Raw genomic sequence first — 57,671 nt, 5'->3', positions numbered from 1 at the left:
CCACCAGGACCAGGGTGGGGACGTCGCCGGGGAGCAGGGTCAGGGCCGACGCGGTGGCGTAGGTGACGGTGGCGCCGCCGGCGGTGAGGTTCAGCGGCCAGCGGGCCAGCGTGCCGGCCGGGATGTCGATCGGCGCCGAGGGGAAGGTGATCCGCCGGTCGCCGAGGGCGGCGGTGAAGCGGGCGCCGCGGTAGGCCGGCAGCGGGAAGTGCGGCTGGTGCCAGGAGACGAAAACGAAGCCGCTGGTCCCGTCGCTGCGCAGGGCCCAGCGCAGCGTGGACGAGTCCTCGACGCCGGTGGGGCGGACGTCGGGGAGGCTGGACGGCATGTCGGCCAGCGATGCCCCGAAGGCGGACAGGAAGGCGTGCTGGCGGCGCAGTTCGGCGTGGCTGGGCGCGAGCACGCCGGCCTCGCCGATCGGTGCGTGGAAGTCGTACCCGAGGCGGGCGATGTCGTTGGGGTAGCTGGTGGCGTGTGATTCCTGCAGGTCGGGGCCGGGGTTGGTGCCGCCGGCGTACATGTAGTAGCCCTGCCAGGCCGACCCGTTGCCGATCTTGCAGTGGGCGATGGCGGCGACGTCGAGCGCCTCCGGGCGCGGGCGCCGGTGGTACGCCGTCGCCATCCCTCCGCCGAGTTCGCAGGTGGCCGCCGGGAACTCCTCGGACGGGGTACGCGGGCCGCCGGACGCCGCCTCGATCGCCTGGGCCCGCCGCACGTCCGCGCCGATGCCCGCGTCGTCCCAGACGTGCGAGAAGAAGTAGTGGTCGCGGAACGTCGGGTCCCACGGCGCGTCGGCGTCGACCCAGAAGCCGTCGCCGTAGCCCCCGTAGAGCGGGAGGACCTCCTCCGCGGGCAGGTCGGCGCCACCCCACGCGGTGGCGGTCCAGAGCGGCGCGGACATCCCGGCCTCGCGGGCCAGCCGTTTCAGGGTGACCAGGTGCCGCGGCTGGTCGTACAGCTCGTTCTCCAGCTGGATGCCGAGCAGCTTGCGCCCGGACTTCCCGAGGGCGGCGCTGATCTGGCCGAACCACTCGGTGACCAGGCCGAGATAGTCCGGGTCGTCGGTGCGGTGCCGGACCGGCGCCTGTTGCACCCAGTCGGGGAAGCCGCCGTTGCGGGACTCGCCGTGCACCCACGGCCCGATCCGGAGCACCATGTCGAGGCCGGTCTCGGCGACCAGGTCGACGAAGGCGGCCACGTCGAGGTCACCGTCGAAGCGGGCCACGCCGCGGGCCGGCGAGTGGTGCAGCCAGAAGACGTAGCTGGCGACGACGGTGACGCCGCCGGCCTTCATCTGCCGCAGCCGCTCCGCCCAGCGTGCCCGGGGCACCCGGCTGTAGTGCAGCTCGCCGGAGACCGGGATGACCGGAACCCCGTCGCGGCTCAGGTAGCGGTTGGTCAGCGACAGGCCGGGGCGCGCGTCCTCGACGTTGCTCATCCGCGGCCGGCGCAGGGGGGTCGCCCAGTCTTGATGGCGGACGGAGAGCGGCTCGTGCCCCGACATGGATCAGCTCCTTGCGACTTGACTGTAACCGGTCACAGCCCGGTCGGCCCGAACGATACACAGGCGTAACGGGACAGACGCAAGGGCTTGACACACGGCCGTAACACCAGCACTGTAACCGGTCACAGGGATCGACCCGAGTTGAGCGCTCCCTTCCCCCGGCTTCCCCGCCCCCGGCTAAGCCGATCAAGGAGGATCGATGAAGACTAAATACGCACCGCTGATGGCGGCTCTGACCGCAGCGGCTCTTTTCACCGGCACCGCCTGCAGCAGCTCCGACTCGCCGGAGGGCGCCACCGACCCGAACGAGAAGGTCGCGCTGACCTACTGGACCTGGGCGCCGAACATGGACAAGGTCGCCGCCGCCTGGAACGCCAAGAACCCCGGCATCCAGGTCACGGTCAACAAGCAGGACGGTGGCGACCCGGCCGTCACGAAGCTGCTCACCGCGATCAAGGCGGGCTCCGGCGCGCCGGACATCATGCAGGCGGAGTACCAGAAGATCCCCACCCTGGTGTCCTCGGACGCGCTCGCCGACATCTCGGCCGAGGTCGGCCCGGTCAAGGACAAATTCCCGGCGGGTACGTGGAACGGCGTCACCCTGGGCTCCGAGGCCGTCTACGGCGTCCCGCAGGACTCCGGCCCGCTGATGTTCTTCTACCGCTCGGACGTCTTCGAGAAGAACGGCCTGCAGGCCCCGAAGACCTGGGACGACTACGCGGCCGCCGCCGAGAAGATCCACAAGGCGAACCCCAAGCAGTACCTCGGCACCTTCTCGGCGACCGACGCGGGCCTGTTCACCGGTCTCGCGCAGCAGGCCGGCGCGTCCTGGTGGGGCGTGAACGGCGACGCCTGGAGCGTCAAGATCGACGAGCCGGCCACCCGGAAGGTCGCCTCCTACTGGGGTGGCCTGGTGGAGAAGGGCGTCATCGACAACAAGCCGATGTACACCCCGGAGTGGAACGCCGCGCTCAACGACGGCACGCAGGTCGGCTGGGTCAGCGCGGTCTGGGCGCCGGGCGTGCTCGAGGGCTCGGCGAAGGACACCAAGGGCAAGTGGAAGGCCGCTGCCATGCCGCAGTGGGACGCCAGCGCTCCGAAGACCGGCGCGTGGGGCGGCTCGGCGGTCGGCGTGACCACCCAGTCGAAGCACAAGAAGCAGGCCGCCCAGTTCGTCTCGTGGCTCAACAGCGACCCGGAGGCCCTGAAGCTGCTCGCCACCGAGGCCAGCGTCTACCCGGCCGCGAACGACGCCGCCAGTGTCCTGACCAGCCCGCCGGCGTTCTTCTCGGGCCAGGCGGACTTCTACACGATCGCCGGTGAGGCGTCGAAGCAGCTCGCGCCGTTCACGTACGGCCCGAACGTCAACGTCGCGTACAGCGCGTTCAACGACGCCTTCGGCAAGGCCGCCGAGTCGAAGAAGGCCGCCGCCTTCACCGAGTCCCTGACCACGATGCAGAAGACCACCGTGGACGACCTGAAGAACACCGGGTTCACCGTCGCCGGCTAAGTGACCGTCTCCGGGCGGGTCCCCGCCCGCCCGGAACGTTCCTGGGAAAGAGATATGAAGAGATCCGGAACCCCGTACGCCTTCCTCGCCCCCGCTCTGATCCTGTTCACCGCGTTCCTGGCCGCGCCGATCGTCTACGCCGGCTATCTGAGCCTGCGCAAGGTCAAGGTGAGCGGGCTGGGCCTGGGTTCGAAGGCGCGCACCGAGGTCTGGGCCGGGTTCGACAACTACGCCCGGTCGCTGACCGACCCGGACTTCCTGCCGAGCGTCGGGCGGATCGGCGCGTACGGCCTGATCGTCGTCCCCACCATGCTCGGCCTGGCCCTGCTGTTCGCGCTGCTGCTGGACGCGAACCGGGTCCGGGCGACGATCGGCAAGGTCGCCCGTGTCTCCATCTTCCTGCCGTACGCGGTGCCGGCCGTGGTCGCCTCGCTGCTCTGGGGCTTCCTCTACCTGCCCCGGGTCAGCCCGATCACGGACGCCTTCGAGGCCGCCGGCATTCCCGCGCCGAACCTGCTCTCCAGCGACCTGACGCTGTGGGCGGTCGCGAACATCGCGATCTGGGGCGGCACCGGCTTCAACATGATCGTCATCTACACCGCGCTGAAGGCCGTCCCGACCAGCCTGTACGAGTCGGCCCGCATCGACGGCGCCTCGGAGTTCTCGATCGCCTGGCGCATCAAGATCCCGATCGTGATGCCGTCGCTGGTGATGACGTTCGTGTTCTCGCTGATCGCGACGTTGCAGGTGTTCGCCGAGCCGATGACGCTGCGCCCGCTCGCCAACACCATCTCCACCACGTGGACGCCGCTGATGAAGGTCTACCGGGACGCGTTCGCCCGCAACGACCTGTACGCGGCCGCCGCCACCTCGGTGGTCATCGCGCTCGCCACGTTCGTCCTGTCCTTCGGCTTCCTGAAGCTCGTCGGGCGCCGGGCCTTCAACCAGGAGGACTGATGCGGAAGACCAAGCGCAGCACCACGGCGACGATCCTGCTGGTTCTCGGCGCGCTGTACTGCCTGATCCCGGTGATCTGGGTGCTGATCGCGTCCAGCAAGAGCTCCGGCGAGCTGTTCTCCACGTTCACCCTCGCCCCGAGCACCCACCTGTGGGACAACATCGTCGACCTGAACGACTACCGGGACGGGCTCTACTGGCGCTGGATGGCCAACACCGCCCTGTACGCCGGGGTCGGCGCGGCCGCCTCCACGCTGGTGTCGGCGATGGCCGGGTACGCTCTGGCGAAGTTCGACTTCCGCGGTAAGTCCTTCGTCTTCAACGTGATCCTGGCCGGCGTCCTGGTGCCGGGCGTGCTGCTGGCCATCCCGCAGTACCTGCTGCTGGCCAAGGTGGGCATGACCAACACGTACTGGGCGGTGCTGCTGCCCAGCTTCATCAGCCCGTACGGCATCTACCTCGCCCGGATCTTCGCCGGCGCCGCGATCCCCACCGAGATCCTGGAGGCGTCCCGGATCGACGGCTCCAGCGAATGGCGCACGTTCGCCCGGGTGGTGCTGCCGATGATGCGGACCGGTCTGGTGACGGTGTTCCTGTTCCAGTTCGTGGCGGTGTGGAACAACTTCATGCTGCCGTACATCATGCTCGGCGACGACCGCCTCTACCCGATCACGGTCGGCCTGAACGGCCTGCTCAACCAGGGCGCCAACCAGCCGTCGATGTACACCGCGGTGGTCACCGGCGCGCTGGTGTCGATCGTCCCGCTGATCGCGCTGTTCCTGGCCCTGCAACGCTACTGGCAGGTCGACCTGGCCGCCGGCGGCGTGAAGGCGTGACTATGATCCCGAAGGTGTCGCGTAAACGCCCCACCATCCGCGATGTCGCGGCCGAGGCGGGGGTCTCCTACGCGACCGTCTCCCGCGTGCTGAACGGGCGTGACTGGGTGAGCCCGGAGGCGGTCCGGGCGGTCCGGGACGCGATCGCCCGGACCGGGTACACCGCGAACCCGCACGCCCGCTCGCTGGCCACCGGCAAATCCGGCTCGATCGCGTTCCTGCTGACCGAGCCGCAGCACCTGCTGTTCGAGGACCCGAACTTCTCGGTGCTGCTGCGCGGGGTGGCGCAGGCGCTCTCCGACCGGGAGCTGACGCTGATCCTGATGATCGCGTCGACGCCGGAGGAACGGGCGCGGACCCTGACGTACCTCTCCGGCGGCCACGTCGACGGGGTGCTGCTGGTGTCGCCGCACTCCGGTGACCCGCTGCTGTCGCAGCTGGTGCGGGCGGAGATCCCGATCGTCGCCTGTGGGCAGGTGCTCGGCTTCGAGGACTCGATCAGCTCGGTGTCGGCCGACGACTGGGGTGGCGCCCGGGCGGGCGTCGAGCACCTGATCGCCGCCGGCTGCCGGCGGATCGCCACCATCACCGGGCCGCAGGACCAGTTCGGGGGCGTGTTCCGGCTGCGGGGCTACGCCGACGCGCTGACCGCGCACGGGATCACCGTCGATCCGGCGTACATCGAGCACGGCGACTGGAGCCGGGAGAGCGGCGCGGCCGGGATGCGGGCGCTGCTGGACCGGGTGCCCGACCTGGACGGGGTCTTCGCGGCGTCGGACGCGATGGCCGCGGCGACCCTGCCGGTGCTGCGCGAGGCGGGCCGGGACGTGCCGGGCGGCGTCCGGGTGGTCGGCTTCGACGACTCGGTCCTGGCGGTCACCACCGAGCCGACGCTCACCACCGTCCGCAACCCGATGGAACGCATCAGCGAAGAGATGGTCCGGCTGCTCACGGATGTGATCGCCGGGCGTACCCCACTCTCCATCACCGTGCCCACCAGCCTGGTGGTCCGGGCCTCCTCCCCTTCCTAGAGCCGCCGGCCTTGATACCCCCCTTGATCAAGGCCGGCCCCTATTCCTGAAACGCCCCTTTTGTCATGGAAGACAAGGAGTGTCATGAAGAAGATCCCCCTCGTCGTCGCCGCGGTCCTCGCGGTGACGCTCCTCCCCCAGCCCGCAGCAGCGAACGAGAGGACCGGCCTCACCATGCGCGGCGCCGACGTCTCCACCCTGCAGCGCTCACAGGAACTGGGCGCCACGTTCTCCGACGTCCGCGGCCGGCGCGGCAACCCGTACGAGATCCTCGAGAAGGCCGGCGTCAACTACGTGCGGCTGCGCATCTGGAACGACCCGGCCAGCGGCTACTCCAACAAGGCGAAGGTCCTGCAGCAGGCGCGCGCGGCGACGAAGGCCGGGCACAAGCTGCTGATCGACTTCCACTACTCCGACACCTGGGCCGACCCGGGCAAGCAGTTCACCCCGAAGGCCTGGGAGGGGCACGACCTCGAACAACTGCGCAAGGACGTGTACGACTACACGTACGACGTCTGCACCAGCCTGAAGAAGCAGGGCACCACCCCGGACAGCGTGCAGATCGGCAACGAGATCAACGTCGGCATGCTGTGGCCCACCGGTTACGTGAACAACAGCGACTTCGGGCCGCTCGCGAAACTGCTCAACGCCGGGTACGACGCGACCAAGGCCTGCAACCGCAAGACCCGGGTGCTGGTGCACACCGCGCTGGCCGAGAAGATCGACGCGGCGCGCTGGTTCTACGACGGGATCACCGCGGCCGGGGCGAAGTGGGACATCACCGCGCTGTCGTACTACTGCATGTGGCACGGCTCGCTGGCGAACCTGGCGACGGTCGTCGCCGACGTCAAGGACCGGTACGGCAAGCCGGTGGTGATCGCGGAGACGGCGTACCCGTACACCACCGAGAACTTCGACCATCTGGAGAACATCATGCTGTCCGCCGCGCCCTGTGACGGGATCCCCGCCACGAAGCAGGGCCAGGCGCAGCAGTTCGCCGCCGTGCAGACCACCGCACGCGACGCCGGCGCCATCGGCGTCTTCTACTGGGAGCCCACCTGGACCGCGATCGACGGCAACGGCTGGGACACCGAGGACATCGAGAACTCCGGCAACGCCTGGGAGAACATGGCGACGTTCGACGACGCCGGCCGCATCAACCCCTACATCCGCTGGATTCGGTGAACCATGAAGAAGATCCTCGGCGCGGTCCTGGCCGCCGTGATCGCCGTGACGATCAACCCGGCGCCGGCCCGGGCCGCCTCCCTCACCATGCTCGGCGCCGACGTGTCGTCGCTGCAGCGCACCCTCGACCTCGGCGGTAGGTACTACAACGCGGCCGGGGCGCAGGCCGACCCGTACGACATCCTCAAGTCCGCCGGGGTCAACTACGCCCGGCTGCGGGTCTGGAACAACCCGGCCAGCGGCTACAACAACAAGGCCAAGGTGCTCCAGCAGGCGAAGGCGATCAAGGCCAAGGGCCTGAAGCTCATGGTCGACTTCCACTACTCCGACACATGGGCCGACCCCGGCAAGCAGTATCCCCCGGCCGCCTGGGCCAACCACACACTCACGCAGCTGCAGCAGGACGTCTACAACTACACGTACGACGTCTGCACGAGTCTCAAGTCGGCCGGGCTCACCCCGGACAGCGTGCAGATCGGCAACGAGATCAACGTCGGCATGCTGTGGCCGAAGGGCCAGGTCGTGAACAGCAACTTCGCGCCGCTGGCCGGGCTCCTGAAGCAGGGCTACAACGCGACGAAGGCGTGCAACAGCGGCACCCAGGTGATCATCCACACCGCCGACGCGGACAGTATGAGCAACGCGCGCTGGTTCTACGACGGCATCAAGGCGCAGGGCGTGCAGTGGGACATCACCGGCCTGTCGTACTACTGCATGTGGCACGGCACGCTCGCCAACCTGTACAACGTGATCGCCGACGCGCGGGCCCGGTACGGCAAGCCGGTGGTGATCGTCGAGACGGCGTACCAGTTCACCACCGCCGACGCCGACAGCGAGAAGAACTCCATCCCCGGCACGGTGCTCTGCGACAACATCCCGTCCACCTCGGCGGGCCAGGCCCAGCAGTTCACCTGGGTGCAGAACACGGCCCGCAACGCCGGCGCCATCGGCGTCTTCTACTGGGAGCCGACCTGGTACGCCATCAAGGGCAACGGCTGGGATCCGGCGAACATCAACGGCACCGGCGACGGCTGGGACAACATGGCCGTCTTCGACTGGGGCGGCAAGGTCAACCCCTACATCAAGTGGTCGGCGTGACACACCGTCGGCGGCCCGGTCCGGGTCTCCCCGGGCCGGGCTTCACGCTTTCGCCGTACGGGGCCCTCACAGCCCGGAACAGCCGTAGCAACCAGCCGAAACCGGAAACCAAGACCGGCTGGCTCTCAGGGTTGTCCCGGCGTGCGTGAGACAGCCCTGAGAACCAGCCGGAGAGGATCTTGCTGCGGGGGAACGCGGACGGCCGGCCGTGCGGTCACGAGCCGTGTGTGGAGTTCGGGCGGTATGGACGGCCGAACTCCACACGCGGAACGGGCTAGTGGGTGTGGATGAGGTCGGCGGTGGAGCGGGCGGGGGTGCGTTCCAGGGCGGCGCCCTCGACGTCCAGCTCCGGGAGCCAGCGCAGCCAGGACGGCAGCCACCAGGCGGAACGGCCGAGCAGGGCCAGGGCCGCCGGGACGGCGATCATGCGGACGATGAACGCGTCGAAGGCGATGCCGACGGCCAGGGCGAACGCGATCGGCTTGATGGTGTCGTTGCCTTCCGGGACGAAGGCGGCGAACACCGCGAACATGATGGTCGCCGCGGCGATGACGACGGGGGCGGCCTGCCGGAACCCGGTGACGATCGCGTCGAGAGGCCGGGCGCCGTGGGCGTGGGCCTCGTGCATCCGGGCCACCAGGAACACCTGGTAGTCCATGGCCAGGCCGAACAGGATGCCGACGATGATGATCGGGGCGAGGCTGAGGATCGGGCCGGTGGAGCCGGCGTTGACCGCGTCGGCGGCCCAGCCCCACTGGAACACCGCGACGGTGGCGCCGAACGCGGCGCCGATGGTCAGCAGGAAGCCGAGCACGCCGACGACCGGGACCAGCAGGGACCGGAAGACCAGCACCAGCAGCACGAACGCCAGGCCGACGACGAGGGCGAGGTAGACCGGCAGGGCGTCGTTGAGCTTCTGCGACACGTCGATGCTGACGGCGGTGTTGCCGGTGACGTAGACCGCGGCGCCGTCGGCGTCGGCGACCTGGTCACGGATGGCGTGCACCAGGTCGACGGTCTTCTGGTCCTCGGGGCCGGACGCCGGGATGATCGTGATCAGCGCGGCGGATCTGTCGGCGCTGGGGGTGGCCGGAAGGGCGAGCGCGACGTCGGGCAGCTTGGCGACCTGCTTCTGCACGGCGGCGGCGTGGGTGACCGCCTTCGGGCCGTCGACCAGGATCAGCAGCGGGCTGCTGACGCCCGGGCCGAAGCGGCTGTCCATGATCGCCTGGGCGCGGGCCTGGGTGGTGCCCTCGGCGGCGCGCTGGGCCAGGGTGGTCTTCATCGAGAAGAACGGGATGGCGATGACGCCGAGGACGGCGACGGCGGCGATCAGGCTGAGCCAGCGCTGCCGGGTGACGACGTTCGCCCAGCCGTGGATGAAGCCACGGCCCTCGACCGGCTCGTCGCCGAGCGGGACGTCACGCAGCTTGCGGGGCAGCGCCCGGACGCCGATGTAGCCGAGGATCGCCGGGACCAGGGTGATCGCGACGAGCACGGCGATCACGATGGTGGCGGCGGCCGCGATGCCCATCTCGGACAGGAACGGGATGCCGACGACGGACAGGCCGGCCAGGGCGATGACCACGGTCAGGCCGGCGGTGACGACGGCTGAGCCGGCGGTGCCGACGGCCATCGCGGCGGCGTCCTCGACCGTCCGGCCGTGCCGCAGTTCGTGCCGGAACCGGGTGACGATGAACAGGGCGTAGTCGATGCCCACCGCGAGGCCGAGCATGACGGCCAGGATCGGGGTGGTGGACTGCAGCTCGGTGAAACCGCTCAGGGTGACGATGCCGGCCGCGCCGATGCCGACGCCGACGATCGCGGTCAGCAGGTTCATGCCGGCGGCGACCAGCGAGCCGTAGGTGAGGGCGAGCACGATCAGGGCCACGACGACGCCGAGGATCTCGGAGGCGCCGCCGATGTCGGCCGGGTTGCTCAGCGCCTCGCCGCGGGCCTCGACGGTCAGCCCGGCCGCGCGGGCACGCTCGACGGCGGCGGTGATCGCCGTGCGCTGCTCGTCGGTGACCTCGGACGGCTGCACCGGGTACCGCACCGAGCTGTACGCCGCCGCCTGGTCCCGGGACACCGCCGGCGCCTTCGGGTCGAGCGGGTTGGACGCGCTCACCGCGCCGGGCAGTTTACCGAGGTCGGCGACGATCTGGGCGACCTTCGCCGCGTTCGCCGGCGCGGTGATCCTCTGCCCGGCCGGGGCTTCGAGGACCACCTGCACCGTCGCGCCGGCCGACGCCTCGCCGAACTTCTCCTTCATCAGGGAGAGCGCGGTGGTGGACTCCTGGCCGGGGATGCTGAACGTGTTGGCCGTGGCCCCGGAGAGGGTGCCCGCGCCGACGCCGACGGCGACCAGGGTCACCAGCCAGGCGATGGTGACCAGTAACCGGTGCCGTACTGACGCCAGCCCGAGCCGGTGCAGCAGCGTTGCCATGAGGGGTTTCCTTCGTCGAAAGGTGGGGCTTAGGCCTTGTGGCCGAGCGCGTCGTACCCGATCTCGGCGAGACGGGCCGGGGCGTCGGCCGCGGGAAGCCGGTCGCAGAGGGCGATGCTGGCCACTGCGACCGCGCCGAGCGCTCCGGTGATCCGGAGCGCCCGACCGGTGTCGGCGAACAGGTCGTCGCCGAAGGCCTCGGCGAGGGTCTGCCCGATCACCGCGAGTGCCTGGCCGATCTCACTGTCCGGCTCGCTGAGCACGGAGGAGAGCAGCAGGGCGACCATGCCGGGCTGGCTCGCGGCGAGATGCGCGAGCCCGGTGAGCACAGCCCTGTCCCGTTCCGGGCCGGCCGGAAGGCCGGACACGCCGGAGCCGGTGTCGCGGATCTGCTCCACGCACCGGTCGATCACCGCGGACTGCAGCGCCTCCTTGGTCGGGAAGCGGTGCAGCAGGCCGGTCTTGGAGTAGCCGACCGTGTCCGCGATCCGCTGGATCGAGGTCTCCTTGAACCCGTGCCGGGCGAACAGATGTGCCGCGGCCTCGAGGATCTCGTCGTCGATCTGCTGTTTGGTGGGACGGGGCATGCGGACCACCGTAGACCGTTATGGACCATCCTGGTCCGTCAGGGACCGTGGCGGTCCCCACACTGCGGAAGGTCATCCTGCGGTTCCCCACCGCAAGCGCGATAAACCTGCAAAAGGTACGGATCGGGCCCGTCCACCGCCCATCCGAAGACCACCGGATCGTCGGAGCACTCGACCAGATAGACCGGCAGCCACACCGGCCGCGGCTTTGGGCCGGTCACCTCCACCGGCACCGCCGGGCCGGTGAAGTCCGCGACGTCCGCCCTGCTCAGCAGTTGATCCACGGCATCGGCGGGCAGGTCGGCGGGCTCGCCCACGGCGGTGAAAACGGTCCCGTCCGGCAGGGTCAGCGCCGGTTGCGGCAGCCACACCGAGTGGGTGGCGTGCGGGTACGGCACCGGCCGCGCCGCCCCGCCGTCGAAGCGCAGGGTCAGCCGCCGGCCCGGGGACAACACGTACCGCCGCCCGTCCGCGTTCGATCGGCGGCCCAGCTCGGTCAGCGCCAGCCCGCCGGACTCCCGCCGCACGTGCCCGATCGTCTCCAGGAACCGCGCCGTCCGCTCCACCAGCGCCGGCTCCACCCCGAAGAACGCCGCCAGCTCGCCGGGGCCGGACAGCCCGGCCTCGGCCAGCGCCCGGGTCAGATAGCGGTCGAACACGTCGTAGGCGTGCGCCTGCCGGACCGTGGCCACCACCTCCACCGCCCACATCGGCAGCAGCAGCGGCACGAACCGCACCGGCCGCACGTCCGGCAGCGCCGAGACCCGCCGGACCACCTCCCGCATCGGCAGGTGCGCGGCCCCGGTCACCGGCCCGCCTCCGCCCGGTTGCCGGCCGGCGCCCGGGCCGCGACCCGCCCGAACACGCTGGCGGTGAGCAGCCCGGACAGCTCCGCGGCGTCGGCGCCGGACGGGCAGCGGGCGGCCACCCAGGCGCGGACCACCGTGTCGTCGCGCAGCGGCTCCCGGCCGGTCTCGCCGACCAGCACCGCCCGGCGGGCCCGGACCAGCGGCGCCAGCGCGTCCGGCACCGGCACCCGGCCCGCGTCGGCCAGCACCAGCAGGTCGAAGTCCAGGTCGCCGTGTTCCGGGCGGCCGGCGTCCAGGCACGAGGTGGACACCACGTCGGCGTAGCGCTGCAGCTCGGCGTGCAGCTGGCGGGTCGGCCGGGCCGCCCGCTGCCGCCACTCGCGCAACAGCCCGGCCCGGCCGCGCAGCACCGGCTCCATCGCCTGGCAGTGGGCGGCGAGACCGGACAGGCCGGCCGGGTCGGCGTCCCACCGCGGGGCCCCGGCCACCGGGGACAGCAGGCGGGTCAGGTGGTGGGCGGAACGTTCCGCGGACTCCAGCGCGCGCAGGGCCGCGACGTCGGCGAACGCGGCCCGGTCGGCGGCGGCCCGGACGACCGGGTCCTGCTCGACGGCTTTGTCGAGGCGGCGGGAGCTTTCCTCGTACGCCGCACGGGTCGAGAGGAACGCCGAGCGGGCAGCCCTCGCGAGCCGGACCGCCTCGCCCAGCGCGCGCCGCACCCGCTCCGCCCGCCACCGGCGCAGCCGGGAGGCCTCGGCCCGGCGCAGCGCGGAGGTCAGCAGCTCCACCTCGGCCTCCGCGGTCGCCGCCGCCCGTTCCGCCGCGTGCTTGGCCCGGGACCGCTCCCGCTGGTCCGCGCCGAGCCGCCCGCGCGCCTCCCGCACGGTCAGCTCCCGGTGCGCGGCGGCCCGGTCGGCACGCTCCCGGGCCTCGGCCGCCTCGGCCAGCGCGGTGGTCAGCCGGCGCAGCCAGCCCATCGCCGGGGACGGCTCGCCGAGCCACGGCTCCAGCGCGCGGGCGGCGGCCTGCGACCGGGCCAGGACCCGCCGCTGGACACCGGCCGCCACCGTGACGATGCCACCCGGCCCCTCCGGATCGTGGCCGGCGCGGATGATCGTCACACCCTCCGGCAGCCGGGCCACCAGCGCGTCGACCGGCGGCGCCACCGGGGCGGCGAGCAGCACCCGCTCGCCCCGCAGGGCGGCCGCGCGGACGATCTCCAGGACGGCCAGGGTACGAGCGGCGCCGGGCGGGGCGGCGAGACAGAACAGATCGGGCACGGCGAGCGCGCGGCCCACCGCCGTCTCCTCCGCGGCGATCTCCGGCAGGTCGGCGAACCGGCCCTCGGCCAGCAGCGCGAGCAGCCCGGGGTTGGCGGTCGTGCCGGTGCGCAGCCGCCGGATCGCCTCCCGCTGGACCCGCTCGTCCGCGGCGGTGGCGGCGGCGCCGTGGACCGGCCCCAGCTCCCGCCCGGCGGCGACGGCCAGCTCCAGCGCGGCGCAGAACCCCTCGTTCCGGTACGACGGCTGGTCTAGATCGACAAGGGTCGACGCCATGCGCCCCACCATAGTTGTGCCCCGTGCGGGCGGCCAATCCACGCACGATTGAATGAGTCCTTCGGACCGCTCGCGGCAGAAAGAGGAGACGCCGATGTCCCGTCCCCACGCTGACCTGCTCTTCACCGGGGGGCCGGTGTTCTCCGCCGGGGCCGGCCCGGCGACCTCGGTCGCGGTGCGGGACGGCCGGATCCTGGCCGTCGGCGACGACCTGCGCGAGCTGACCGGCCCGGGCACCGAGGTGGTCGACCTGGCCGGGCGGCTGCTGCTGCCCGGGTTCCAGGACGCGCACGTGCACGCCGTGATGGGTGGCGTCGAGCTGAACCAGTGCGACCTGACCGAGACCACCGACCTGGACGAGTACCTGCGCCGGGTCGCCGCCTACGCTGCCGCCCATCCGGGCGCGGAGTGGATCGCCGGGGGCGGCTGGTCGATGGAGTCCTTCCCCGGCGGGGTGCCGGCGAAGGAGCTGCTCGACCGGATCGTGCCGGACCGGCCGGTCTACCTGATCAACCGGGATCACCACGGCGCCTGGGTGAACAGCCGGGCCCTGGAGCTGGCCGGGATCACCGCGGACACCCCCGACCCGTCCGACGGCCGGATCGACCGGGCCGCCGACGGATCCCCCGCGGGCGGGCTGCAGGAGGGCGCGATCGAGCTGGTCGCCGCGCTGCTGCCGGAGGTGACCACGGCCGATCGGGTCGCCGGGCTGCGGCGGGCGCAGGCGCTGCTGCACTCGTACGGGATCACCGCCTGGCAGGACGCCATGGTCTGCGCGTCCAACGGCTACCCGGACGTGGCCGACGCCTACCACGCCGCCGCGTCCGAGGGCTGGCTGACCGCCACCGTGATCGGGGCGCTCTGGTGGGACCGGGAGCGCGGCGCCGAGCAGATCCCGGAGCTGCTGGAGAAGCGGGAGCGGTTCACCGTGGGCCGGCTGCGCTGCGACAGCGTGAAACTGATGCTGGACGGGGTGGCGGAGAACTTCACGGCCGCGATGACCGAGCCGTACCGGGACGGGTGCGGGTGCGCGACCGCCAACCGGGGGATGTCGTTCATCGACCCGGCGGCGCTGCCGGGGTACGTCACCGCGCTGGACGCGCACGGGTTCCAGGCGCACTTCCACGCGCTCGGCGACCGGGCGGTGCGCGACGGCCTGGACGCGGTGGCGGCGGCGCGGGCCGCGAACGGGTTCCGCGACACCCGGCCGCACCTGGCGCATCTGCAGGTGGTGCACCCGGACGACGTGCCGCGGTTCCGGCGGCTCGGCGCGACGGCGAACCTGCAGGCGTACTGGGCGGCGCACGAACCGCAGATGGACGACCTGACGATCCCGTTCCTGGACCCGGCGCTGGTGGAGCGGCAGTACCCGTTCGGCGACCTGTGGCGGGCCGGGGCGCACCTGGCCGCGGGCAGCGACTGGCCGGTCAGCACCCCGGACCCGGTACAGGCGATCCACGTCGCGGTGAACCGGGTCCACCACGGCGACGACCATCCGGCGTTCCTGCCGGAGCAGCGGCTCGGGCTGGTCACGGCGCTGACGGCGTACACGGCGGGTTCGGCGTACGTGAACCGCCGGGACGACACCGGCACGGTCCGGCCGGGGAACCGGGCCGACCTGGTGGTGCTGGACCGGGACCCGTTCCGGGAGCCGGTCACCGAGATCGCGGCGACCAGGGTGGCGATGACCTTCGTCGACGGCACCCTGGTCCACGGGGCCTGACTACTTGTCGCCGTCGTCCTCGGGCTCGTCGCCGTCGTCCTCGGCCGCCTGCGCGTGCCGGGCGGGCTGGGCCGGGGCCGGAGCGGCCTCGAGGACCTCGGCGACCGGCTCCTCCTCGACGTACTCGTTCATCTGCGGCGCGTCCACCCACAGGGCGCGCAATTGGCTCTGCATGAACGCGGTGAGCCGGCCGCGGTACTCCCGGTCGAACTGCTCGAGGGCCTCGATCTGCTGCTGCAGCGACTCGCGCTTGGCGCCGAGGCTGCCGACCACGTCGTCGTAGCGCTGCTGGGCCTGCTGCCGCAGCTGGTCGGCGCCGGCGACGGCGTCCGCGTTGATCGTCTCGGCCCGGGCGCGGGCGTCGGCGACGATCTTCTCAGCGGTACGGCGGGCGTCCTCGCCGTGCGCCTGGGCGTCCCGGCCGATCTGCTCCGCGGCGGCGCGGGCCTCGGCCAGCACCCGGTCGGCCTCGCGGCGGACGTTGCCGGCGTGCGCCTGGGCGTCCCGGGCGATCTGCTCGGCGGCGGCCAGCGCGTCCGTTCGGATCTTGTCCGCGTGGTGCTGCGCGCTGGCCACGTGCTCCTCGGCCGTGCGCTGCGCCAGGGCCAGCACCTGCAGCGCCTGGTTGGGCAGGCCCGGGTTGGGAGCTATCACCGCATGCTCCGAGGTCTCACCGTTCGTCCCGTTGAGCAGCACTTCGACACGATCCTTACGTCAGGAGGGGGTCCGGCCGGCTGGGGTCCCGCCACGGCACCGGCCATGATCGGCGGATGCTACCAAGCGGAACGGGCCCGGAGCGAGGCTCGTCCGGGGCAGTTTTGCAGGATCGCCGAGGACCTTCGCAAATCGCACATTAGGCTTAAATTCGTCTCTCCCGCCGACACCCGAGGACGAGCCATGGGAAAACCCCGCACACTGGCCACTGTCACCGCGCTGACCTGCCTTCTCACCGCTGTGGCCGGCCCGGCACAGGCGGCGGCGGACCACGTGATGGCGGTCTGGCCGATGGACGAGAGACCCGGCGACACCTGGATGTCCGACGCCGGCGGGCGCGGGCACCACGGCCGGATCGGGCCGGAGGTCGGCACGGGTCTGACCACCGGACCCGCCGTCGGGTACCGGTTCGACCGCCTGGAACCGGACACTCCGCCGGCCCGGCCCGGCCACCTGGTCGTCGTTCCCGACCACTCGGACCTCGACCCCGCGGACCGGGACTTCGCGGTCACGCTCCGGCTCAGGACCAGCCGCAAGTTCGGCAACATCATCCAGAAGGGCCAGGCCACCGTGCCCGGCGGGAGCTGGAAGGTGCAACTGCCGAACGGGCGGGCCACCTGTACGTACCGGGGGTCCAAGGGGACGATCGAGCTGATCGCGCCGTACCGGATCAACGACGGGACCTGGCACGTGGTCCGCTGCGTACGGCTGCGGGAGGGGGTCTTCCTCAGCATCGACGGCCGGCAGGCGGCGGCCCGGCTCGGCTGGACCGGGACGATCGACAACGACTGGCCGGTGTCGATCGGCGGCAAGATGGACTGCGACCAGGTGAAGGTGGGCTGCGACTACTACGCCGGCGACCTGGACTGGATCACGGTCGAGGCCGCCTGACGGGGACGCCACCCCGCGTGTCGAGTTCGGCCGTCATACGCGCCCGAACTCAACACACGCTCTGCTTTCAGCCCGCGTGCGACAGGCTGAACGACAGCAGGAAACCCGCCACCGTGATCAGGCCGATCAACAGGTGCGCGTCGTCGAACGCCTCCGGGATCATGGTGTCGGCGACCATGGTCAGGATCGCGCCGCCGGCCAGCGCGGTGATCCAGCCGAGCAGGACCGCCGGGGCGTCGGCGAGCACCGTGAAACCGGCGATCGAGGAGAGCGCGCTGATCACGGCGATGCCGCCCCAGAGCGTGAAGACGTAGGCGCGGCTGCGCCCGGCGGCGCGCAGGCCGGCGGCGCTGGACAGGCCCTCGGGGACGTTGCTGATGAAGACCGCGACGACGGTGGCGACGCTGACGCCGCCGCCCGCGAGCAGGCTGGTGCCGATCACGATGGATTCCGGGATGCCGTCGAGCAGGGCGCCGGTGGCCAGGGCCAGCCCGGAGCCGTCGCCGGAGCGGTCGTCGCCGCCGGAGCGTTTGCGGTTGCGGGCGCCGCGCCGGGCGAGCAGCACGTTGCAGCCGGTGTAGATCAGCGCGCCGGCCACCGCTCCGGAGGCGGTCCAGGCCATGCCGGCCTGCTCGTAGGCCTCGCCGACCAGCTCGAACGCGACGGCGGACAGCAGCACGCCGGCGCCGAACGCCATGATCGACGCGATGATCCGCGGCGGGATGCGCACCAGGTAACCGACCGCCGCGCCCACCAGCAGCGCGGATCCGGCCAGGAGTCCCCAGCCACCCGCCTCCACCCAACCCGGCATGCGGCAGAGGGTGCCCGGTCACCCCGCCCGGTACACCATCCGGGCGGGGTGATCCGTGCGACTCAGCGGAAGCCGCGGGCCAGGCGGTGGTACGCCTGGTTCCAGCGCACCTCCTTGACGAACGACCGGGTCGTCGTCGAGGAGTCGATGACCAGCAGCTCGGTGCCGACCATCTCGGCCAGGTCGGCCAGCTCCTCCGCGCCCACCGCCGAGGACAGCACGGTGTGGTGCGGGCCGCCCGCGGTCAGCCAGCACTCGGCGGACGTGGACAGCGACGGGGCCGGCTTCCAGACCGCCCGGGCGACCGGCAGCTTCGGCAGCGGCGCGGTCGGCGGGACCACCTCGATCTCGTTGGCGACCAGGCGGAACCGCTCGCCCAGGTCGGCCAGGCCGAGCACGACCGCCTTGCCGGGCGCGGCGTCGAAGACCAGGCGGACCGGGTCCTCCCGGCCACCGATGCCGAGCGGGTGGATCTCCAGCTTCGGCTTCCCGGCCGCGATCGACGGGCACACCTCGAGCATGTGGGCGCCGAGGATGACCTCGTTGCCGGGGGTCAGGTCGTAGGTGTAGTCCTCCATGAAGGACGTGCCGCCGCCCGGGGCCATCGCCTTCAGCGTGTGCACCAGGACCGACGTCTTCCAGTCGCCCTCGCCGCCGAAGCCGTACCCGTCGGCCATCAGCCGCTGGACCGCCAGGCCGGGCAGCTGCCGCAGGCCGCCCAGGTCCTCGAAGTTCGAGGTGAACGCGCGGAAACCGCCCTCGGTGAGGAACTGCCGCAGGCCCAGCTCGATCCGGGCGCCGTACCGCAGCGACTCGAGACGATCGCCGAGCAGCTCCGCCGCCACCTCGTAGGTGTCCTGGTACTCCTCGACCAGCTTGTCGATGTCCGCGTCGGACTGCTGGTCGACGACGGCGACCAGGTCGTTGACCCCGTACGTGTTGACCGAGACGCCGAACCGCAGCTGCGCCTCGACCTTGTCGCCCTCGGTGACCGCCACGTCCCGCATGTTGTCGCCGAACCGGGCCAGCTTCAGGTTCCGCATCGCGGAGTAGCCACGGGCGGCCTTCACCCAGGTGGCGATGCGGCCGACCACGGCCGGGTTGCTGACGTGCCCGGCGACGGTCTTGCGGGGTACGCCCAGCCGCGCCTCGATGAACCCGAACTCCCGGTCGCCGTGCGCGGCCTGGTTGAGGTTCATGAAGTCCATGTCGATCTCGCCCCAGGGCAGTTCGACGTTGTGCTGGGTGTGCAGGTGCAGCAGCGGCGCCCGCAGCGCGTCCAGGCCGGCGATCCACATCTTGGCCGGCGAGAACGTGTGCATCCAGGTGATGACGCCGAGCACCCCCGGCGTCGACGAGGCGCGGCGGCAGATGTCCAGGATCTGCTCGGCGCTGGTCAGCACCGGCTGCCAGATCACGTCCGCGTCGAGCTGGTGGTCCAGCTGGATCGCGATCTCCCGTGACTGTGCGGCGACCTGCTCCAGGGTCTCCGGCCCGTAGAGTCCCTGACTGCCGGTGAGGAACCAGATCTCCCCGTTGCTCATGTGCGGTCGCCTTTCTCGTTGCTTGTCATGCGGTTATCTCACTTTTCTCGTGACGAGCCGCTGCATCACGATGAAAGCGAAGAGCAGGATGCCGATGACGATCCGGCTCCAGGCCGCGTTCAGGTCGCCCTGGAAGTTGATGATCGTCCGGATCAGGCCGGTGACCAGGACACCGAGCAGGGTGCCCCAGACGAAGCCGGAGCCACCGGTGAGCAGCACGCCGCCGATGACCGCCGCAGCGATCGCGTCGAGCTCCATGCCGTTGCCCTGCCCCGCCCAGCCGGAGGTCGAGTTGATGCTGAACAGCACGCCGCCGAGCGCCGCGCAGAAACCGCTGAGGGTGTAGACGGCGATCTTGGTGCGGCCCACCGGGAGGCCCATCAGCAGCGCCGAGTCGGCGTTGCCGCCGATGGCGTAGACGTTGCGGCCGAACCGGGTCCACGCCAGCACGGCGGCGGCGATGATCACCGCGAGTACCGCGACCACGGCGATCGGCTTGGTGACGACACCGTCGGCGAGCTCGAACCGGGCGCCCGACCAGGACTTCCACAGCTCGTCGCGGATCGGGATCGAGTCCTGGTTGATGGTCAGGGCGATGCCCTTGGCGAGGAACAGCCCCGCCAGGGTGGCGATGAACGGCTCCACCTTGAAGAAGTGGATCACCGCGCCCTGGCCCGCGCCGATCAGCGCGCCCAGCAGGAGCACGACCGGCAGCACGACCTGCGGCGGCCAGTCCGCCTTCAGCAGGGTGGCGGTCAGCACCGTGGTCAGCGAGATGACCGCGCCGACGGACAGGTCGATGCCACCGGTCAGGATCACGAAGGTCATCCCGACCGCGACCACCAGCAGCACCGCGTTGTCACGGAACAGGTTGACGACCACGGCCGGCTTGTCGAAGTTCTCGTAGTTGATCAGACCGCTGGTGTACATCGCGATCAGCAGGCCCAGGGTGGCCAGCAGCGGGATGTACTTGGTGTTCGGCCGGTAGACGCGGCGGCGGGGGTTCGCCGGCGTGTCGTTCTTGGTGACAGGGTTCATGTCGACCGTCGTCATCACGCGGCAACCTCTCGCGCGGCCGGGCGCGCCTTGAAGCGCCCGAAGACCTTGGCCCGGAACTCCGGGGACTGGGACAGGCACAGCGCCACCACGACGACGGCCTTGAAGAGCAGGTTCGCCTGCGACGGGATGCCGATGGCGACCACCGTGACGGTGAGGGTCTGGATCAGGACGCAGCCGAGGACCGTGCCGGCGATCGAGAACCGGCCACCGATCAGCGCGGTGCCACCGATGACCACGGCCAGGATGGCGTCGAGCTCGATCAGGTTGCCCGCCGCGATGCTGTCCGCGCTCTTGATGTTGGCGCTGTAGATCAGGCCGGCCAGACCGGCGAAGCCACCGGCCACGACGTAGACCATGACGGTGATCCGCTTGGCGCCGATGCCGGCCAGGCGGCTCGCCGTCGGGCTGCCGCCGACCGACTCCAGCAGCAGGCCCAGCGCGGTGCGCCGGGTGAGCACGATGGTCAGCGCGACCGCCGCCATCGCGATCAGGAAGGCGACCGGCAGGGCCAGGAAGAAACCGGAGCCGAGCGTGGCGTACGTCGTGGACTGCACATTGATGATCTTGCCGCCGGTGACCAGCTCCGCCACACCACGGCCGGCCACCATCAGGATCAGCGTCGCGATGATCGGCTGGATGCCCACGACCGCGACCAGGGCGCCGTTCCACAGGCCCAGCAGCAGCGAGACACCGATCGCGGCCAGCAGGATCAGCAGGATCGCGCCGACCGCGTTCTGGTCGCCGAGGTCCTGGATCAGCAGACAGGCGACGGCCCCGGAGATCGCCATCACCGAGCCGACCGACAGGTCGATGCCGCCGGTGGCGATGACCAGCGTCATGCCGATCGCCACCAGGATCAGCGGCGCGCTGCCGCGCAGGATGTCGATCAGGGTCCCGAACAGGTGCCCGTCGTGGATGGTGATGAACTGCTGCGACTTGTACATGTTGATACCCAGCAGCACCGCCAGGATCAGCGTCGGCCAGAACAGCCGGTTCTTCAGAAAGCTCATGAGGTTGCTCCGCTGGCGATGGTCTGCATGATGCGGTCGGCGTCGACGTCCGCGGCGTTCTCCAGCTCCTCGACCAGGCGCCGGTCCCGCAGCACGGCGATCTTGTGGCTCAGCCGGAGTACCTCCTCCAGCTCGGCGCTGACGAACAGCACCGCCATGCCACCGTCGGACAGCTCGGCCACCAGCTTCTGGATCTCGGCCTTCGCGCCGACGTCGATGCCGCGGGTCGGCTCGTCGATGATCAGGAGCCGCGGCTCGGTGATCAGCCAGCGCGCCAGCAGCACCTTCTGCTGGTTGCCGCCGCTGAGGTTGCGGACCGGGCGCTCCGGGTCGGCCGGCCGGATGTGCAGGGCCTTGATGTACTTGTCGACGATCTCGTCCTGCTTCTTGCGCGGGATCGGGCGCATCCAGCCCCGGGTCGCCTGCAACGCCAGGATGATGTTCTCCCGGACGCTGAGCTCGCCGATGATGCCCTCGGTGCGCCGGTTCTCCGACGAGAAGGCGATCTTGTGCTTCATCGCGGCCTGCGGATCGCGCAGGTTGACCTTCTTGCCGTCGATCAGCAGGTCGCCCTTGTCGGCCTTGTCGGCGCCGAAGAGCAGACGGGCCAGTTCGGTACGCCCGGAGCCGAGCAGCCCGGCCAGGCCGACCACCTCACCCTCGTGGATGGTCAGGTCGTACGGCTGGATCGCGCCGGTCCGGCCGAGGCCCTTGGCCTCCAGCACCGGCTTCGCCCCGGCGGCCCGATCCCGGTTGCGCTGCGCCTTGTCCTCGAGGTTCTCCAGGGCGGCGAGCTCTTTACCGATCATCTTCTCGACCAGCTGCACCTGGGACAGCTCCTCGACCCGGTGCTCGCTGATCAGCTGGCCGTTGCGCAGGATGGTGAGCCGGTCCGAGATCTCGTAGATCTGGTCCAGGAAGTGCGAGACGAAGAGGATGGCCACGCCGTCCTCCTTGAGCCGGCGCATGACCCGGAACAGCTGCTCCACCTCGGCGGTGTCCAGGCTGGAGGTCGGCTCGTCGAGAATGAGCACCCGGGCGTCGATGTCGATCGCGCGCGCGATGGCGACCATCTGCTGGATCGCCAGGGAGTAGGAGCTCAGGGGCGCGGACACGTCGAGGTCGAGGTCGAGCCGGGCGAGCAGCTCCGCGGCACGCCGCCGCATCTTGCCCCACTGGATCTTCCCGAACGTGCGCGGCTCACGGCCGATGAAGATGTTCTCCGCGACGGAGAGGTTGGTGCAGAGGTTGACCTCCTGGTAGACCGTGCTGACGCCGGCCTGCTGGGCCTGCAGCGGCCCGGAGATCCGCACCGGCTTGCCGCCGAGCTTGATCTCACCACCGTCGATCTCGTAGACGCCGGTCAGCGTCTTGATGAGGGTGGATTTCCCGGCCCCGTTCTCGCCCATGAGAGCGTGGACCTCGCCCGGGAACATACGGAAATCGACGCCGTCGAGGGCGACGACGCCGGGGAAGACTTTTCGGATCCCGGTCATCTCGAGGACCGGAGACTGCTCGCCCATTCTGGCTCCGTTTCGCATCGCCGCAGGCCGCCCCGGACGATGCCGGGGCGACCTGGGCGAGTCAGATCAGTACTTGCGGTTGGGCAGCTCGGCCTTGGCCTGCTCCGGCGTGAAGGTGCCCTCCTTGGTGAGGATGCGCTGCTCCACGGTCTCGCCCGCCTTGACCTTCTTGACGGTCTCCATCAGCTGGTCACCGAGGAGCGGGCTGCACTCGACAATGAAGTTGATCTTGCCAGCGGCGAGCGCCGTCATGCCGTCCTTGACCGCGTCGACGGTGATGATCTTGATGTCCTGGCCGGGCTTCTTGCCGGCCGCCTCGATCGCCTCGATGGCGCCCAGGCCCATGTCGTCGTTGTGGGCGTAGAGCACGTCGATCTTCGGCACGGACTGCAGGAAGGTCTCCATGACCGTCTTGCCGTCGGCGCGCTTGAAGTTGCCGGTCTGCGACTTGACGATCTTCAGGTTCGGGTTCGCCTTGATCTTCTCCTGGAAGCCGGCCTGGCGGTCCAGGGCCGGGGCGGAACCGGTCTCACCCTGCAGCTCGACGATGTTGACGTCGCCGGTCTTGCCCTCGTACTCCTTGACCAGCCACTCGCCGGCCTTCTCGCCCTCGACCTTGAAGTCCGAGCCGATGAAGGACTTGTACAGCGTCTTGTCCTGCGAGTCGACGGCGCGGTCGGTCAGGATCACCGGGATGCCGGCGTCCTTGGCCTCCTTGAGCACCTCGTCCCAGCCGGAGGTGACCACCGGCGAGAACGCGATGACGTCCACGCCCTGGGTGATGAAGCTGCGGATGTCCGCGAGCTGCTTCTCCTGCTTGTTCTGGCCGTCGGAGAACTTCAGCTCGATGCCGGCCGCGGTGGCGGCCGCCTTGATCGACTCGGTGTTGGCGGAACGCCAGCCACTCTCGGAGCCGACCTGCGAGAAGCCCAGGACGATCTTGTCGCCGCCGCCGGTGTCGCCGCCGGTCTTGGTGTCACCGTCGCTGCTGCCGCAGCCGGCGAGCGCGGAGACGGCGAGCAGACCGCCGAACACGGCCACGGAAAGAGTCTTACGCACTGCAAACCTCCAGAACTGTTACCGTTCACAAATAAGCAGCGACTACGGCTACCAGCCGAAACCGCAGAGATCGGCGTCCTACTGCGACCGCCGTCACAGGTTGTCGTTTCGAGAGTGTTACCGCTCTCATCGCGGCCGTCAAGAGACTTGGATCGTTGTTTCGGATCTGTTGCAATAGCCCTCATCTCACACGCGGTGATCGACTGGAAGCAAGTAGGAATCATCCAATGGCGACATCTGATGAGGCGGCGGGGCAACCCGAAACCGTCACTGACCTGCACGTACCCGCGTCCCGGCCGCGCAGCGGCAAGGAACGTGGCAGCGTCATGCGCGACGTGGCCAAGCTGGCCGGCGTCTCGCACCAGACGGTGTCCCGGGTGATCAACGAGCATCCCAACGTCCGGGCCGAGACCCGGGAACGCGTCCTCGCCGCCATGCGATCGCTCAACTACCGGCGCAACCTGGCAGCGCGAACATTGGCCACCCGGGAGTCCCACACGCTCGGCATCGTCGGCTTCGAGACCACGTTGTTCGGTCCCGAATCGATGCTCTACGGCATCGAGAGCGCCGCCCGCGCCGCCGGATACCTGGTCAGCGTCGCCACCGTCCGCGACCTGTCACACCGACCCGTCCTGGAGGCCGTCGACCGGCTCGTCCAGCACGGTGTCGACGGGATCATCGCGATCGCCCCGAAACCTGCCGTCACCACGGCGCTCACCCACGCGCCGGCGGGCATCCCGTGCGTCGCCGTCGGCGGCGACGGGCAGGCCGGTTTCCCGACCGTACGGGTCGACAACACCGCCGGAGCCCGCCTCGCCACCCGGCACCTGCTCGACCTGGGACACGCCACCGTGCACCATGTGGCCGGCCCCCTCGACTGGCCCGAGGCGCAGGCCCGCGTCGACGGCTGGCGCGAGACCCTGTACGCCGCCGGCGCCGTCGTCCCGCCCGTCACCGCCGGCTGGTGGGATGCCGCCGCCGGCTACGAACAGGGCCGCCGCCTCGCCGAGGACCCGTCCGTCACCGCGGTGTTCTGCGCCAACGACCGGATCGCCCTCGGCGTGCTCCGCGCCATGCACGAATCCGGCCGCCGCGTCCCCGACGACGTCAGCGTCGCCGGCTTCGACGACATGCCCGACTCCGGCTACTTCCTGCCGCCGCTCACCACCGTCCACCAGGACTTCGCCGAACTCGGCCGGCGCGCGCTGTCCCTGCTCCTGCGCCACATGGCCGTCCTCGACGGCGACGCGCCACCGGAGGACGTGGTGGTCGCGCCACGCATGACACCGCGGGTCAGCGCGGCCCCACCGCACTCCTGACAAACCACGCCCCTTCCCCACAGACCCCGCCCCTGGACCGGCGCCAGCACCCCGGTCCGGGGGCGGCTCCATGTGTCGGGCGTCATACTTCATCAGGTGGGGGTGGGCTTGCCGCTCCCCCGTACGGCCAGGGATCCGCCTCGGGAGGCGGCCTTCCCTAGCCCCGCGGCCCAGCAGCACCTGCGCCTCGCCACCGCAGTTCGGCGAACCACCGCCCACCGCCGCCCGGTAAGCAACCGCTCAACGCTGCCCGGCGAGCCACCACCTGCCAACGCCGGGCAAGCCACCAGCCCATCAGCCGCAGCTTCACGAGCCAGCCACTCGGCAGGCCACCACCCGGCCGTTCGGCGGGCGGCGGAACACGCTTCATACGGCGTTTCACCGCGAACTCACCCGCATCGGTGACGGGGCGTTGCGAAATGGCTTCGCACCGCTACAGTCCAGGGGGTGCTCAACGACGACGCACGACGGACATCGACGACAGCGAGCCGCTGGTCACGGTCGCGCCGCAGGAACCCGCGGCTCTCCGGCACCCTGCACATCCGCGACACCACCGGCCGCGAGCTGGTCGTCCCCCTACGCGGCCGGGCATCCCTGCTGACCGGCGGCGGCACCGGCCTCCGCGGCCACGGCGAGGTGTGGGCCGTCCAGACCGACGACACCGAAACCAGCCTGATGATCGTTTATGGCCAGACCGATTCCGCCGCTGACCGGCAGGCCGGCCTCTGCACCGCCGGCCAGACGATCACCTTGAGCGGTGTCGCCTTCACGTGGCGGGGGCATCTCACACCGCAGACACGGGTCCCGCAGCCTCGGGCCGCCACTACCGGCGTCCCCCGCAACCTGCGCGTGCCACCGTCCCGCACTACCAACACCCGCACCTGACTCCAGGCCCACTGATCACTACCGGTCTGCCCTTCTCCTATTAACCCTCTTTCCAGTACGCCCGCCTCGACCCCTCCCCCGGAACCGCCTCGTGGGCGACCGAGACACTTCCCCCCACTGCCATCGGGCGGCTGACCTGGGACCACCGACGTGCAGCGGTCAGTTCGCCGGCCCGCCGCCGGCGAGTTCACGGCGACGGCCGACTCCGTTCCTGGCGAGAAGCCAGCCCAAGGCCGTTCCCGCCCGAGGCCGTTCCCGCACGACGCCACTCCTGCACGACGCCGCTCCCGTAAGGCATCAGCCTGGGACCGTCTACCGAGGAAGCAGCACGCAGCCGCTCATGCGATGCAGCAACTCGAGATGGCGAACAAGCCCCGGGCCGACCTCGTTCACTTGGCTCCGGCGCTACATGCCCAAGATCGAAGACCTGTCCCACCTCGTGCACCCAGCTTCGGAAATCCGACACTTCCCGACCAAGATCTAGCGCCTTCCCGGTCTTGGACGGGAAGTATCGGCACGAGGCGCCCAAGATCGCAGATGATGATCAACCCTGGAGATCAACTGCTCGGGGTCGCTCCCCTTGCCGCGGATCGACCGGCCGGCCCCACGCCTCGCGATCTCGGCTGGACCAGCGGAACGAACGTTCTCCCTGGCCTTCCCACTCACCCACGTCGAACGCCCAGGGGATCGGCTCGACTCACATTCACTCGCCACGGACCTGGGAATTTCGTCCGGGATCGCCGCCAGCCAAGGCCGGTCGAGCCCCGGGTGGACCGCGTAGCGGTACACAGCGCAACCCACCGGGGCAGAGCGAAGGAAAGCGAGTCACGCTGGGCCGCAATCCCGGCGGCGGGCCGCGGATGACGCGGAGGCCCGGTCCAGCGTGTTGAGCTGCGGCAGGCGCACGGCTCGGGAACCGGTACGGGACGGGAAGGCTCCGCGCGGAGATCAGATGAACGGGTAGCGTCAGCGGAGACAGTTGGAGCGGCATGGAACGCTGTTGGCGTTAACATGCCCCCCAGTGATCAAATCCAGTGCGTTTCGGCCTTGTGTCGGGGCATAGGGGCTCCGCTATGGTGAGCGCTAACATCCTGCGGTCGAGGAGAAGACGACGTGACTTACGGTTCGACGGCCCTGCGCCGGGCCGTGCTGTTGGCCAATCAGATGATTCCCAAGGCCGGACTTGCCCAGCTGACCTGGGGAAACGTCAGTGGAGTCGACCGGGAGGCCGGGCTCTACGTGATCAAGCCGTCCGGTGTCGCGTATGACGACCTGACCGAGGACCACCTGGTTCCCGTCGATCTGGAGACCGGCAAGGTCCTCGACGGCGACCTGCGGCCGTCGGTGGACAGTGAGAGCCACCGCGCGTTCTACCTGGCCTGGCCGTCGATCGGCGGGGTCACCCACACGCACTCGACCAATGCGGTGGCGTTCGCGCAGGCGAACCGGGACGTTCCGGTGCTCGGGACCACGCACGCCGACACGTTCAACGGCCCCGTGCCGGTGACCCGCGCTCTCACGCCCGAGGAATGCGCCACCGACTACGAGCTCAACACCGGCCGCGTGATCGTCGAGCGGATCGGCGACGACGAGGCGGCCGCGGGGATGCCCGCCGCGCTGGTGGCCAACCACGGCCCGTTCACCTGGGGCGCCACGCCGCTGAAGTCGGTGGAACACGGCATCATCCTGGAGGCCGTCGCCGAGATGGCGATCAAGACACTGGCCCTCAACCCGGCCGCCAGCACGCCGGCTCACCTGCAGGAACGTCACTTCAAGCGCAAGCACGGCCCGGGCGCCTACTACGGCAACGCGCCGCGCAAGTAAGAAGACCCTCCACCCCGCCCGAAGATCCCGGGTGGCCGACTTCCCCCTTGGCCGGCCGCCCGGGATCACCCCTTCCCCGAAGGCGACGCGGCACGGACTTCAACAAAGAACAGCGACGCGGCATGGGACGTCAACGGAGAGCGGCGACGGACTGCGCGACCCGCGTACGCAAAGCCTCCGGCAACGGAGCGAAGCCGGCCCGCCGGGCGTCCTCCTGCCCGCGCTCGCTCGCCGCGTACGTGAGGAAGCCGTGGGCCGCGTCCGGCACGGATCCCCGGCACACCACCTCGTAGGTCACCGAGACGATCGGGTAGCCGCGGCCCGTCCTGGCTGCCGGGTCGAGCTGCAGGCGCAGGTCGCCGCCGGTGCCGGAGACGGTGGCGGCGGCGACGGTCAGGCCGGCCGCGTCGTCGGTCGGGGTGATGAAGTCGCCGCCGGCGGTGCCGACGGCGACGGCAGGCAGGTCGGTGACGCGGGCGTACGACGACTCCACGTATCCGATCGCCCCGTCGGTCCGCCCGATCGCCGCGACGACCCGGTGGCTGCCGCGCTGGCCGAGCCCGCCCTTCAGCGGCCACTCGCTGCCGGCGCCGTGGGCCCACCCGGACTCCGTGCCGGCGAGGAAGGCGAGGAAGTTGGCGGTGGTGCCGGATCCGTCGGACCGGTGCACGACCCGGATCCTCGTGGCGGGCAACGCCGTACCCTCGTTGTCGGCGGCGATCGCCGGGTCGTTCCAGACCGTGACCCGGCCGCTGAAGATCGCGGCGATGGTGCGTGGCGCCAGCCGCAGGCCGTCGATGCCGGCGACGTTGTAGGCGAGCGCGATCGGCCCGGTGACCAGCGGCAGGTGGATCGCCGGGCCGGTGCCGCAGCGCTGGTCGGCCTGTCGTTGTTCGGCGGCGCTGAGCGGGGTGTCGGTGCCGGCGAAGTCGCCGTCGCCGGCGAGGAAGGCGCGGACGCCCGCGCCGGAGCCGGAGCTGGTGTATTCGACTGTCGCTTCGGGGCAGGCGATCTGATAGGCCTTGATCCAGGCGTTGACGGCGTTGGTCTGTGCCGAGGAGCCCTGCCCGGACTCGGCGCCACGAGCGCAGGAGATCGGCGGCGCGGCCGGCGCGGCCGGCGCCGAACAGCCGGTGAGAGCGAGGAGGACAGCGGCGACGAGCGCGGGCCGGCGGGTCATCGGTATTCCTCCAGGCGTTTGCGGACGCTCAGCGGGACCAGTGCGATGACCAGCGCGAGCAGCACGATCGGCAGGATCACCCAGCCGGTCAGGGTGCGTTCGGCGGATTCCAGCGACCGGTCGAACGTGGCCTTCCGCTCGTCGGTGACAGCGCTGACGGAGGCGTCGAAGTAGGCGAAGTCGAAGGCCGCGTCACCACGCCGGATCCCGGTGAGCTGCCGGACCGCCTCCGCGGTGCGCCCGGACGTGGCGAGCGCGAGAATCTCGTCGTGTCCGGTCCGGTACGTGTTCCACCGGCTGAGCGCCTCCGTCCCGGCCAGCCGCGGGAGGCCGCCCCGCGCCGACGGCGGCGACGGGCAGGCCGGTTCGCCGGTGAGGCAGGCCGACTTGCCGGTGAAGTCGTCGCGGTAGTAGGTGAGGTTGGCGCTGACCACGTACCGCCCGGTGTCGGCGGCGGCGTCGTACCCGAGCGCCCGCATCTCCGACAGTGCCAGGTACGGCCCGAGCCCCCGGTCGAGTCCGCCGGAGAGATGATGCGACTGCGCGGTGAGCACCGTGATCGCGGCGGCGGGAAGCGCCAGGCCGATGACGGTCGCGGCGATCAGCATCGGGTTCCACAGGCGCCGGAACCGCCGGGCCAGCCAGATCTGCAGCCCGATCAGCAGCGCGAGCAGGATCCCGCCGAGGAGCACGGCGAGGGTGACGCCGAGCGATTCGGTAGCGGTCTTGCCGGCGTACGCGTCATCGAGCCGCCCCGTGCTCGCGTCCCGCAGTTCCCGTGCGTCCGGCAGCAGCCGCTGGTGCAGCAGGTTCGTGGCCTGTGTGTAGTAGCCGAGCGCGTCGGCGGCGGCGCTCGCGGCGAGGGCCTGGCCGACCCGCTGCCGGTAGACCGCGAGCCCGTCCATCAGCCGCAGCACGATCGCCCGTTCGACGTCACCGGCGCCGGCGTTCAGTGACCGTTGCAGATCCTGGTCGACCTGGTATCCCCGGTTCCGGTAGGCGCCGAGCGCGTCGACCCGGCTGCCGGCCAGCTCGTCGCTGTCGCCGGCCAGCAGGATCCGGGTGACCTGCGCGTCCAGGTCGCTGAGGGCGAAGTAGAGGTCGGACGCGGTGGCCGCCTGCGGCGCCGCCTCCCGGCCGATCACCCGGACCTGCCCCTGCACGGTGGACATGATCAGGGCGAGGGCGGCGAGCAGGAGGGCGGCGGCGCTCACGGTGAGAGCGGACCAGAGCCGCAGGCGTACGGGTGTCTCGTTCCGGAGCAATGCCGAAATCGTCGCGGGCACGCCGCCACGGTAATCCATCACCGCAATTCCGTGGCAGCGCGCCCACCCGTTTCCGGGCCGTTCACTATTCGTTTATCTACCGGCCGTGACCTGGAAAGATGCGCTTGTCCGGGTGCAGCGACGAGGGCAGCTCAATGGTGATCCACTCATTGTTGTCGGCGACTCCGGCGGTCCGTCCACTGGAGAACGGGAAGTTGTTGTCGTTCAATACCGCGACGGTCTTCTCGTTCAGGACGACCACGTCCTCGATGGTCTGGAACGGGAAGGTGAAGGTGCTGCCGAAACCACCCAGCCTGCGCGGGTTCGCGACGTTCATCAGGTCGACGAGCAGGGTCTTGTCGAGCAGGCCGTCCCGGTTGCGGTCGCGCTTGTCGGCCACGTACAACCGCTTGATCACGGCGGTGGCGCCCTGGCCGCCGTCCCGCTCGATCACCAGGAACCGGTTGCCGTCGATCGCGATCATGTCGCCGATGGCCAGATTGGACGCGCCGAGCCGGTAGACGTACCGCTTCCCGGTGTATTTCCCGGTCCTCGTGTCGAACTCGTTGATCCGCAGGTCACCGGCGGTGTCCCCGGTGACCGAGCCTTCCAGCAGCGGGTACAGGTAGCGGCCGTCCGGCGACTTCGCCATGCCCTCGAAGCCCTTGCTGCCGCCCAGGGTGGCGGTGGTCCCGGTGCGTGCGGCGGTCTCCGGGGCGGTCACGCCGTCCAGCGGGACGGGCGCGGCGAGCAGGCGGCCGGCCCGGTCGAAGTGCAGCAGGTACGGCCCGAACTCGTCACCGATCCAGTACCCGCCGGCGGTGTCCCGGACGATCGACTCGACGTCGAAGTCGGCGCCGGTCAGCACCCGGTCCTCGCGGGTCAGTCTCCACGGCACCAGGCCCCGGGGGTCGGTCAGGTTGACGCCGCCGAGCACGTCGACGGCGCCGCTCGCGAACGCGGGCGCGAGCCGGTGGATCCGCAGCAGGAAGTCGGCCGAGTTGGCCTGGTTGCCGTACCCGTTGTCGGACAGCACGTCGAAGGTGCCGTCGCCGTTGTTCACGATGCCGGAGAAACCCTGGACCGGCTGGTCGGCGAAGGGCGCGGCGTGCCCGTTGGTGTTGCCGGTGACCAGGCTGCCGGACGGCTCGCTGCCGGGCACGAAGGTGGCGGCCGGTAGCGAGGCGAAACCGGTCAGGGTCGGGGTGGTGACCTTCGGGCCACCGCCGGCGTTCGCCGCGCCGGCCATCGTCACGGTGAGCGCCAGCGCCAGCGCTCCGGTGTGGATGATCTTCCGCATGGGGCCGGACCCTAGGCAGCGTGGATGAACGCCCGTTGACGGCCGGCCCCTCGGCGGACGAATCAGGCGCGCACCTTCTTCGCCGGCGCCGCCGCCGCGGAGTGACGCGGCAGGGACAGCGGGTCGGGCAGGTCGTGGGCGGCGCTCAGGCCGTCCTCGCGCCGGGTCAGCCGGCCCTCGCTGACCAGGTCGGCGATCAGCCCGGTGAGCCTGCCGTCCAGTTCGGTGGAGCGCCGCGCGGCCCAGCCGAACAGCTTCCCGGTGGCGGCGAGCAGACCGTCCACGTCGACCGCGCCGGCGTCCAGGACCAGGTGTTCCAGGGCCACCCGCAGCTCGGCGTCGGCGATCTGGTCGGCCTTGCGGGCCACCCCGGCGGCCTTCAGCCGGACCGGCGCGATGATCTGGCCGGGATCGCCGAGGAACTCGTCCGCCCAGGTCACCCGGTGTTTCCCGGCCTGCGTCTCGATCTCGGCGTCGATCACGGCCCGGGCCTGCCGGGTGATCCGGGCGAGCCCCCACTCCTCCCGCATCCGCTGCAGGACGACGCTGATGTGCACCGGGCCCTCGCTCGCGGCGATCCGGCGGATCGCCTCCGCGATCTTGGTGCGGCTCTCCGGATCGGTCACGGTGGCGCCGTGGGGCAGGGCGGGCAACTTCGCTTTCCGGTACGGGTGAGCCCACTCCTCCGGCCCGTGATGCGCCGCCGGCACCGGCGTCTTCTTCCGGCGCGTCGTGCTCTTCTTGGGGGCCGGAGCGGCGGGCGCCTGCTCCGCGACGGGCACGGGCGCGGGCGCGGGTTCCGTGACGGGCACGGGCGCGGGCGCGGGTTCCGTGACGGGCACGGGCACGGGCACGGGTTCCGGCCGGGACGGGGCCACGAACACCGGATCGGCGATCGGCAGGCCCGCCACCGGCCGGCTGACCCGCTCGAAGGCGACCGGCGCCACCTGCGGTTGCTCGACGATCTCGGTGGTCTCCCGGGTGACCCGCTCGAACACCGCCCGGGTGACCCGCGGCTCCTCGGTGATCTCGGTGGTCATCTCGGTACGCGTGACCCGCTCGAACACCGCCGGCCGCACCCGGGGCTCGTCCTCGTCGTACTCCTCGAGCAGCTCGTTGCGGGTGATCCGCTCGAACGTGGCCGGCCGCACCCGCGGCTCGTCGTCGAGCCCGGCCAGCAGGTCGTTGCGGGCGATCCGCTCGAACAGGGCCGGACGGACCTGCGGCTCGGGTTCCGGCTCGGGTTCCGGCTCGGGTTCCGCCCACTCCTCCGGCGCCGCCGCCCACTTCTCCTCGATGTGCTGCTCGAAGTCCCCGGCGCCGGCCAGATAGGCGTCCGCCTCCTCGGTCGCGACCTCCTCCTCGAGCAGGTCGTCGTCGAGCGCGATCGCCTCGTCCGCCTCCTCCTCGAGGTCGGCGAACGCGTCCACCGCGGCGTACTCGGGCTCGGCCACGTCCACGATGTCGGCGGCCGCGAACGCAGGTTCGGGCTCGGGCTCGAAGGCGGGCTCGGGCTCCGCGGCCGCGTACCCCTCAAGCGTCTCGACGATCGTGACCGGCTCGCGCTCCTCGGCCACCTCCGCGGTCACCGCCGGCGCCGCCGCCGGAACCGCGCTGCCGTCCAGCTCCGGCGCCTGCTCCTCGGGCGGGAACAGGGCGAGCGCCTCCTCAATCGCGGCACGCAGCCGCTGTTCCTCCCGTTCCCGGTCCAGGTACCACGCGGTCCCCCAGATCCGGTGCAGCCGCCAGCCGAGGCTCTGCAGCACCTGCTCACGCAGCCGGTCGCGGTCCCGGGCGGCGGGTGCCGAGTCGTACGTCGTCCCGTCGCACTCGATGCCCAGCGCGTACGGCGCGTTGCGCCGCGTCGACCGGCGCACCGCCAGGTCGATCCGGAAGGCGCCGGTGCCCACCCGGGTACGCACCCGGTAGCCCCACGACCGGATGACGTCACGGACCGAGTCCTCGAACGGGGTCTGCGCCTCCGGCCGCGGGTCCTCCAGGCCGAGCACCTCCTCACCCCGGGTCGCGTAGTCGAGGTAGGCGGCGAGCGGCCGCAGCTCCTCGGTGTCCGGCAGGTCCCGGGACCGGAGCGTGGAGATCACCTCGATCCGGCGGCAGGCCCGGGTGGACGCCACGTTCAGCCGCCGCCAGCCGTCCGGCCCGTCGAAGCCGCCCAGGTCCCCGCCGACGGCCAGGATGATCACGTCGCGTTCGTCGCCCTGCACGGTCTCGACGTCCTTGACGAAGAACCCGTGCAGCCGGTCGTCGTCCGGCGGCACCACCATGTCGGCGACCGCGGCCTCGATCAGCCCCGCCAGCGCGGGCGTCCCGGCGATCACGCCGAGGCTGAGTTCGGGCCGGGTGACGAAGTGGTGGGCGACCCGGCCGGCGACCATCGCGGCCACGCCCTCGTCGCCGTGTTCCGGATCGGCCGGGAACATCTGCACGCCGGTGTCCGGCCCGGCCGGCCCCGCGGGCGGGAACGTGTTGAGCCGCCCCTGGTAGAAGGTGTGGTTGGCGAACGCGATCAGCGACTCGTGCCGGCTGCGGTAGTGGGTGCCCAGGTCCAGCACCGGGAACGCGGCGCAGCTCATCGCCAGGTCCAGGATGGACCGCTCGTCGCCGGGGGTGGGCAGCGCGGTGAGCTGCCGGTCGTCGCCTACCACCACGAACGAGGCGCCGCGGTAGACGCAGGTGATCGCGTCCGCGATCGGCACCCGGGACGCCTCGTCGATGATCACCACGTCGAAGGTGAGGTCGGCCGGGACGAGCCGGCTGACGTCGGCGGGCACGGTCAGGAAGCACGGCTTGACCGCGAGGGTGGCATGCCGGGTCGCCCCGATCAGCTCCTGCACCGGCAGCCGGCGGCCCTGCTGGGCGGCGGACGCCCGGAGCAGCGCGGCCTCGGCGGCGGCCGCGCCGGTCGGCTGCATCTCGTCGACGGCGTTCATCACGTCGGCCGCAGCGGCCCGCTGCAGCCGGGAGTCCCAGAGCCGGAACTCCTCGACCAGGTGGTCGCGGGCGTCGGCGTCGAGCGGGGCGAGCCGGGCGTCCTCCCGGATCACGGTGTCCGCCCAGGACTGGAACAGCGACCGGCCCAGCACCGGCAGGATCTGCTCGACGGCCAGGTTCCCGGCGGCGCAGAAGTCCACGACCTCGGCCAGCCCGTGCTCGGCGAGCACGGCGCGGGCCTCCTGGTACTCGAACCACTCCTGCTGGCCCGCGGCATCCTCGAGCAGCGCCTGGATCAGCTCGCGGGCGTGCTGGTAGTCGTCGAGCGCCGAGGTGAGCGCGGCGTGCCGGCGCGGCGCGAAGGCGCGCAGGATCCAGTCCCGGGCGGCCTGCCATTCGGCGACCCGGGTCGGCAGGGCGTCGGTGGGCCGGGCCGTGCGCAGCGCCTCCACCTGGGCGGCGGTGAGCGCGGTGTCCACGCCCACCCGGATCCGCCGGGCCTCGGAGGTCCACGCCATCGCGGCGGCGAGCGCCTCCACGTCGGTCTGGGTGCCGCGGTACGCGTCCCCGAGCACCTTGGCGTACTCGGTGTTGTTGGCCGACAGTGCCGCCGCGGCGTCGGCGGCGGTCTCCCGGAGCAGCCCGACGGCGGCCGACTCGGCGAGCGTGAAGTCCCGGCCGGACGCCGCGCTGTACGCCTGCACCAGCTCCGACGCCGCCGTCAGCGGTTCCACGTGGGCCCGCAGCCAGGTGACCGCGTCGTGGATCGGCCCGGCCGCCAGCTGCGGCCGGGGCGCCGGCTCGGGTGGCGGCCGCAGCGCCGCGGTCCACCTGTCGAACTCCTTGCGGGCCTCGGTGACGATCCGGATGATCGCGCTGTTCGGGGTGGCGGCGCTGACCCGTTCGATGACCGCGGGCAGGGCCTCCGGCGGGGTCACCCGGAGCACCTCGTCGGCGGTGCCGAGCGCCCGGCGGATGGTGTCGAAGTCGGTGTCCAGGTGCTGCCAGTGCCGGCCCAGGACCCGGGCGTGCTCGCGTTCGGCCTGTTCCAGGTCGTTCAGCGCCTTCTTCCACGCGGCCGCGCTGGCCAGGTTCGCCACCGCCTGCTTGCGCTTGACGTCGGGCCGGGCGATCTCGGCGGCCGCCTTGCGGTCCCGCCGGTACGGCGCCCGCAGCTTCCCCATCCCCCGGTGCACGGTGGCGAACCGGTCGGCCAGCTCGTCCACCGGATGCGCCAGCGCCGCCTCGTTGAAGTGCTCCCGCGCCTTCGCCTCGGCGATCCGCACCACCTCGACGGCGCGTTGCAGCACCCGGGCGGCGGTGTGCGCGGCGGCCATCCCGGCGGCGTCGAACCAGGCCGCCTCCGGCCGGTCGCCCCGGGACAGCAGGTCGACGATGGCGGCGACCCGGCCGATGTCGGAGAACGCCACCACGTTCGGCAGCCCGAGCCGGGCGGTGACCCGGTCCAGGCTGTGCTGGTGCTGTTCCAGGCGGTCGGCCTCCTCGGCGAACCGGCGGGCCAGGCCCCGGGACTGCGCCGCGGTCAGCGGCAGCATCTCCACAGCGGGCGGGTCCAGGTGGGCCAGGTTCGGCACGATCGGCAGCTTGCCCGGCGACGGCAGCGCCGACCAGCTCACCCCGGCCCGGGCCCGGACCGCCTCCTCGGCCTGGTTCAGCGCCTTGAGGTGGCGCAGCAGCCCTTCGGCGGCGCGGGCCACCGGCTCCAGGCTCTCCAGCAGCAACCACGCGTCGGCGGCTTCGGCGGGCCGGCGGGCGGCGTGCCCGATCAGCGTGGTCAGCGCGATCGCGTCGGACAGGTGCCGGGTCCGGAACGCGGCCGCGACCGGGTCCTTCGTGGACGCCTCGACCAGGTTCTCCAGCGACGCCCGCGCCTGGTTGAGGCGGGCGTCGAGCCCGTTGCGGTCGATCACGTCGCGCCACAGGAAGTCGTCGCCGCGCAGCGCCGGGCGCCAGGCCCGGCCGAGCCGGTCGGCGGCGTCGCGGACCTTCTGCAGGGACTGGGTGGTGAGCGGGACCGGCAGCACCTGCGGCACCGGCCCGGCCGGCACGTCGGTCATCTGCGCGCACATGCCGAGCACGTCGTGCAGGCGGTGGCCGAGCGGCTCCCGGACCTCGTTCATCGCCTCCGCGTACGCGTTCAGCCGCTCCCGGTGCTCGCGCAGTTCCTCCCGTTCGTCGGTGGACAGCCCCGGCGGCGGCAGCGGGATGAAGTCGAGCGCCGCCGCGAGGGTCGCCGCGACCTGGTCCCGCCCGATCCGCTCGCTGTGCAGTTCGAGCAGGTAGTCGTCGAGCCCGGCGTGCGCCAGCCGGTCCTTGACCACGTCCAGGGAGGCGGCCTTCTCGGAGACCAGCAGCACCCGCTTCCCGGCGTGGATCAGCGCCGCGATCATGTTCGCGACGGTCTGCGACTTGCCGGTGCCGGGCGCGCCCCGCATCACGAAACTGCGCCCGCCCAGCGCCGCCGACACGCAGGCCCGCTGGGCGGCGTCGGCGTCCAGGACCAGCGGCACGTCGTCCGGCGACGCCATGTCGTCGATCCGGCGGGCCGGGACCGGCTCGAACCGGAACGCGTCGATCTGCGACCGCGCCTCGGTCGCCAGGGCCCGGACCACCGGGTGCGCGAGGATCTGCCGCTCGTTGTCGACCAGGTCGTGGTACACCACCTCGCGGTGCACGGTGAACCGGGACAGCACGATCGCCTCGTCGGTGCGCCACTCCGGATGCTCGCTGATCGCGGCGTCGAGGCGGGCCCAGAAGACCGTGACGTCCAGCCCGGTCAGGCTCTCCACCCCGGGCAGCTCCACGCCGTGCTGCCGCAGGCTCACCGTGAGGGCCGGGTTGACCATCGGGTCCTCGGCGCGGGCACGCAGCCGCGGGTAGTCGAGCGGGTCCGCGTCGACCAGGTCCACCGGGAGCAGCAGGATCGGGCTGGCGTACTCCCGCTGGTCGTCCTTCCAGTGCAGGGTGCCGAGCGCGAGGTAGAGGGTGGACAGCCCGTACTCCAGCTGGTCCCGATGGTCGGTGCGCCGCAACGCCCGCAGCGTGGCGTCCATGTCGGCGTCCGCCATCGGTGTCTGGAACGCGCTCGCCGCCCGCGGCCGCGGCCCCTCCAGCTGCTCCTCGACGCCGAGGAACCCGCACTCGCGGCCCTGCTGCAACGCCTCCAGCACGCTGCGGGGCGACGGGCTGTCGATCGCCACCACACCCGGCGAGTCCGGATCCACATGGATCAGCGGATTGCCGGCGGTGAGGTCCAGCAGACCGGCACGCCAGGACTCGAGCACTCCCCGGACACGCGCGTCCGGCCGTCCGGTCAGCCCGTCAGCATCATCCCACCGCATTTGCACATTCCAGCAAGCAGAGGGGTGTCAGCGTGGCGATTTGCCGGGTTAATCCGACCTATCCGGCCACCAAAATCCCTTTGAGCTTCCTAAAATCCCCCAAATCGGAGGAAAGCTCCCCTCCAGGCCGATCCCCTACCCAAACCTTTCCCGGTACGGGCCACGCGCACGACAATCCCCCAGGCGGCGACCGGCGGCCGGCCCCAGACGCGTCGTGGAACCAGGACCCGTCATCGCGTGGTGAGTCCGGGCGCGCAGGAGAGCCTTCTTCCCGGTTGCTCATCTCCGCGTTCGCCGGCCTTCGAACGGGTGAGCCCGTACGCACGATCGACCCGCGGCCGGCGTTCCTGTGCGACGCGGCCCGGCAACTCCTCCCCGAGATCGACAAGGCTCGCGATCTTGGGGGGAAGGTGCCGGATTTCCGCAGCTCAGCGCAGAAGAAGGGGCGGAAGTTGGATCTTGTGCGCCCCGCTCCGGCGTCGGGTTCACAAGATCGGGCTCTGGCCCGGGGAGCCCCGGCCGCAGTCGTGACCCGCATCGCCCCGGACAAGGGCTTGACCACTCGCCGTTCAGTACCCCGGAAGAAGACTCATGACGGCCGAACCCGGCACATGATCTACCGGGGGTCAGTCCCAGGTGGGCACCCAGAACTGCCAGTCGGCGGGCGCCGGGGGCCAGGCCGGGTCGGGACGCCAGCCCTCGGGCGGGTACCACCCGGACGGCGGGGTGGGCCAGCCGGACGGCACCACGAACCTGATGCCGGTCGGGGCGGGCGGGATCGGCGGGTGCGGGTTCGCGGGTTCCGGGACGCCGGAGACCGGGGCGAGACCGGCCAGCGCGCCCGAGTTGGCCTTCACCACGGCGGCCAGGGCGGGGATCACCGTGGTCTCGGCGATGGCGTAGTCGTCGCCGACCGCCGGCGCGGGGCTCACCGGCCCGGTGGGGGCGGCCGGGCTGACCGGCCGGTTGAGCGGGTCGGTCAGCAGCCCGCCCGAGCCTTCCCTCCGGGGAACCGGGGTGGTCGCGGAGTGCCGGCCGGAGGACAGAACGTTCGGTACCGCGCTGCCAGCAGACGGAACGTTCGGCACCCCGCCACCAGCAGATAGAACGTTCGGTACCGCACCACCGGCAGACGGAACGTTCGGTACCGCGCCGCTGGCGGCCGACCAGCTGGGCACTCTGCGGTTCGTGTCGTCGCCGGCGTTCGCCCAGCTCGGCGAGCTCTCACCGGGGGTGGCCCAGCTGGGCGGGTTCTCGCCGGCGGGCGCCAGGGTCGGCGGGTTCTCGCTGGGCGTGACCCAGCTCGGTGTGGTGTCGCCGGACGTGGACCAGCCGAGACGGCCGTCACCACCGGCGGCCCAGCCGGGCGCGGGCGACTCCGTGCCGGGCGAACCCGCGCCGCTGCGGCCGCCGGCCGCGAAGGCGCCCGACCCGGCGGAGAAGGCCCCGGACTGTCCCGGGAACTGGTCGGCAGAGGACGGCGACCCGGGCGCGGAAGGCGATGACGTCCCGGGCGGCGAAGAGGGCGCCCCCGGGCCGAGCGAGGAGGCGAACGTCGACAGGAACGACGACGAACCGGCCGCGCTCGACGGGATCGAGCCGGTGGTGCTGGCGGGGAACGAGCCGGTGTTCGACGGGAACGGGGCGGCCGGGGAGACCGGCGACGACGGTACCGGGCTGGTCGCCGGCGCCGGGGTGATCGCCGGGTTGGTGCTGGCCGGGGCCGCCCAGCTGGGCAGGGAGTCGCCGCTGACCCAGTTCGGCACCAGGCCGCCGGAAGCGGGGCCGCCGGACATCAGCCCACCGGAGCCGGGGCCGCCCGGCAGCGCGCCGCCGGAACCGGGCCCACCCGACATCGGGGCGCCGGAGCCGGGACCGCCGGACATCGCGGTGCCCGGAGCCGGGGCGCCGGAGGCGCTGATGCCGGGGATCGCCGGCGCCGGGGTGCCGGGAAGCGGGCCGGGACCCGGCGTGACCGGTCCCGTGGCGGCCACGCCGGGGGACGGGACGCTCGCCGTGCCGCGGCCCGGGGCGCCACCGGCCGGAGCGCCCGGCCCCGGGCGGTTCGCCGTGCCCTGCCAGCTGTCCGGCAGGTCCTGGGCGCGGGCCACGTAGAGCATGACCTCGCTCTTGCCGCTGTTGCCGCGGACGATCGCCCGGGCCGCGGTGACCAGGCCCTGTTCGGCCATGTGGCGCAGGGCCGGGAGAAGTTCGCCGCTCATCTTGGGGCTGAGGTCGCCGACCCGGGCGTCGCCGATCCGGACCTCGACGAGGTGGTCGGCCATCTCGTGGAGGGTGACGTACGCCCAGCACTCGCCCTCCGGGCGGAGCAGCGGCACCAGCGCGTCGAGGAACTGCTGCTGGCCGACGACCTGGGCGGCGGATCCGGACGGCAATAGCCGGTGTTCCTGGATCGGGGCGGCGTTGGCCGGGACGAGCATGTGCGGTTCGGCGAGGTCGAGGCGGATGGTGCTGTCGAAGGCGGCGGGGCGGCCGTCGGCGGCGCCCCATTCCCGGCCGGTGATCCGGGCGTTGACCTCGGGGGTGAGGCCGCGGGTGGTGAGGTCGGTGAGGACGCCGACGTACCGGGCGGCCTCCGAGCGGGGCAGGTGGCCGAGCAGGCTGGAGCCGGACCAGACGCCGACCGCGTTCCGGTCGTGTTTGTTGTTGCGGTCGGGGACGAGCTGGACGGGGATGGTCAGGTCGGTGCCCCGCGGGTCGAAGTCGCCGCCGAAGAGCGCACGTATCGCTTTCGCGTAGTGCGTCTCGCCGACCACCTCGGCACTTGCCCAGCCCGCTTGTCCCCAGAGGGGGAACCGATTCGCCACACGGGAACGCTAGTGTCTGCTTTCCGTCAGTGACCTCACCCGTACGGACGAGGGCGATCAACCGTACGTTCTGTATCCACTCCGTTCACCTGAGCGACTGAATCGGCGTTCAGTTCCGGGTGATACCCGGCGACCCGTACGAAAAGGTCGCCGGGCGTACCTTAATTGCTGGTTAAGCGACCTTGACCACCATCTTGCCGGTGTTCTCGCCGCGCAGCATCCCGAGGAACGCCTCGGGGGCGTTCTCCAGACCCTCGACGACGGTCTCCCGGGCGGTGATCTTTCCGGCGCGCAGCCAGCCGCCGACCTCGGCGACGAAGTCGGGCATCCGGTGCGAGTGGTTGCCGACCAGGAACCCGCGCAGGTTGATCTCCTTGCCGATGGTGGCGGCCAGGTTGCGCGGCGCGGCCGGCGGGGCGGTGTCGTTGTAGTGCGCGATGGCGCCGCACATGGCGATCCGGCCGTACTTGTTCATCACGCTGATCGCGGCTTCCAGGTGGTCGCCGCCGACGTTGTCGAAGTAGACGTCGATGCCGTCCGGCGCGGCGGCCTTGAGCTGCTCGCGCACCGGCGCGGCCTTGTAGTTGAAGGCCGCGTCGAAGCCCAGGTCCTCGGTGAGGTGGCGGGCCTTCTCGGCGGAGCCGGCGCTGCCGATCACCCGCTTCGCCCCGCGCAGCCGGGCGATCTGGCCGACGACGCTGCCGACCGCGCCGGCCGCGCCGGAGACGAACACGGTGTCGCCCTCGCGGAACTGCGCGATGTCGAGCAGGCCCGCGTACGCCGTGAGGCCGGTCATGCCGAGCAGGCCCAGGTATGCCGAGAGGGTGGGCGCGGCGGCCGGGTCGACGACGCGCACCCGCTCGGCGTCGGCGACGGCGAACTCGCGCCAGCCCAGGTTGTGCACGACGTGGGCGCCGACCGGGACCGCCTCGGCGTTGGAGGCGACGACCTCGCCGATCGCGCCGCCGTCGAGCGGCTGCCCCACCTGGAACGGCGGCATGTAGGACTTCACGTCGTTCATCCGGCCGCGCATGTACGGGTCGACGGACATGTAGATGTTGCGGATCAGCACCTGGCCGGGGCCGGGCTCGGGCGTCGCGGTCTCGGCGATCTCGAACGTCTCGGCGGTGGGCCAGCCGACCGGGCGGGACGCGAGGCGGATCTCTTTCATCGGTGCTCCTAACGGCTCTGACCAGCGTGTGGATTTCGGGCGGACACTCCACCCGAAATCCACACGCTCGCAGTGGGACGGCGTGTCGTTCGGAATCGACAGTACGTCGAAAAAGTCGACACCGCGTTAGTGTGTCGGTATGAGCACACTCCCCGGCCGCCGCCGCGGGCCCAGCAAGGGCGACCGCCGCGAGCACGCGATCCTGGAGACCGCCCGGGCCCTGCTCGCCCGCAAACCCCTCGCCGAGATCACCATCGACGAGCTGGCCGCCGGAGCGGAGATCTCCCGGTCGAGTTTCTACTTCTACTTCGACTCCAAGCTCGCCGTCGTGGTGGCCCTGCTGCACGGCATCACCGGTGAGCTGGGCCGGGACGCGGGTCCCTGGCTCGACGGCGACGGGCCGGACGCGGCGTCGCTGCGGTCCGCGCTGTCCGCGCTCGCGGCGCTCTGGCGTGACCAGGGCCGGCTGCTGACCGGGGCGCTCGCCGCCGCGCCCGGCTGCCCGCCGCTGGCGCGGTGGCGCGACGGGATGCGGGCCGCGCACGTGGACCGGCTCGCCGATCGGATCGGGCGGGAGCGGGCGTCGGGCCGGGCCCCGGCCGGTCCGGACCCGCGGGTGCTGGCCGGGCTGATCGACGATCTGCGGACCGCCGCGTTCGCCGGCAGCGCCGATCCGGAGGCCCTGGTGGACGATCTGGTCACCGTCGAGTTGCGGATGATCTACGGCGATTTCCCGGATCACCACTCGCCCGGGTGATCCGGCGGGCACCCTGAGGACATGCGTATCGGTGTCATTGGGGCGGGGCAGCTCGGCGGCACGCTGGCCAGGTGGTGCGCCGAGAGCGGGCACGACGTCGCGGTCACCTCGCGGCACCCGGAGCGGCTGCGGGCGGAGCTCGGCCGGGACGGCTCACCGCTGCGGGTCATGTCGATCCCGCAGGCGGCGGCCTTCGGCGACGTGGTGATCTTCAGCCCGAACTGGGAGTCCGCGCACGAGGCGGTGGAGCTGACCCGCGGCGGGATCACCGGCAAGGTGGTGATCGACGCGACCAACCCGGACGTCCCGGACAGCGTCTCCGGCCTGGAGACGCTGATCGACTGGGCGCCGGAGGCGCACTGGGCGAAGGCGTTCAACACCGTCTCGACCGACGTGCTGAGCCGGCGGCGCGGCCACGACCCGCTGCTCACCGAGTACGTGTGCACCGACGAGGCGGACGCCCGCGCGGCCGCCTCGCAGATCATCCGGGACCTGGGGTTCGCCCCGTTCTACGCCGGCGGCCCGCACGCCGCGCTGCTCACCGAGACCGGCGGCCCGCTACGCATGCGCGAGGTCGACGTGAAGGACGCCACCGACGTTCTCGCCGAAGCGCTGACCGTCCTGCGCTGACCACCGGCGCGGGACATCGCGGAGCGCGTCCTCCCGCATCCGCAGCCAGGCCGTCTGGGTGTCCCGGACGGTCGGCGTGGTCGATGTGCCGATGCTGATGGTGGTCGTGCGGGCGTTCGTCATGCTGGCCTCCTCGATCCGGACCCGCCTCATCGGCGGCCGGGCACCCTTCTGAAGCTTTTCCTTGCCCCAAGCGCCGGTGGCGGCTAACGTACAACCACATGGTTGTAGATACGGACCGTGTCTTCCACGCGCTGGCGGACGCCACCCGGCGGGACATCCTGTTCCGGGTGATCCGGTCCGGGCAGTCGGTGTCCGAGCTGGCCCGCGCCTATCCGATGAGCTTCGCCGCGGTGCAGAAACACGTCGCGGTGCTGGAGCAGGCCGCCCTGGTCAGCAAGACCAGGCGGGGACGGGAGCAGATCGTGACCGGCGAGGTCGAGGCGTTGCGCCGGGTGGCGCGGCTGCTGGACGAGTACGAGGAGATCTGGCGGCAGCGGGTCGCCCGGATCGAGCAGATTCTCCAGGAGGACGAGCAGAGATGACCGTGATCAGTTCCGACAAGGACGTCAGCGCGCTGACGCTCACCTTCGTCGCCGAGTTCGCCGCCCCGGTGGACCGGGTGTGGCAGGTCTGGGCCGATCCGCGCAAGCTGGAGCGCTGGTGGGGCCCGCCGAGCTACCCGGCCACCTTCGACCGCTACGAGTTCAAGCCCGGCGGCGACGTCCGCTACCACATGACCACGCCGGAGGGCGCGAAGCCGCGGGGCTGGTGGCTGATCACCGACGTCGACGAGCCGGGCCGGCTGGAGTTCGACGCCGGGTTCTCCGGTGACGACGGGGAGCCGCTCGACCCGGCGGACGCCATGCACGGCGTGGTCACCCTGGAGCCGGCCGCGGCCGGGACCCGGATGACGACGGTGTTCCGGTTCCGCGACGCCGAGCAGTTGGAACGGTCGGCCGGGATGGGCATGGCGGAGGGTGTGCGGGCGGCGATGGGCCAGATCGACGACCTCCTGACCGGCGACTGAGGTAGCGTCAGATCATTCCGACGTACCCGCCCCGGGGGTCTCTCACTGATGCCGTTCTGGTCGAAGCTCGCCGGCAGCGACAGGCCGGCCCCCGGCGGCGGATCCGCCGAGGCGACGGTCGCCGAGCTGACCGCGGCGCTGCGGGAGCGGGACGCCGAGCTGGAGCAGTTGCGCGGCGCCCTGGCCGTGCAGGAGCAGACCGCCCAGGCCCAGCAGCGGGAGCTCAACCAGCGGCTGCGGCGCCGGGCCCGGGAGGCGATCGACGACACCGCCGAGGTGATCGGCGGCAAGCTGGAGGACGTGGTCCTGCACGTGGGTGAGGCCCGGAACGCCGCGGCCGCCACCCACGAGCGGGTCTCGATCACCAGCGACGCGGCACAGGCGCTGGTCCAGCGGGCACACAGCGCCGGCGAGTCGGCCACCGCGCTGAACGCGAGCCTGCGCCAGGTCGCCGGGATCGCCAGCGTGATCTCACGCATCGCCTCGCAGACCCGGCTGCTGGCGCTGAACGCGACCATCGAGGCGGTCCGGGCCGGCGCGGCGGGCAGCGGGTTCGCGGTGGTCGCCGACGAGGTGAAGAGCCTGGCCGACACCACTGCCGACTCGACCGAGCAGATCACCAGCACGATCGCGACCCTGGAGGCGGACGTCGCGAAGATGGGCCAGACGCTCAGCGCGATCATCGCCGACGTCGGCGACATCGAGGAGGCGATGCGCCAGCTCGGCGGGATCGCCGACCAGCAGCACGACATCGTCCGGCAGTTGCACCAGAGCGTGGACACGACGATGCACCAGATCGGCGATCTGTCGGATGTGGCGGAGCGCCTGGAGCGCCGCCGCCACGACCGGTTGCCGGTCAGCGGCTCGGTGCGGCTGCGGACCGCGACCCGCCCGGCGCCGATCGAGGCGGAGATGATGGACCTCAGCTCGGACGGTCTGGGCTGCATCGTCGCGGCCGCGACCGCGCTCCCGGTGGGTGAGCTGGTGCAGGCCGAGTTCACCTTCGAGGGGCTGAGCGGGAAGGCCGACGCCCGGGTGGTGCGCCGGGTGCCCCAGGGTGACACCGCCGAGCTGGGCCTGCAGTTCCAGGGCGTGCCGGAGCACACCCGGGCGCAGATCGACGCCTTCCTGTCCGCCCGGGTGGCCGCGGAAGCCTGAGCCGGCGTGTGTATTTCGGCCGCTGTGCGCGCCGGAAATACACACGCGGGGTTCAGCCCTCCACGCCGGTGGCGTCGTGCGGGCTGCCGACCGGTTTGGACTCCGGGGAGCCACGCTGGACGAGCCAGACGGTGAGGAAGATGTAGAGGAAGAACTGCAGGTACTCGGACTGCCAGTTCTCCGCCACGTCGGCCGCGAACGAGGCGGACGTCAGATAGCGGCCGAGCCCGATCGGTTCCATGCCGGCGGCGATCTGCTGCTGGTTGAAGTCGGCGTGCCCGGCGAACGCCTGGGCCACCAGCACGATCAGGAACAGCAGCCCGAACACCAGGCCGAGGGAGTTGTCGCGGAGCCGTCTCATCGGTGCATCACCCCGAGCGCGGCGAAGTACAGCAGCCCGGCGGTCACCACGAACAGCAGCAGCAGGTATTGGGCGCGCATCCGGCTCACCCGCCCTGGACGGCGCAGTCGTACGGCTGATCGCCGCGCGGCGTGCACCCGGCGGCGACGACCTTCCAGCCGTCCGGGAAGACGGCGAGGAACACGGCGTCGCCGTCGAACGTCACGAGCGCGCGTTGCCCGTACACCTCAGCAGTCGCCCGGGGTGAGGGCGCCGCGAGCGACTCGCCCAGAATGCTCTCCGCACACGGCGCGTCGATCTCCTCCGCGGTCCGCGGAGCGAGGGCGCCGCAGGCGGCCTGCCCGTCACCGTCCGCGACCGCCTGCAGGAACCGGCGCGCGGTGTCCTCCGCGGCGTCGCCGGCCGGCGCGCACCCGGCGGCCGCGAGCAGCAGCAGAATGATCGATGGGTACCGCACGGACTGCCGCATGCCCCGCCGGGCCCGATCTCATGCTCCGAAGACGCCCGGCAACTCTTCCGTGAGGTAGCGCTGCACCGCCGGGCCGACCGCGGCGACCAGGGTCTCGGACGGCACCGACGCCAGCGGCTCCACCTTGATCACGTAGCGGGCCAGGGCGAGCCCGGCCAGGTGGCCGGCTGCCAGGGTGACCCGCAGCTCGGCCTCCGCCGGGTCCAGGTCCAGTTTGGCGGTGGCCCGGCGCAGGATCTGGGTGACGATGAACTCGCGGAACATCTTCGCGGTCCACTCGGTGCCGACCACCGACCGCAGCAGCGCCACCGCCGCCGACCCGCGCGGACCGTCCCACATGGCCAGGAAGGCGCGCACGAACCGTTCGCCGATCTCGTGCCGCTCCCCCGCGCTCGCCTCCGCGATCAGGTCGGTCGGGTCGGCCGGCGCGTTCATGGTCGCCAGGAACAGCTTGTCCTTGGTGCCGAAATAGTGGTGGACCAGCGCCGGGTCGACACCGGCGCCGGTCGCGATGGCGCGGATCGAGGCGCCGTCGAACCCCTTCTCGGCGAACGCGCTGCGCGCGGCCGAGAGGATCGCCTCCCGCGTGTCCGGGTTGCCGGGCCGGCGTCCGGTCCGTCGCACCATCGATCAAACCCCTTTTGTCGTACGGCCTAAGCGGTCCTGCGCCGGAGCGTCGCCGCCCCGAGGATCAGCGCCACCACGATCGCGCCGACCACCACGGTCAGGTCCCGCCACATGATGCCCGTCGGCTCGGCGTGCACACCCACCTCGGTCAGCGCCTCCACCGAGTAGGACATCGGCAGCACGCCGCTGATCGCCTGCAGCCACCCGGCCATGTCCTCGCGCGGCACGAACAACCCGCAGAGCAGCAGCTGCGGCGCCACCACGAGCGGCATGAACTGCACCGCCTGGAACTCGGTCCGGGCGAACGCGCTGCACAGCAGGCCGAGCGCGACCCCGAGGACGGCGTTGGCGACAGCGATCAGGATGACCAGGCCGATGCTGCCGGCGGTGCGCATGTCCAGGGCCCAGTAGGAGAACCCGGCCGCGACCGCCGCCTGGGCCGCGGCCGCGAGACCGAACGCGATCCCGTACCCGAAGAGCAGGTCGAGTTTGCCGACCGGGGTGGTGAAGAGGCGTTCCAGGGTGCCGGTGGTGCGTTCCCGGAGCATGGCGATGCTGGTGATCAGGAACATCACGATGAACGGGAAGACGCCCAGCATGGTCAGGGCGACCCGGTCGAAGACGTGCGGCTGCCCCTCGTACATGAAGTAGATCAGCGTGATCAGCAACGTCGGCACCACGATGATCATCGCAATGGTCCGCGGGTCGTGCCGCAGCTGGGTCAGGATCCTTCGGATCGTGCTCGCGAGTATCACGCCGCCGCCCCCTCGTGCTTGCGGATCAGGGTGAGGAACGCCTGGTCCAGGTCGTCCGTTCCGGCGCTGCGCTTGACCGCGGCCGGGGTGTCGTCGGCGATCAGCGTGCCCTCACGGATCAGCAGGAGCCGGTCGCAGCGGTTGGCCTCGTCCATCACGTGGCTGGAGACGAGCACCGTCGTCCCGTCGGCGGCCAGCCTTCGGAAGTGGTCCCACAGCTCGTCCCGGAGCACCGGGTCCTGGCCGACGGTGGGTTCGTCGAGCACCAGCACCTCGGGCCGGCTGACGATGGCGCAGGCGAGCGACGCCCGGCTCCGCTGACCGCCCGACAGATCGGACACCAGTTGATTCTTCGCGCTGTCGAGCCCGACCGCCGTGATCGCCGCATCCGCCTCTTTCCCGCCGAGGCGGTAGAGCGAGGCGAAGTACCGTGCGTTCTCGGCGATCGTGAGGTCGGCGTAGACGCTGGGCGCCTGGGTGAGATAGCCGATCCTGCTGCGCAGCGGCGCGGACCCGGCCGGGTGGCCGAGCACGGTCACCGTGCCGGACGTGACGACCTGCACGCCGACGATCGCGCGCATCAGCGTGGTCTTGCCGCTGCCGCTCGGGCCGAGCAGCCCGGTGACACCGCCCCGCGGAATGACGCAGGAGAAGCCGTCGAGGACGGTTCTCCTCCCACGCCGCACGACGAGGTCGCTGACCTCGATGGACATGGTTCCTCCCGAAACTCATCAAGTGTTGAACTCAACGCTAGATGAGTTTCAGGCGCCGGGGAAGGGGAGAACTCAACACATGGTGAAATCCGGCTACCCGGAAAACCCCTCAGCAGCACCCGTCCGGCACCGATGGTGAGGACGTCGAAAGCTCCATGGCCGGAGGTAGTGCCCGCACATGTCCATTCCCCGGTTGAACCCGTACCGCTCCCTGATCACCCCACCCGGCGCCGTCGCCCGCCCGGCCCGGGACCGGCACTCCGCCCGCGAGGACGCCGCGTCCCTCACCGACCGCGACCGCGAACTCATCTACCAGGCCACCGGCCAGCGGATCGACGCCGCCGTCCCGGGCCAGGGCTGGATCAACTCGCTCGCCGCGGCGATCGCCGCCGACCGGTCCGCGGGACGGCTCGCGCCCGGTCAGGAGGTCACCGAGGTCTACCTGCGGGACCTGGCCCGCCGGTACGACGAGAACCCGGCCGGCCGCAACCCGATCGCCGGCTATCTCGACGCGGCGCTGCGCCACCTCGACCAGCACGGCCCGCGCACCACCGGCCGGCTGGACGTGAGCGCCTGATTCCGCGTGTGGATTTCGGCCGTCATACGCGCCCGGAATCCACACGCGATCTAGCCGCGCTGGGTGCGCTCCACCAGAGCGGCGGCGACGTCACGCAGTTTGCGGTTGGTGTCCTGGGAGACCCGGGTGAGGATGGCGAACGCCTCGTCGGCGCCGCACCGGCGCTCCCCCATGATGATGCCCTTGGCCTGCTCGATCACCGCGCGGCTCTCCATCGCCGCCTGCAGGTGCTGGGCCAGGCTCGCCGTGGCGTCGTAGAGGTGGGCGTTGGCGAGGGCGACGGCCGCGTACCGCACGAAGGTCTCCGCCAGGACCAGCGCGTCCTCGCCGAACGCCCGCACGGGCACGCCGTACACGTTGAGGGCCCCGCTCACGCCCTCCATGATCGGCAGGCCCAGCGACAGGACGCTGCCCATGCCGGCCCGCGCCGCCTCGGCGCCCCAGCGGTTCCACCGGGGGTCCGCCGCGGTGTCCGGGACGTCGACGGTGGACTGGGAGCGGGCCGCCTCCAGGCAGGGACCGGCGCCATGGGCGTACTGGACCTCGTCGAGGCGCAGCGCGGCGTCGCCGGTGTGCGCCACGGTGGCCGCGCCCCGATCGCGCAACAGGGTGATGGAGACCTGCCCGGCCCCGGGAACGGTCCGCCGGGCCAGGTCCGCGACCCGGCTCAGGACCCCGTCGAGATCGGTCTCGCCCAGCTTGATACGACCGAGCTCCGCGAAAGCGGCAGCGGTGTCGGTCGGGTCGTGCGCCATCAACGTCAGTGGATCCCCACAGCGGAGCACGGGCCGCTGCGGGCGGCCGTGCCTTCGATCGATCAATCACCGGGGGCCGGGCGGCCCTCGGGATCGCGCCGCTGCTTGACGCTGGGGACCGGTGTCGATGTAACGGGCACCGGCCGCAAGAGCACGATACTACGTGGCGGGATCCCCGCGGGTCACCCCGAGATGGGCAATATCCGGTCCAGCCCGGCGATCTCCAGCACCTGGCGGGTCATGCCGTGGACCCCGTGCAGTTCCAGGCGTACGCCCCGGGCGGCGGCCCGCCGAGCCGCGGCGGCGAGGGTGTTCACCCCGGCGGCCGCGATGAAGGTGACGCCGCTGAGGTCGCAGTGGATCAGCGAATAGGTGCCGATCGAGTGCAGCAGGACGGCACGCACCACCGAGACGTTGTCGGCGTCGATCTCGCCCTCGACACACACCTGGGCGATCGTCACGCGACTGTTGCGGGCCAGCCGGGAGCGCACGGTCAGCACTCGGAGCGAACGGTCCACGGTCACGGGCGGCCTCCCGGCACGGCGATGGCCGGGCACCCGTCTTGACCCGGAACCAGCGTAGACCCGAACGGGCGTGTCGCCATGCCGATAACCGCATCGGGTGAACGTGAGCGGGTCGCTGCGCTACAAAGAGGACTTGGACCCGATCGACGCTTTCCGTGAGCTGGGGCGCATCAGCCTCGGCGAGACGGACCTGCCGGGATTCCTGACCCAGGTGGCGATGCTGGCCGAGCATGCCGTCCCGGGCGTGTCCGAGGTGTCGGTGACCCTGGTGCGCGACACCGGCCCGCACACCGTGGCCAGCACCGGCGACTACGCGCGCGCCATCGACGAGTGGCAGTACGCGTACGGCCGTGGCCCCTGCCTGGAGGCCTCCGCGACCCGCGGCACGGTCAGCGTCCCGGACGTCCGCGCCGAGACCCGCTGGCCGGGCTGGGACGAGAACGCCGCCCGGCTCGGGGTGCGCAGCACGTTCTCGGTCGGCCTGCCGATCCGGGACACCGTGAGCGGCGCGATCAACCTCTACGCCGTCACGGCCCGCGCCTTCGACGACGAGGCGATGGCCCTGGCCCGCACGTTCGCCGAGTACGCGGCCGTCGCCCTGGCCAACGCCGACCTCTACGACGCCACCGTGACGGTGGCCCGGCAGTTGCAGGCGGCGATGGAGAGCCGGGCGATGATCGAGCAGGCCAAGGGCATCATCATGAGCCGGCGGCGCTGCGGGCCGGACGAGGCGTTCGCGATCCTGTCCCGCGCCTCCCAGGACGCCAACCGCAAACTTCGCGACGTGGCGGCTGACCTGGTGGAACGCGCTCAGCGCCAGTGACCGGCGAATATTCAGGCTCTTGACAGTGATGTTGTGATCGTTAACATACTGGCAACATCCCCCTCGAAGGGACTCCCCCATGTCTCTTGCGCGCCTGAGAAGTCTCGGAGCCGTCCTCCTCCTGCTGTTCAGCACCGCCGTCGCCATCGAAGCCGCCACCGCGTCCCCGGCCAAGGCGGCCACCACCTTCACCAACCCGGTCGCGGCCGCGCCGTACGGCGCCGACCCCTGGGTGGGCTACTACAACGGCTACTACTACCTGGCCGCGACCACCTGGAACAACCAGATCGTGATCAAGCGGGCCACCTCGGTGGCGGCCCTGCCCGGCGCGGCCGAGTCGGTGATCTACACCGGCACCGCCGCCGCCAGCTGCTGCAACGTGTGGGCGCCGTCGATGCACCGGCTCAACGGGCCGAACGGCTACCGCTGGTACTTCTACTACTCGGCCGGCACCGCGGCCTGCTGTGACGGGCAGCGCTCGTTCGTGCTGGAGAGCTCCGGGGACAACCCGATGGGCCCGTACACGTTCAAGGGCCAGCTCAACGTGCAGGCGAACAACGGCTGGGCGATCGACGGCAGCGTCGCGACGATCAACGGGGCGAACTACTTCCTGTACTCGTCCTGGGTCGGTGACCTGCAGAGCCTGTTCATCGCGCCGATGAGCAACCCGTGGACGGTCAGCGCGTACGGGACGCGGATCTCGTACCCCACGTACGACTGGGAGAAGGTCGGCGGCAACACCGAAGAAGGGCCGTACGTGCTGCAGCGCGGCGGGAAGACGTACCTGACCTTCTCGGCGAGCTCCTGCAACACCCCCGACTACAAGATCGGCATGCTGACGCTGACCGGCGCCAACCCGCTGTCGGCGTCGTCCTGGACCAAGAAGTCCACCCCGATCTTCCAGCGCTCCGACGCGAACAGCGTCTACGGCCCCGGCCACCACTCGTTCTTCACCTCGCCCGACGGCACCGAGACGTGGATGGCGTACCACGCCAACGAGACCACCGCGCAGGGCTGCGGCGCGACCCGGACGACCCGGCTCAAGAAGGTCACCTTCAACAGCGACGGCACACCCAACCTGGGTACGCCGGACAAGCTCTCCACCAGCCTCACCGCCCCCGCCGGCGACCCGGGTGGCACGGTCTCCTTCCCGGTGGCCGGCACGAGGTACCGGATCGTCAACCAGAACAGCGGCAAGGTCCTCGACGCGCAGAACTGCGGCACCGCCAACGGCACCGCCGTCCAGCAGTGGTCGTCGCTCGGCAACGCCTGCCAGCAGTGGACGTTCACCAGGACGACCAGCAACTACTACCGGATCACCAACGCCAACAGCGGCACCGTCCTCGACTCGGTCAACTGCGGCACCGCCAACGGCACCGCGGTCAACCTGTGGGCCAACCTGAACAACTTCTGCCAGGAGTGGAGCCTCACCCCGATCAACGGCGGGTACCTGATCGCCAACCGGGGCAACGGCATGGTCCTCGACGTCACCAACTGCGCCGCCACCGACGGCACCGCGGTCCGCCAGTGGGCCTCGCTCGGCAACGCCTGCCAGCAGTGGAACATCACGGTCTGATCCCCTTCACCAGCCGGCGCCTCACCGAGTCCTGAACCCTCGGTGAGGCGCCGGCTGGTTACCCCCGGCTGGTTCTCATGGCTGTCTCACCGCGCTCGGGACAGCCATGAGGGCCAGCCGGGGTTCAGTCTCGGGTCCGGGCCGCGGCGACCGCCCGTACCTCCTCGTCCTCGATCGGGTCGTCCCGCAGGTAGGCCAGGCGGGCGCGGTTCTCCGGGGTGAGCCGGACGCACTCGGCGGACAGCAGCCGGACCGCGGACTGGCAGTCCCACAGCCCTTCGGCGTACAACGGCGCCGCGGCACGCGGATCGGCGAACCGGATCGCCCGCAGGTAAGCGGCCCGCTCGTGACTGTGCGGCGACAGCCACAGGCCGTGCAGCCGCGGGATCCACCGGTCGGCCTCGCCGTCGTTGAGGCGGATCAGGCCGTCCAGCACGGTGTCGTACCCGCACAGATCACCGGTGGCGTCCAGGTGATCCCAGGCGTCGAGCAGGGCCGGGCCGTCCGACCAGTCGCCGTGGACGGCCAGCACGCCGACCCCGCACCACCACAGCGGATGCCCGGGGTCGGCGGCCCAGCGGCGGGCGGCCCAGATCGCCCGGTCGCCGAGCAGCCGGACGGCCCTGGTCAGCGGCCCGGTGACCCCGCCGGACGCGGCCAGGTCCTCGATGATCGGGAGCAGGGCCGGCTGCGGGCCGCGCCGGTTCAGTTCGGACAGCGCGTTCACCCGCTGCCGTCGATCGCCGGCGGCTACCGCAGCCAGCAGGTCCTCCGCCGGAACACCGGCCGGCGCGGGCCACGGCCGCCGTACCGCGGACCGTTCGGCCACACGGGCGGCGATCGTCTCGTCGCCGGCTGCCCAGTCGGTCCACGGCCCGGTGTCCCACCAGATACCGTCCCCGGCGTCCGCGATCCGCTCCCGGGCCACCGTCAGCAGGCCGTCCCACCGGTCACGCGGCCAGTCCTCGGCCATCTGCTCCAGCACGGCGGCCCAGCGCGGCCCCGTGCCGACGTAGCACCGCAGACCGTCCGCGGCCTCCTCGTCGCCTGCCGTGCCCAGTAGCGTCAGGACACTCAGAACGTTCCCGAACGTCTCGTCCCGGCGGTGGTCGTCCAGGCCGGGCGGGTCGTCGAGCAGCGCCAGGAGCGGCGCGACGGGCAGTCCGAGGTCACGGACGAGCCGGGCAAGGTAGACAGAACGTTCTTCTACTTGGGTGTCCCAGCGCTGGTCCCGCGCCAGGCACCGGAACACCGCCGCGCCGGCGTCGCCCTCCGCAGCCGCCCGGATCGCGCCCCGCCCCAGACCGCGCTGCAACGCCCCGAACAACGTCTCCACCGGCTCGTACGCAACCGTCTCCTCATGACCGTTCATCGCGCCCACCGTAAGGGCCCCGGCGACCGCTTTCCACCGCCGACAACCAGCCCGCCAGCCGTCGCCAAGCCCGGCAACCGCCACCCCGAAACCGTCCTGAACGACGGCCGAGGACCCCAGCCGTCGCCGAGCCCGGCAACCGCCACCCCGAAACCGTTCTCAGCGACGGCCCACGACGCCGGCCGTCGCTGAGGCTGGTCACCCTGGGGGTGAGAGCGGGCTCGGCGACGGCGGGCGCGTACCGGGAAGTCAGCTCTTGCGGAGGCGTACGCCGACGGTGTCGCCCTGGTGGACCAGGATGGCCTGGTAGCCGGGGGTCTTCACGACCACCTTCGCGAACCGGCCCCGGATCTTCCGCGCCTTGATCACCGGAACGACCGAGTCGTATTTGTCGGACTTGGCCACCTCGATCTCCAGCACCGCATGCGCCCCGACAACCGCATCGTCACCGACGGTGAGCGGCGCCGCCCCGTGCGGACGGACCGTGACCGCCAGGACGCCGGAGCTGATCCGGGCCGCCCCACGGACGTGCACCTTCGGAGCCGCCAGGCGCAACGTGCCCCCACTGACCGTGACGTCCCCATCTCCCAGGGCCGACTTGGACCCGGCGACCAGCGTGCCCTGCGCAATGGTCGTCCCGCCCTGATAGGCGTTGTCCCCGGAGAGAGTCAGCGCACCGGTGCCGAGCTTGATCAGCCCACCCCTGCCGTCGATGTCGTTACGCCACGTGTCGGCGGCGGAGAAGCCCCCGGCCGCCGCGTCGAGCGTGACGGCCACCGTCGTGTCGAACGCCCCGTAACCGTCAGCAGCCGCGAACAGGTTGATCCGCCCCCACTGTTCGGGACCGTCCAGGATCGGGTTGCCGGCCGCGTACCCGGTGGTCCGCAGCACTTCCCGGCGCTGCGCGGCGTCCAGGTAGGGCAGCCGCGTCTCGAGGAGCACCTCGGCGCCGGCCGGCACCACGAACCGCACGTTCGACCGGCGCGCCGGCAGACCGTAGGTGACCTTCGGCGTGACGATGGCCGCGTTGGCGTCCCGGTCGGCGTACTCGTCGTCGCCGTGCGAGCGGTGCGCCGCGGCGAAGACGTCCGGGCCGGCCTGGGCCTGGAAGTACGCCAGGGCCTGCGCGCGGGCCTCCGCCTTGAGGGTCGCGTTGGCCGGGTCGCTGAGGATGGCGGCGGTGAGGGCGGTGCCGAGGATCCGGCCGCCGATCACGTCGACCGGCGAGTGCATGCCGGTGACGATGCGGGTGTGCGCGAGGTCGTACGCCGCCGTGACGAGTTCCTGGAACCGTTCCGGCACCGCGTACGCGAATGCCAGCGCCGCCATGTACAGCGCGTTGGTGTGCCCGCTGACGTACCCGCCGTCCTCGGCCGGGTTGGTGCTGCGCTGGCGCAGCAGTTGCGGGGTCACCACGACGTCCGAGCGGTAGACCGGGTATCCGAGCTCGTCGGTCGCGCCGGTCGGCACGACGGTGCTGTCGCCGGTGAGCCGCCACGGGCGCGGGTACTGGTAGGAGAACTTGGCCGGGTTGCCGGAGGACCAGTTGCCGCGGACCGTGTTGACCAGCGTGACGACCTTGCCGAGGGCCGAGGCCGGGTTGCCGGCGCCGAGGGTGGACCCGGCGGGCGCGCCGGCCGGGACGGCGTCGCTGACGGTGGTCGCCGGGGTGGTGGCGGGGGCCTCGGTGATGCCGGTGACGGCGAGGGCGCCCGCCTTGTAGACCGGGGCGAGCGGGCCGAGGCCGGCGATCACCGAGTACGACTGGTGCTGGCGGTCGACGACGAACGAGCGGGCGGCCTCGGCGGCGGTCCGGTTGCGGGTGGTCGTGACGACGTAGCGGACGTTGGCGCGCAGGAAGGCGGCGTCCAGGACGGTGCCGGTGTTCCACGCGGTCCCGGTACTCCACACCTGCTGGAAGCCGGAGAGGATCCGTACGGCGGCGTTGGTCTCGGCGGTCAGGTTCGCGGTGGTGTTGGTCTTGTAGGCGTCGATGAAGTTCGCGGCCGTACTCCCGGCAGCCCGGGCGATGCCGGCGGGGCCGGCCACCAAACCGGCGGTGCCGGCGGCGCCGGCGATCAGGAGGGTACGGCGGCTGACGTTCACGGGAACTCCACAACATGCGGGGGCAAGATCCCGTTCAGTCTTGGTGGATCGAACGACCGATTTCCCAACCGGTGCTGTTGTGAACGTGAACAACGCTCGAATGACCTTCCCTGACGACAGTCGTCGATGGAAGGCTGCGGCCCATGAAACGCGCTCTCGTGGCGTTCGCCGCCCTCGCCGGCACGCTCGCCGTCGCGCCCGCCGCCCCGGCACACGCGGCCGGCGGCTCCTTCTCCGTCCTCACCTACAACGTCGCCGGGCTCCCCGGGTTCATCTCCAGCGCGGAGACCGACCGGAAGACCGCGCACACGGCGATCGGGCAGCGGCTCGGCCCGTTCGACATCGTGCACGTGCAGGAGGACTTCAACTACCACGCCCACCTGTACGCGGCCGACACCACGCACGCCCACCGCACCCCCACCAGCGGCGGCGCGGGAATCGGCTCCGGGCTCAACACCCTTGCGCGGTACGCCTACGACAGCGACGACTTCGAACGCGGCGACTGGGACTCCTGCCAGTTCGACTCCGGTGACTGCCTCACCCCGAAGGGCTTCACGTTCGCCCGGCACCGCCTCGCCGAAGGCGCCTGGGTCGACTTCTACAACCTGCACACCAACGCCGGGACGAGTACGGGTGACCAGCAGTCCCGCGCCGACAACCTGCGCCAGCTCACCGCCTTCATCGCCACGCGCTCGGCGGGCAACGCGGTGATCGTCATGGGCGACACCAACACCCGGTACACCCGGGCCGCCGACACGATCCGGCAGTTCGCGGCGGACAACGGGCTGACCGACGCGTGGGTGGATCTGGAGCGGGGCGGCACCCCGCCGGCGGCCGGGGCGGACGCGCTGGTCTGCGACGCGGCGGCGCTGACCGACAGCTGCGAGGTGGTCGACAAGATTCTGTACCGGGGCAGCCGGGCGGTCACCCTGAACGCGACGGACTACCACAACGAGGAGGCCGCGTTCACGAAGCTGTCCGACCACTATCCGATCAGCGCGTCGTTCACCTGGTCGGCGAATCCGGACCTGGCGCTGAGCGAGCAGTTCGGCGGCCCGCACGGCACCTTTTTCAATGACATCTCCGACATCCCGGCCAAGCCCTCGACCGTGGGGCTGCGCGCCGGGTCACGGGTCGACCAGGTGAGCCTTGGTGGACTGGCGCACGGCGGCACCGGCGGCACGGCGAAGTCCCTCACTCTCGGCCCGTCGGAGTACGTGACGAGCGCCCAGCTCTGCCGCGCCGCATACAACGGGCACACGCGGGTCTTCTACGCCGAGTTCACGACCTCGGCGGGGAACAGCATCGCCGGCGGCACCACCACACCGGACTGCGTGACCAGGACCGCCCCGAACGGCTTCCAGATCGCCGGCTTCCACGGCCGATCCGGGAGCGCGGTGGACAAACTGGGATTCATCTACACCCGTCGCTGACTCGTACGTCTCAATCTCGCGTGGCGCGGCACCCCGGCGGGTATCCGGGTGCCGCACCGCTCGAAC

47 protein-coding genes (1 of these 47 cut by a window edge) are annotated in these 57,671 nt (G+C 71.4%); 20 read left to right on the top strand and 27 right to left on the bottom strand.

Translation table 11 applies throughout. From position 1 onward, the window contains the following. Nucleotides 1-1,504: the 5' portion of a beta-galactosidase gene (locus ACZ3II_RS21955; protein WP_465519555.1), read on the bottom strand. It extends 743 nt beyond the left edge of the window; the window shows 1,504 of its 2,247 coding nt (coding positions 1-1,504); its start codon is at nt 1,502-1,504; its stop codon lies beyond the left edge, outside the window. 199 nt (nt 1,505-1,703) lie between these two features. On the opposite strand from ACZ3II_RS21955, the gene ACZ3II_RS21950 reads away from it, so the two are divergent. The 6 genes from ACZ3II_RS21950 (at nt 1,704) to ACZ3II_RS21925 (ending at nt 8,121) form a co-directional block, all read left to right on the top strand. Beyond that, nucleotides 1,704-3,014, top strand: a complete 1,311-nt coding sequence (locus tag ACZ3II_RS21950) for an ABC transporter substrate-binding protein (RefSeq protein WP_465519554.1) — start codon at nt 1,704-1,706, stop codon at nt 3,012-3,014. A 54-nt stretch (nt 3,015-3,068) separates the two neighbouring features. Beyond that, nucleotides 3,069-3,971, top strand: coding sequence for a carbohydrate ABC transporter permease (locus tag ACZ3II_RS21945; RefSeq protein ID WP_465519553.1), 903 nt, complete (start codon nt 3,069-3,071; stop codon nt 3,969-3,971). Continuing rightward, nucleotides 3,971-4,807 (top strand): carbohydrate ABC transporter permease, encoded by an 837-nt coding sequence (locus ACZ3II_RS21940; protein ID WP_465519552.1) that lies wholly within the window; start codon nt 3,971-3,973, stop codon nt 4,805-4,807. Before ACZ3II_RS21945 ends, ACZ3II_RS21940 begins: the two co-directional genes overlap by 1 nt. 14 nt (nt 4,808-4,821) lie before the next feature. After that, a complete protein-coding gene (locus ACZ3II_RS21935) occupies nt 4,822-5,838 on the top strand; it encodes a LacI family DNA-binding transcriptional regulator (protein ID WP_465519551.1) in 1,017 nt (338 codons plus the stop codon). Between the two features lie 84 nt (nt 5,839-5,922). After that, nucleotides 5,923-7,023, top strand: coding sequence for a glycoside hydrolase family 53 protein (locus tag ACZ3II_RS21930; RefSeq protein ID WP_465519550.1), 1,101 nt, complete (start codon nt 5,923-5,925; stop codon nt 7,021-7,023). A gap of 3 nt (nt 7,024-7,026) precedes the next feature. After that, on the top strand, nt 7,027-8,121 hold the full coding sequence (locus ACZ3II_RS21925; protein WP_465519549.1) for a glycoside hydrolase family 53 protein: 1,095 nt from the start codon (nt 7,027-7,029) through the stop codon (nt 8,119-8,121). 274 nt (nt 8,122-8,395) lie between these two features. Here ACZ3II_RS21925 and ACZ3II_RS21920 read toward each other — a convergent pair whose 3' ends face one another. From ACZ3II_RS21920 to ACZ3II_RS21905, 4 genes are read right to left on the bottom strand one after another with little or no spacing between them, the layout of a single operon-like run. Next, nucleotides 8,396-10,567: an MMPL family transporter gene (locus tag ACZ3II_RS21920; protein WP_465519548.1), complete on the bottom strand. Its 2,172-nt coding sequence runs from the start codon at nt 10,565-10,567 to the stop codon at nt 8,396-8,398. A gap of 29 nt (nt 10,568-10,596) precedes the next feature. Continuing rightward, nucleotides 10,597-11,154, bottom strand: coding sequence for a TetR/AcrR family transcriptional regulator (locus ACZ3II_RS21915; RefSeq protein ID WP_465519547.1), 558 nt, complete (start codon nt 11,152-11,154; stop codon nt 10,597-10,599). A gap of 38 nt (nt 11,155-11,192) precedes the next feature. After that, a complete protein-coding gene (locus ACZ3II_RS21910; protein WP_465519546.1) occupies nt 11,193-11,963 on the bottom strand; it encodes a hypothetical protein in 771 nt (256 codons plus the stop codon). Next, nucleotides 11,960-13,519: an AAA domain-containing protein gene (locus ACZ3II_RS21905; RefSeq protein ID WP_465519545.1), complete on the bottom strand. Its 1,560-nt coding sequence runs from the start codon at nt 13,517-13,519 to the stop codon at nt 11,960-11,962. The genes ACZ3II_RS21910 and ACZ3II_RS21905 overlap by 4 nt, the downstream gene beginning before the upstream one ends. A gap of 94 nt (nt 13,520-13,613) precedes the next feature. Between ACZ3II_RS21905 and ACZ3II_RS21900 the strand changes: the two genes are divergently transcribed. Then, nucleotides 13,614-15,242, top strand: a complete 1,629-nt coding sequence (locus ACZ3II_RS21900) for an amidohydrolase (RefSeq protein ID WP_465519544.1) — start codon at nt 13,614-13,616, stop codon at nt 15,240-15,242. Here ACZ3II_RS21900 and ACZ3II_RS21895 read toward each other — a convergent pair whose 3' ends face one another. Beyond that, nucleotides 15,243-15,896: a hypothetical protein gene (locus ACZ3II_RS21895; RefSeq protein WP_465519543.1), complete on the bottom strand. Its 654-nt coding sequence runs from the start codon at nt 15,894-15,896 to the stop codon at nt 15,243-15,245. A 243-nt stretch (nt 15,897-16,139) separates the two neighbouring features. Here ACZ3II_RS21895 and ACZ3II_RS21890 point away from each other — a divergent pair, with 243 nt between their 5' ends. Beyond that, entirely contained in the window at nt 16,140-16,847 is a 708-nt protein-coding gene (locus tag ACZ3II_RS21890) for a laminin G domain-containing protein (RefSeq protein WP_465519542.1), read from the top strand. Nucleotides 16,848-16,914: 67 nt separating this feature from the next. On the opposite strand, the gene ACZ3II_RS21885 is transcribed toward ACZ3II_RS21890, so the two are convergent. The 6 genes from ACZ3II_RS21885 to ACZ3II_RS21860 all read right to left on the bottom strand — a co-directional run bounded on the left by ACZ3II_RS21885 (nt 16,915) and on the right by ACZ3II_RS21860 (nt 23,835). After that, nucleotides 16,915-17,658: a ZIP family metal transporter gene (locus ACZ3II_RS21885; RefSeq protein ID WP_465519541.1), complete on the bottom strand. Its 744-nt coding sequence runs from the start codon at nt 17,656-17,658 to the stop codon at nt 16,915-16,917. 62 nt (nt 17,659-17,720) lie between these two features. Then, entirely contained in the window at nt 17,721-19,202 is a 1,482-nt protein-coding gene (gene araA, locus ACZ3II_RS21880) for an L-arabinose isomerase (protein ID WP_465519540.1), read from the bottom strand. 33 nt (nt 19,203-19,235) lie between these two features. Continuing rightward, nucleotides 19,236-20,258, bottom strand: a complete 1,023-nt coding sequence (gene yjfF / locus ACZ3II_RS21875) for a galactofuranose ABC transporter, permease protein YjfF (protein WP_465519539.1) — start codon at nt 20,256-20,258, stop codon at nt 19,236-19,238. After that, a complete protein-coding gene (locus tag ACZ3II_RS21870; RefSeq protein ID WP_465519538.1) occupies nt 20,255-21,271 on the bottom strand; it encodes an ABC transporter permease in 1,017 nt (338 codons plus the stop codon). Before ACZ3II_RS21870 ends, yjfF begins: the two co-directional genes overlap by 4 nt. Beyond that, nucleotides 21,268-22,794, bottom strand: a complete 1,527-nt coding sequence (locus ACZ3II_RS21865; protein ID WP_465519537.1) for a sugar ABC transporter ATP-binding protein — start codon at nt 22,792-22,794, stop codon at nt 21,268-21,270. The genes ACZ3II_RS21870 and ACZ3II_RS21865 overlap by 4 nt, the downstream gene beginning before the upstream one ends. 66 nt (nt 22,795-22,860) lie before the next feature. Then, nucleotides 22,861-23,835, bottom strand: coding sequence for an ABC transporter substrate-binding protein (locus tag ACZ3II_RS21860; RefSeq protein WP_465519536.1), 975 nt, complete (start codon nt 23,833-23,835; stop codon nt 22,861-22,863). 344 nt (nt 23,836-24,179) lie between these two features. Here ACZ3II_RS21860 and ACZ3II_RS21855 point away from each other — a divergent pair, with 344 nt between their 5' ends. From ACZ3II_RS21855 to araD, 3 genes are all read left to right on the top strand, one after another. Continuing rightward, nucleotides 24,180-25,172 carry a LacI family DNA-binding transcriptional regulator gene (locus tag ACZ3II_RS21855; RefSeq protein ID WP_465519877.1) on the top strand — a complete coding sequence of 331 codons (993 nt, stop codon included), beginning with the start codon at nt 24,180-24,182 and terminating at the stop codon, nt 25,170-25,172. 447 nt (nt 25,173-25,619) lie between these two features. Continuing rightward, nucleotides 25,620-26,057, top strand: coding sequence for a hypothetical protein (locus tag ACZ3II_RS21850; protein ID WP_465519535.1), 438 nt, complete (start codon nt 25,620-25,622; stop codon nt 26,055-26,057). A gap of 1,113 nt (nt 26,058-27,170) precedes the next feature. Further along, complete coding sequence (gene araD / locus ACZ3II_RS21845) at nt 27,171-27,881, top strand: L-ribulose-5-phosphate 4-epimerase AraD (RefSeq protein ID WP_465519534.1); 711 nt, start codon at nt 27,171-27,173, stop codon at nt 27,879-27,881. A gap of 130 nt (nt 27,882-28,011) precedes the next feature. Here the strand turns inward: araD and pstS are convergent, their stop codons facing one another. The 6 genes from pstS to ACZ3II_RS21815 all read right to left on the bottom strand — a co-directional run bounded on the left by pstS (nt 28,012) and on the right by ACZ3II_RS21815 (nt 41,939). Further along, nucleotides 28,012-29,061 carry a phosphate ABC transporter substrate-binding protein PstS gene (gene pstS / locus ACZ3II_RS21840; RefSeq protein ID WP_465519533.1) on the bottom strand — a complete coding sequence of 350 codons (1,050 nt, stop codon included), beginning with the start codon at nt 29,059-29,061 and terminating at the stop codon, nt 28,012-28,014. Then, nucleotides 29,058-30,347 (bottom strand): hypothetical protein, encoded by a 1,290-nt coding sequence (locus ACZ3II_RS21835; protein WP_465519532.1) that lies wholly within the window; start codon nt 30,345-30,347, stop codon nt 29,058-29,060. Before ACZ3II_RS21835 ends, pstS begins: the two co-directional genes overlap by 4 nt. A gap of 76 nt (nt 30,348-30,423) precedes the next feature. Continuing rightward, entirely contained in the window at nt 30,424-31,626 is a 1,203-nt protein-coding gene (locus ACZ3II_RS21830) for an esterase-like activity of phytase family protein (protein WP_465519531.1), read from the bottom strand. A gap of 62 nt (nt 31,627-31,688) precedes the next feature. Continuing rightward, complete coding sequence (locus ACZ3II_RS21825; RefSeq protein WP_465519530.1) at nt 31,689-37,940, bottom strand: DUF3320 domain-containing protein; 6,252 nt, start codon at nt 37,938-37,940, stop codon at nt 31,689-31,691. Nucleotides 37,941-38,566: 626 nt separating this feature from the next. Then, nucleotides 38,567-40,768 carry an HIRAN domain-containing protein gene (locus ACZ3II_RS21820; protein WP_465519529.1) on the bottom strand — a complete coding sequence of 734 codons (2,202 nt, stop codon included), beginning with the start codon at nt 40,766-40,768 and terminating at the stop codon, nt 38,567-38,569. Between the two features lie 172 nt (nt 40,769-40,940). Next, nucleotides 40,941-41,939 (bottom strand): NADP-dependent oxidoreductase, encoded by a 999-nt coding sequence (locus tag ACZ3II_RS21815; RefSeq protein WP_465519528.1) that lies wholly within the window; start codon nt 41,937-41,939, stop codon nt 40,941-40,943. 139 nt (nt 41,940-42,078) lie between these two features. Here ACZ3II_RS21815 and ACZ3II_RS21810 point away from each other — a divergent pair, with 139 nt between their 5' ends. The 5 genes from ACZ3II_RS21810 to ACZ3II_RS21790 all read left to right on the top strand — a co-directional run bounded on the left by ACZ3II_RS21810 (nt 42,079) and on the right by ACZ3II_RS21790 (nt 45,514). After that, a complete protein-coding gene (locus tag ACZ3II_RS21810; RefSeq protein ID WP_465519527.1) occupies nt 42,079-42,696 on the top strand; it encodes a TetR/AcrR family transcriptional regulator in 618 nt (205 codons plus the stop codon). A gap of 21 nt (nt 42,697-42,717) precedes the next feature. Then, entirely contained in the window at nt 42,718-43,326 is a 609-nt protein-coding gene (locus ACZ3II_RS21805; protein ID WP_465519526.1) for an NADPH-dependent F420 reductase, read from the top strand. A gap of 221 nt (nt 43,327-43,547) precedes the next feature. Then, complete coding sequence (locus tag ACZ3II_RS21800) at nt 43,548-43,871, top strand: ArsR/SmtB family transcription factor (protein WP_465519525.1); 324 nt, start codon at nt 43,548-43,550, stop codon at nt 43,869-43,871. Further along, complete coding sequence (locus tag ACZ3II_RS21795; RefSeq protein ID WP_465519524.1) at nt 43,868-44,356, top strand: SRPBCC family protein; 489 nt, start codon at nt 43,868-43,870, stop codon at nt 44,354-44,356. Before ACZ3II_RS21800 ends, ACZ3II_RS21795 begins: the two co-directional genes overlap by 4 nt. Before the next feature lie 48 nt (nt 44,357-44,404). Beyond that, on the top strand, nt 44,405-45,514 hold the full coding sequence (locus ACZ3II_RS21790; RefSeq protein WP_465519523.1) for a methyl-accepting chemotaxis protein: 1,110 nt from the start codon (nt 44,405-44,407) through the stop codon (nt 45,512-45,514). A gap of 52 nt (nt 45,515-45,566) precedes the next feature. Here ACZ3II_RS21790 and ACZ3II_RS21785 read toward each other — a convergent pair whose 3' ends face one another. The 5 genes from ACZ3II_RS21785 to ACZ3II_RS21765 form a co-directional block, all read right to left on the bottom strand. Continuing rightward, nucleotides 45,567-45,875 (bottom strand): DUF6766 family protein, encoded by a 309-nt coding sequence (locus tag ACZ3II_RS21785; protein ID WP_465519522.1) that lies wholly within the window; start codon nt 45,873-45,875, stop codon nt 45,567-45,569. An 85-nt stretch (nt 45,876-45,960) separates the two neighbouring features. Further along, nucleotides 45,961-46,332 carry a hypothetical protein gene (locus tag ACZ3II_RS21780; protein WP_465519521.1) on the bottom strand — a complete coding sequence of 124 codons (372 nt, stop codon included), beginning with the start codon at nt 46,330-46,332 and terminating at the stop codon, nt 45,961-45,963. 30 nt (nt 46,333-46,362) lie between these two features. Then, the gene (locus ACZ3II_RS21775; protein WP_465519520.1) at nt 46,363-46,971 is read right to left on the bottom strand and encodes a TetR/AcrR family transcriptional regulator; all 609 of its coding nucleotides are present in this window, start codon (nt 46,969-46,971) and stop codon (nt 46,363-46,365) included. 26 nt (nt 46,972-46,997) lie between these two features. Then, nucleotides 46,998-47,726 carry an ABC transporter permease gene (locus ACZ3II_RS21770; RefSeq protein ID WP_465519519.1) on the bottom strand — a complete coding sequence of 243 codons (729 nt, stop codon included), beginning with the start codon at nt 47,724-47,726 and terminating at the stop codon, nt 46,998-47,000. Then, nucleotides 47,723-48,439, bottom strand: coding sequence for an ABC transporter ATP-binding protein (locus ACZ3II_RS21765; protein ID WP_465519518.1), 717 nt, complete (start codon nt 48,437-48,439; stop codon nt 47,723-47,725). Before ACZ3II_RS21765 ends, ACZ3II_RS21770 begins: the two co-directional genes overlap by 4 nt. A gap of 178 nt (nt 48,440-48,617) precedes the next feature. On the opposite strand from ACZ3II_RS21765, the gene ACZ3II_RS21760 reads away from it, so the two are divergent. Continuing rightward, nucleotides 48,618-49,016, top strand: coding sequence for a hypothetical protein (locus ACZ3II_RS21760; RefSeq protein ID WP_465519517.1), 399 nt, complete (start codon nt 48,618-48,620; stop codon nt 49,014-49,016). A gap of 50 nt (nt 49,017-49,066) precedes the next feature. On the opposite strand, the gene ACZ3II_RS21755 is transcribed toward ACZ3II_RS21760, so the two are convergent. Then, a complete protein-coding gene (locus tag ACZ3II_RS21755; protein WP_465519516.1) occupies nt 49,067-49,771 on the bottom strand; it encodes a GAF and ANTAR domain-containing protein in 705 nt (234 codons plus the stop codon). 182 nt (nt 49,772-49,953) lie between these two features. Then, nucleotides 49,954-50,295 (bottom strand): STAS domain-containing protein, encoded by a 342-nt coding sequence (locus tag ACZ3II_RS21750; protein ID WP_465519515.1) that lies wholly within the window; start codon nt 50,293-50,295, stop codon nt 49,954-49,956. Nucleotides 50,296-50,428: 133 nt separating this feature from the next. Between ACZ3II_RS21750 and ACZ3II_RS21745 the strand changes: the two genes are divergently transcribed. Both ACZ3II_RS21745 and ACZ3II_RS21740 read left to right on the top strand, forming a co-directional pair. Continuing rightward, complete coding sequence (locus tag ACZ3II_RS21745; protein WP_465519514.1) at nt 50,429-51,118, top strand: GAF and ANTAR domain-containing protein; 690 nt, start codon at nt 50,429-50,431, stop codon at nt 51,116-51,118. 79 nt (nt 51,119-51,197) lie between these two features. After that, nucleotides 51,198-52,694, top strand: a complete 1,497-nt coding sequence (locus ACZ3II_RS21740) for a family 43 glycosylhydrolase (protein WP_465519513.1) — start codon at nt 51,198-51,200, stop codon at nt 52,692-52,694. A 124-nt stretch (nt 52,695-52,818) separates the two neighbouring features. Here the strand turns inward: ACZ3II_RS21740 and ACZ3II_RS21735 are convergent, their stop codons facing one another. Both ACZ3II_RS21735 and ACZ3II_RS21730 read right to left on the bottom strand, forming a co-directional pair. Next, nucleotides 52,819-54,066, bottom strand: coding sequence for a hypothetical protein (locus ACZ3II_RS21735; RefSeq protein WP_465519512.1), 1,248 nt, complete (start codon nt 54,064-54,066; stop codon nt 52,819-52,821). Between the two features lie 249 nt (nt 54,067-54,315). Further along, nucleotides 54,316-56,172, bottom strand: coding sequence for a phosphatase PAP2 family protein (locus ACZ3II_RS21730; RefSeq protein ID WP_465519511.1), 1,857 nt, complete (start codon nt 56,170-56,172; stop codon nt 54,316-54,318). Between the two features lie 143 nt (nt 56,173-56,315). On the opposite strand from ACZ3II_RS21730, the gene ACZ3II_RS21725 reads away from it, so the two are divergent. Next, nucleotides 56,316-57,605: a jacalin-like lectin gene (locus ACZ3II_RS21725; protein WP_465519510.1), complete on the top strand. Its 1,290-nt coding sequence runs from the start codon at nt 56,316-56,318 to the stop codon at nt 57,603-57,605. The last annotated feature ends 66 nt before the right edge of the window (nt 57,606-57,671 follow it).

The organism is Actinoplanes sp. NPDC019969 (genome assembly GCF_055562375.1).
Note: the sequence above shows the minus strand (reverse complement) of the source record. Positions and strands in the feature narration are given on the sequence as shown.

Bases quoted from the DNA above. Each gene is read 5' to 3' on its own strand.
- ACZ3II_RS21950 (WP_465519554.1), top strand. From the start codon at position 1,704: ATGAAGACTAAATACGCACCGCTGATGGCGGCTCTGACCGCAGCGGCT.
- ACZ3II_RS21945 (WP_465519553.1), top strand. From the start codon at position 3,069: ATGAAGAGATCCGGAACCCCGTACGCCTTCCTCGCCCCCGCTCTGATC.
- ACZ3II_RS21940 (WP_465519552.1), top strand. From the start codon at position 3,971: ATGCGGAAGACCAAGCGCAGCACCACGGCGACGATCCTGCTGGTTCTC.
- ACZ3II_RS21930 (WP_465519550.1), top strand. From the start codon at position 5,923: ATGAAGAAGATCCCCCTCGTCGTCGCCGCGGTCCTCGCGGTGACGCTC.
- ACZ3II_RS21925 (WP_465519549.1), top strand. From the start codon at position 7,027: ATGAAGAAGATCCTCGGCGCGGTCCTGGCCGCCGTGATCGCCGTGACG.
- ACZ3II_RS21920 (WP_465519548.1), bottom strand. From the start codon at position 10,567: ATGGCAACGCTGCTGCACCGGCTCGGGCTGGCGTCAGTACGGCACCGG.
- ACZ3II_RS21915 (WP_465519547.1), bottom strand. From the start codon at position 11,154: ATGCCCCGTCCCACCAAACAGCAGATCGACGACGAGATCCTCGAGGCC.
- ACZ3II_RS21905 (WP_465519545.1), bottom strand. From the start codon at position 13,519: ATGGCGTCGACCCTTGTCGATCTAGACCAGCCGTCGTACCGGAACGAG.
- ACZ3II_RS21900 (WP_465519544.1), top strand. From the start codon at position 13,614: ATGTCCCGTCCCCACGCTGACCTGCTCTTCACCGGGGGGCCGGTGTTC.
- ACZ3II_RS21890 (WP_465519542.1), top strand. From the start codon at position 16,140: ATGGGAAAACCCCGCACACTGGCCACTGTCACCGCGCTGACCTGCCTT.
- ACZ3II_RS21885 (WP_465519541.1), bottom strand. From the start codon at position 17,658: ATGCCGGGTTGGGTGGAGGCGGGTGGCTGGGGACTCCTGGCCGGATCC.
- araA (WP_465519540.1), bottom strand. From the start codon at position 19,202: ATGAGCAACGGGGAGATCTGGTTCCTCACCGGCAGTCAGGGACTCTAC.
- ACZ3II_RS21870 (WP_465519538.1), bottom strand. From the start codon at position 21,271: ATGAGCTTTCTGAAGAACCGGCTGTTCTGGCCGACGCTGATCCTGGCG.
- ACZ3II_RS21865 (WP_465519537.1), bottom strand. From the start codon at position 22,794: ATGGGCGAGCAGTCTCCGGTCCTCGAGATGACCGGGATCCGAAAAGTC.
- ACZ3II_RS21855 (WP_465519877.1), top strand. From the start codon at position 24,180: ATGCGCGACGTGGCCAAGCTGGCCGGCGTCTCGCACCAGACGGTGTCC.
- pstS (WP_465519533.1), bottom strand. From the start codon at position 29,061: ATGACCCGCCGGCCCGCGCTCGTCGCCGCTGTCCTCCTCGCTCTCACC.
- ACZ3II_RS21830 (WP_465519531.1), bottom strand. From the start codon at position 31,626: ATGCGGAAGATCATCCACACCGGAGCGCTGGCGCTGGCGCTCACCGTG.
- ACZ3II_RS21825 (WP_465519530.1), bottom strand. From the start codon at position 37,940: ATGCGGTGGGATGATGCTGACGGGCTGACCGGACGGCCGGACGCGCGT.
- ACZ3II_RS21815 (WP_465519528.1), bottom strand. From the start codon at position 41,939: ATGAAAGAGATCCGCCTCGCGTCCCGCCCGGTCGGCTGGCCCACCGCC.
- ACZ3II_RS21810 (WP_465519527.1), top strand. From the start codon at position 42,079: ATGAGCACACTCCCCGGCCGCCGCCGCGGGCCCAGCAAGGGCGACCGC.
- ACZ3II_RS21805 (WP_465519526.1), top strand. From the start codon at position 42,718: ATGCGTATCGGTGTCATTGGGGCGGGGCAGCTCGGCGGCACGCTGGCC.
- ACZ3II_RS21800 (WP_465519525.1), top strand. From the start codon at position 43,548: ATGGTTGTAGATACGGACCGTGTCTTCCACGCGCTGGCGGACGCCACC.
- ACZ3II_RS21795 (WP_465519524.1), top strand. From the start codon at position 43,868: ATGACCGTGATCAGTTCCGACAAGGACGTCAGCGCGCTGACGCTCACC.
- ACZ3II_RS21790 (WP_465519523.1), top strand. From the start codon at position 44,405: ATGCCGTTCTGGTCGAAGCTCGCCGGCAGCGACAGGCCGGCCCCCGGC.
- ACZ3II_RS21785 (WP_465519522.1), bottom strand. From the start codon at position 45,875: ATGAGACGGCTCCGCGACAACTCCCTCGGCCTGGTGTTCGGGCTGCTG.
- ACZ3II_RS21775 (WP_465519520.1), bottom strand. From the start codon at position 46,971: ATGGTGCGACGGACCGGACGCCGGCCCGGCAACCCGGACACGCGGGAG.
- ACZ3II_RS21765 (WP_465519518.1), bottom strand. From the start codon at position 48,439: ATGTCCATCGAGGTCAGCGACCTCGTCGTGCGGCGTGGGAGGAGAACC.
- ACZ3II_RS21760 (WP_465519517.1), top strand. From the start codon at position 48,618: ATGTCCATTCCCCGGTTGAACCCGTACCGCTCCCTGATCACCCCACCC.
- ACZ3II_RS21755 (WP_465519516.1), bottom strand. From the start codon at position 49,771: ATGGCGCACGACCCGACCGACACCGCTGCCGCTTTCGCGGAGCTCGGT.
- ACZ3II_RS21740 (WP_465519513.1), top strand. From the start codon at position 51,198: ATGTCTCTTGCGCGCCTGAGAAGTCTCGGAGCCGTCCTCCTCCTGCTG.
- ACZ3II_RS21735 (WP_465519512.1), bottom strand. From the start codon at position 54,066: ATGAACGGTCATGAGGAGACGGTTGCGTACGAGCCGGTGGAGACGTTG.
- ACZ3II_RS21725 (WP_465519510.1), top strand. From the start codon at position 56,316: ATGAAACGCGCTCTCGTGGCGTTCGCCGCCCTCGCCGGCACGCTCGCC.